The sequence below is a fragment of the Streptomyces colonosanans genome (assembly GCF_001866645.1).
GTDB classification, from domain to species: domain Bacteria; phylum Actinomycetota; class Actinomycetes; order Streptomycetales; family Streptomycetaceae; genus Streptomyces; species Streptomyces colonosanans.
The window spans coordinates 1-54,086 of record NZ_MLYP01000035.1 but is presented as its reverse complement, the minus strand read 5'-3'; the positions used below and the strand labels follow the sequence as shown (position 1 = coordinate 54,086).

47 protein-coding genes and 1 pseudogene are annotated in these 54,086 nt (G+C 71.4%); 27 read left to right on the top strand and 21 right to left on the bottom strand.

The genetic code is table 11. The annotated features are described in order from the left end of the window. Positions 1-120: 120 nt before the first annotated feature. Positions 121-1,221 carry a citrate synthase 2 gene (locus BIV24_RS12945; RefSeq protein WP_071366412.1) on the bottom strand — a complete coding sequence of 367 codons (1,101 nt, stop codon included), beginning with the start codon at positions 1,219-1,221 and terminating at the stop codon, positions 121-123. 496 nt (positions 1,222-1,717) lie between these two features. Here BIV24_RS12945 and pdxH point away from each other — a divergent pair, with 496 nt between their 5' ends. Beyond that, positions 1,718-2,356: a pyridoxamine 5'-phosphate oxidase gene (gene pdxH / locus BIV24_RS12940; protein WP_071366417.1), complete on the top strand. Its 639-nt coding sequence runs from the start codon at positions 1,718-1,720 to the stop codon at positions 2,354-2,356. 476 nt (positions 2,357-2,832) lie between these two features. After that, a complete protein-coding gene (locus tag BIV24_RS12935) occupies positions 2,833-4,224 on the top strand; it encodes a PAS domain-containing protein (RefSeq protein WP_071366411.1) in 1,392 nt (463 codons plus the stop codon). A 24-nt stretch (positions 4,225-4,248) separates the two neighbouring features. Here the strand turns inward: BIV24_RS12935 and BIV24_RS12930 are convergent, their stop codons facing one another. Further along, positions 4,249-5,022 (bottom strand): SIS domain-containing protein, encoded by a 774-nt coding sequence (locus BIV24_RS12930; protein ID WP_071366410.1) that lies wholly within the window; start codon positions 5,020-5,022, stop codon positions 4,249-4,251. 277 nt (positions 5,023-5,299) lie between these two features. Here BIV24_RS12930 and BIV24_RS12925 point away from each other — a divergent pair, with 277 nt between their 5' ends. Both BIV24_RS12925 and BIV24_RS12920 read left to right on the top strand, forming a co-directional pair. Next, positions 5,300-5,992: an iron-dependent transcriptional repressor DtxR gene (locus tag BIV24_RS12925; protein ID WP_071366409.1), complete on the top strand. Its 693-nt coding sequence runs from the start codon at positions 5,300-5,302 to the stop codon at positions 5,990-5,992. Between the two features lie 726 nt (positions 5,993-6,718). Then, positions 6,719-7,579 carry an alpha/beta fold hydrolase gene (locus BIV24_RS12920; protein ID WP_071366408.1) on the top strand — a complete coding sequence of 287 codons (861 nt, stop codon included), beginning with the start codon at positions 6,719-6,721 and terminating at the stop codon, positions 7,577-7,579. A 309-nt stretch (positions 7,580-7,888) separates the two neighbouring features. On the opposite strand, the gene BIV24_RS12915 is transcribed toward BIV24_RS12920, so the two are convergent. From BIV24_RS12915 to BIV24_RS12905, 3 genes are all read right to left on the bottom strand, one after another. Next, positions 7,889-9,475 (bottom strand): transporter, encoded by a 1,587-nt coding sequence (locus BIV24_RS12915; protein ID WP_071366407.1) that lies wholly within the window; start codon positions 9,473-9,475, stop codon positions 7,889-7,891. Next, positions 9,472-10,257, bottom strand: coding sequence for an ABC transporter ATP-binding protein (locus BIV24_RS12910; protein WP_071366406.1), 786 nt, complete (start codon positions 10,255-10,257; stop codon positions 9,472-9,474). The genes BIV24_RS12915 and BIV24_RS12910 overlap by 4 nt, the downstream gene beginning before the upstream one ends. A 139-nt stretch (positions 10,258-10,396) precedes the next feature. Then, entirely contained in the window at positions 10,397-11,050 is a 654-nt protein-coding gene (locus tag BIV24_RS12905) for a bifunctional DNA primase/polymerase (RefSeq protein WP_071366405.1), read from the bottom strand. Positions 11,051-11,480: 430 nt separating this feature from the next. On the opposite strand from BIV24_RS12905, the gene BIV24_RS12900 reads away from it, so the two are divergent. Further along, a complete protein-coding gene (locus BIV24_RS12900; protein WP_071366404.1) occupies positions 11,481-12,863 on the top strand; it encodes an NsdA family TPR-like regulatory protein in 1,383 nt (460 codons plus the stop codon). Between the two features lie 237 nt (positions 12,864-13,100). Continuing rightward, positions 13,101-14,591, top strand: coding sequence for a hypothetical protein (locus BIV24_RS12895; RefSeq protein WP_071366403.1), 1,491 nt, complete (start codon positions 13,101-13,103; stop codon positions 14,589-14,591). A 63-nt stretch (positions 14,592-14,654) separates the two neighbouring features. Here BIV24_RS12895 and BIV24_RS12890 read toward each other — a convergent pair whose 3' ends face one another. Continuing rightward, the gene (locus tag BIV24_RS12890; RefSeq protein ID WP_071366416.1) at positions 14,655-15,989 is read right to left on the bottom strand and encodes an ABC transporter substrate-binding protein; all 1,335 of its coding nucleotides are present in this window, start codon (positions 15,987-15,989) and stop codon (positions 14,655-14,657) included. Between the two features lie 117 nt (positions 15,990-16,106). On the opposite strand from BIV24_RS12890, the gene BIV24_RS12885 reads away from it, so the two are divergent. Then, the gene (locus tag BIV24_RS12885) at positions 16,107-16,607 is read left to right on the top strand and encodes an SCO4402 family protein (protein WP_071366402.1); all 501 of its coding nucleotides are present in this window, start codon (positions 16,107-16,109) and stop codon (positions 16,605-16,607) included. A gap of 73 nt (positions 16,608-16,680) precedes the next feature. Further along, positions 16,681-17,562 (top strand): formyltetrahydrofolate deformylase, encoded by an 882-nt coding sequence (gene purU, locus BIV24_RS12880; protein WP_071366401.1) that lies wholly within the window; start codon positions 16,681-16,683, stop codon positions 17,560-17,562. 12 nt (positions 17,563-17,574) lie between these two features. Here purU and BIV24_RS12875 read toward each other — a convergent pair whose 3' ends face one another. Both BIV24_RS12875 and BIV24_RS12870 read right to left on the bottom strand, forming a co-directional pair. Next, on the bottom strand, positions 17,575-18,915 hold the full coding sequence (locus BIV24_RS12875; RefSeq protein ID WP_425442563.1) for a maleylpyruvate isomerase N-terminal domain-containing protein: 1,341 nt from the start codon (positions 18,913-18,915) through the stop codon (positions 17,575-17,577). Then, entirely contained in the window at positions 18,912-19,493 is a 582-nt protein-coding gene (locus BIV24_RS12870; protein ID WP_071366400.1) for a sigma-70 family RNA polymerase sigma factor, read from the bottom strand. Before BIV24_RS12870 ends, BIV24_RS12875 begins: the two co-directional genes overlap by 4 nt. Before the next feature lie 369 nt (positions 19,494-19,862). Here BIV24_RS12870 and BIV24_RS12865 point away from each other — a divergent pair, with 369 nt between their 5' ends. From BIV24_RS12865 to BIV24_RS12850, 4 genes are all read left to right on the top strand, one after another. Further along, on the top strand, positions 19,863-20,279 hold the full coding sequence (locus BIV24_RS12865) for an STAS domain-containing protein (RefSeq protein WP_071366399.1): 417 nt from the start codon (positions 19,863-19,865) through the stop codon (positions 20,277-20,279). A gap of 168 nt (positions 20,280-20,447) precedes the next feature. Continuing rightward, a complete protein-coding gene (locus BIV24_RS12860) occupies positions 20,448-20,960 on the top strand; it encodes an EF-hand domain-containing protein (RefSeq protein ID WP_071366398.1) in 513 nt (170 codons plus the stop codon). Positions 20,961-21,502: 542 nt separating this feature from the next. After that, a complete protein-coding gene (locus tag BIV24_RS12855; RefSeq protein ID WP_177198703.1) occupies positions 21,503-21,994 on the top strand; it encodes an ATP-binding protein in 492 nt (163 codons plus the stop codon). A gap of 783 nt (positions 21,995-22,777) precedes the next feature. Beyond that, entirely contained in the window at positions 22,778-24,046 is a 1,269-nt protein-coding gene (locus BIV24_RS12850) for an MFS transporter (protein ID WP_071366396.1), read from the top strand. On the opposite strand, the gene BIV24_RS12845 is transcribed toward BIV24_RS12850, so the two are convergent. Continuing rightward, positions 23,939-24,973 (bottom strand): GlxA family transcriptional regulator, encoded by a 1,035-nt coding sequence (locus BIV24_RS12845; protein WP_071366395.1) that lies wholly within the window; start codon positions 24,971-24,973, stop codon positions 23,939-23,941. The two genes, BIV24_RS12850 and BIV24_RS12845, sit on opposite strands and share 108 nt — an antisense overlap. Before the next feature lie 72 nt (positions 24,974-25,045). Here BIV24_RS12845 and BIV24_RS12840 point away from each other — a divergent pair, with 72 nt between their 5' ends. The 3 genes from BIV24_RS12840 (at position 25,046) to BIV24_RS12830 (ending at position 28,087) form a co-directional block, all read left to right on the top strand. Continuing rightward, entirely contained in the window at positions 25,046-26,338 is a 1,293-nt protein-coding gene (locus BIV24_RS12840; RefSeq protein ID WP_071366394.1) for an MFS transporter, read from the top strand. A 220-nt stretch (positions 26,339-26,558) separates the two neighbouring features. Next, positions 26,559-27,161: a GNAT family N-acetyltransferase gene (locus BIV24_RS12835; RefSeq protein ID WP_071366393.1), complete on the top strand. Its 603-nt coding sequence runs from the start codon at positions 26,559-26,561 to the stop codon at positions 27,159-27,161. Between the two features lie 56 nt (positions 27,162-27,217). Further along, positions 27,218-28,087 carry a GNAT family N-acetyltransferase gene (locus BIV24_RS12830; RefSeq protein WP_071366392.1) on the top strand — a complete coding sequence of 290 codons (870 nt, stop codon included), beginning with the start codon at positions 27,218-27,220 and terminating at the stop codon, positions 28,085-28,087. Positions 28,088-28,127: 40 nt separating this feature from the next. Here BIV24_RS12830 and BIV24_RS12825 read toward each other — a convergent pair whose 3' ends face one another. Together BIV24_RS12825 and BIV24_RS12820 are read right to left on the bottom strand one after the other, a co-directional pair. After that, positions 28,128-28,793 carry a pyridoxine/pyridoxamine 5'-phosphate oxidase gene (locus BIV24_RS12825; protein ID WP_071366391.1) on the bottom strand — a complete coding sequence of 222 codons (666 nt, stop codon included), beginning with the start codon at positions 28,791-28,793 and terminating at the stop codon, positions 28,128-28,130. Between the two features lie 169 nt (positions 28,794-28,962). Further along, complete coding sequence (locus tag BIV24_RS12820) at positions 28,963-29,598, bottom strand: TetR family transcriptional regulator (RefSeq protein WP_071366390.1); 636 nt, start codon at positions 29,596-29,598, stop codon at positions 28,963-28,965. 156 nt (positions 29,599-29,754) lie between these two features. Here BIV24_RS12820 and kbpA point away from each other — a divergent pair, with 156 nt between their 5' ends. Both kbpA and BIV24_RS12810 read left to right on the top strand, forming a co-directional pair. Continuing rightward, positions 29,755-30,573: an AfsK-binding protein KbpA gene (kbpA, locus tag BIV24_RS12815; RefSeq protein ID WP_177198702.1), complete on the top strand. Its 819-nt coding sequence runs from the start codon at positions 29,755-29,757 to the stop codon at positions 30,571-30,573. A gap of 257 nt (positions 30,574-30,830) precedes the next feature. Next, a complete protein-coding gene (locus BIV24_RS12810) occupies positions 30,831-33,185 on the top strand; it encodes an outer membrane protein assembly factor BamB family protein (protein WP_071366389.1) in 2,355 nt (784 codons plus the stop codon). An 833-nt stretch (positions 33,186-34,018) separates the two neighbouring features. Here the strand turns inward: BIV24_RS12810 and BIV24_RS12805 are convergent. The 3 genes from BIV24_RS12805 to BIV24_RS12795 all read right to left on the bottom strand — a co-directional run bounded on the left by BIV24_RS12805 (position 34,019) and on the right by BIV24_RS12795 (position 36,221). Next, positions 34,019-34,795: an endonuclease domain-containing protein gene (locus BIV24_RS12805; protein WP_245766789.1), complete on the bottom strand. Its 777-nt coding sequence runs from the start codon at positions 34,793-34,795 to the stop codon at positions 34,019-34,021. 387 nt (positions 34,796-35,182) lie between these two features. After that, positions 35,183-35,386: a DUF397 domain-containing protein gene (locus BIV24_RS12800; protein ID WP_071366387.1), complete on the bottom strand. Its 204-nt coding sequence runs from the start codon at positions 35,384-35,386 to the stop codon at positions 35,183-35,185. Next, positions 35,367-36,221 (bottom strand): helix-turn-helix domain-containing protein, encoded by an 855-nt coding sequence (locus tag BIV24_RS12795; protein WP_071366386.1) that lies wholly within the window; start codon positions 36,219-36,221, stop codon positions 35,367-35,369. Before BIV24_RS12795 ends, BIV24_RS12800 begins: the two co-directional genes overlap by 20 nt. 135 nt (positions 36,222-36,356) lie before the next feature. Here BIV24_RS12795 and BIV24_RS34365 point away from each other — a divergent pair, with 135 nt between their 5' ends. Together BIV24_RS34365 and BIV24_RS34360 are read left to right on the top strand one after the other, a co-directional pair. Continuing rightward, complete coding sequence (locus BIV24_RS34365) at positions 36,357-36,596, top strand: hypothetical protein (RefSeq protein ID WP_071366385.1); 240 nt, start codon at positions 36,357-36,359, stop codon at positions 36,594-36,596. Further along, positions 36,593-36,976 (top strand): ATP-binding protein, encoded by a 384-nt coding sequence (locus tag BIV24_RS34360; protein WP_071366384.1) that lies wholly within the window; start codon positions 36,593-36,595, stop codon positions 36,974-36,976. The genes BIV24_RS34365 and BIV24_RS34360 overlap by 4 nt, the downstream gene beginning before the upstream one ends. Positions 36,977-37,063: 87 nt before the next feature. Here the strand turns inward: BIV24_RS34360 and BIV24_RS34355 are convergent, their stop codons facing one another. From BIV24_RS34355 to BIV24_RS12760, 5 genes are all read right to left on the bottom strand, one after another. Next, on the bottom strand, positions 37,064-37,306 hold the full coding sequence (locus tag BIV24_RS34355; protein WP_071366383.1) for a hypothetical protein: 243 nt from the start codon (positions 37,304-37,306) through the stop codon (positions 37,064-37,066). 188 nt (positions 37,307-37,494) lie between these two features. After that, positions 37,495-37,695: a hypothetical protein gene (locus tag BIV24_RS12775; RefSeq protein ID WP_071366382.1), complete on the bottom strand. Its 201-nt coding sequence runs from the start codon at positions 37,693-37,695 to the stop codon at positions 37,495-37,497. A 219-nt stretch (positions 37,696-37,914) separates the two neighbouring features. Next, positions 37,915-40,863, bottom strand: a complete 2,949-nt coding sequence (afsR, locus tag BIV24_RS12770) for an SARP-family global regulator AfsR (RefSeq protein WP_071366381.1) — start codon at positions 40,861-40,863, stop codon at positions 37,915-37,917. A 201-nt stretch (positions 40,864-41,064) separates the two neighbouring features. Continuing rightward, positions 41,065-41,457: a nitroreductase family deazaflavin-dependent oxidoreductase gene (locus tag BIV24_RS12765; RefSeq protein ID WP_071366380.1), complete on the bottom strand. Its 393-nt coding sequence runs from the start codon at positions 41,455-41,457 to the stop codon at positions 41,065-41,067. Between the two features lie 203 nt (positions 41,458-41,660). Further along, a complete protein-coding gene (locus BIV24_RS12760; protein ID WP_071366379.1) occupies positions 41,661-43,178 on the bottom strand; it encodes a CehA/McbA family metallohydrolase in 1,518 nt (505 codons plus the stop codon). A 237-nt stretch (positions 43,179-43,415) separates the two neighbouring features. Between BIV24_RS12760 and BIV24_RS12755 the strand changes: the two genes are divergently transcribed. From BIV24_RS12755 to BIV24_RS36215, 4 genes and pseudogenes are all read left to right on the top strand, one after another. Beyond that, positions 43,416-46,004, top strand: a complete 2,589-nt coding sequence (locus BIV24_RS12755) for a bifunctional FO biosynthesis protein CofGH (protein ID WP_071366378.1) — start codon at positions 43,416-43,418, stop codon at positions 46,002-46,004. A gap of 93 nt (positions 46,005-46,097) precedes the next feature. After that, entirely contained in the window at positions 46,098-47,654 is a 1,557-nt protein-coding gene (locus BIV24_RS36225) for a hypothetical protein (RefSeq protein ID WP_342745248.1), read from the top strand. Positions 47,655-47,691: 37 nt separating this feature from the next. After that, a pseudogene (locus BIV24_RS36220) lies at positions 47,692-48,078 on the top strand (tetratricopeptide repeat protein); the annotation flags it as partial. Between the two features lie 198 nt (positions 48,079-48,276). Beyond that, a complete protein-coding gene (locus BIV24_RS36215; RefSeq protein ID WP_071366375.1) occupies positions 48,277-48,537 on the top strand; it encodes a tetratricopeptide repeat protein in 261 nt (86 codons plus the stop codon). Between the two features lie 83 nt (positions 48,538-48,620). Here BIV24_RS36215 and BIV24_RS12735 read toward each other — a convergent pair whose 3' ends face one another. Both BIV24_RS12735 and BIV24_RS12730 read right to left on the bottom strand, forming a co-directional pair. Beyond that, entirely contained in the window at positions 48,621-49,883 is a 1,263-nt protein-coding gene (locus BIV24_RS12735; RefSeq protein ID WP_071366374.1) for a vanadium-dependent haloperoxidase, read from the bottom strand. A 211-nt stretch (positions 49,884-50,094) separates the two neighbouring features. Further along, the gene (locus tag BIV24_RS12730) at positions 50,095-50,787 is read right to left on the bottom strand and encodes a hypothetical protein (RefSeq protein WP_071366373.1); all 693 of its coding nucleotides are present in this window, start codon (positions 50,785-50,787) and stop codon (positions 50,095-50,097) included. Between the two features lie 427 nt (positions 50,788-51,214). On the opposite strand from BIV24_RS12730, the gene BIV24_RS12725 reads away from it, so the two are divergent. The 4 genes from BIV24_RS12725 (at position 51,215) to BIV24_RS12710 (ending at position 53,947) form a co-directional block, all read left to right on the top strand. Continuing rightward, positions 51,215-51,724: a sigma-70 family RNA polymerase sigma factor gene (locus BIV24_RS12725; RefSeq protein WP_218149308.1), complete on the top strand. Its 510-nt coding sequence runs from the start codon at positions 51,215-51,217 to the stop codon at positions 51,722-51,724. Further along, complete coding sequence (locus tag BIV24_RS12720; protein ID WP_071366372.1) at positions 51,721-52,413, top strand: anti-sigma factor family protein; 693 nt, start codon at positions 51,721-51,723, stop codon at positions 52,411-52,413. The genes BIV24_RS12725 and BIV24_RS12720 overlap by 4 nt, the downstream gene beginning before the upstream one ends. Positions 52,414-52,421: 8 nt before the next feature. Beyond that, positions 52,422-52,715 (top strand): hypothetical protein, encoded by a 294-nt coding sequence (locus tag BIV24_RS12715; RefSeq protein WP_245766788.1) that lies wholly within the window; start codon positions 52,422-52,424, stop codon positions 52,713-52,715. A 116-nt stretch (positions 52,716-52,831) separates the two neighbouring features. Continuing rightward, entirely contained in the window at positions 52,832-53,947 is a 1,116-nt protein-coding gene (locus BIV24_RS12710) for an ADP-ribosylglycohydrolase family protein (RefSeq protein ID WP_071366371.1), read from the top strand. The last annotated feature ends 139 nt before the right edge of the window (positions 53,948-54,086 follow it).

The following is a 54,086-nucleotide window of genomic DNA, read 5'->3' as shown; positions in this document are numbered from 1 at the left end:
TCCAGTACGAGGGCTTCCGTCCGGCACGCCGGTGGGGGCACCGCCCGCGCGAGCGAAGCCGAGCGTGGGGGAACGCACCGAACGCCGCTCCTTAACGGGCAAACGTTGCCTGCCGCGGCACTAGCGAGCGATGTCCGCGTACCCCTCGATCTCCCGGGGGCTGCGCGGACCGGGACCCACATAGCGCGCGGACGGGCGGACCAGCCGGCCGGTGCGCTTCTGCTCCAGGATGTGCGCGGACCAGCCGGCCGTACGGGCACAGGTGAACATCGAGGTGAACATGTGCGCCGGGACCTCGGCGAAGTCGAGCATGATCGCCGCCCAGAACTCGACGTTCGTGGCGAGGACACGGTCGGGGCGACGGTTGTGCAACTCCTCCAGAGCCGCCTTCTCCAGCGCCTCGGCGACCTCGAAGCGGGGCGCGCCCAGCTCCCGGGCGGTCCGGCGCAGCACCCGCGCCCGCGGGTCCTCCGCCCGGTACACCCGGTGGCCGAAGCCCATCAGCCGCTCGCCCCGGTCGAGGGCCTGCTTCACATACGCCGTCGCGTCACCGGTGCGCTCGATCTCCTCGATCATGCCGAGGACGCGGGAGGGCGCACCACCGTGCAGCGGCCCGGACATCGCGCCCACGGCACCGGACAGCGCCGCGGCCACGTCGGCGCCGGTGGACGCGATGACGCGGGCCGTGAACGTGGAGGCGTTCATGCCGTGCTCGGCGGCCGACGTCCAGTAGGCGTCCACGGCCGCGATGTGCTTGGGGTCCGGCTCGCCGCGCCAGCGGATCATGAACCGCTCGACGACGGAGTTCGCCTTGTCGATCTCGCGCTGCGGCACCATCGGCAGGCTCTGGCCGCGCGCCGACTGGGCGACGTACGACAGCGCCATCACAGCGGCGCGGGCCAGGTCGTCGCGGGCCTGCTCGGCGTCGATGTCGAGGAGGGGTTTCAGGCCCCACACCGGCGCGAGCATGGCGAGAGCGGACTGCACGTCCACGCGGATGTCACCGGAGTGCACCGGGATCGGGAAGGGCTCGGCGGGCGGCAGCCCGGGGTTGAAGGCGCCGTCGACGAGCAGACCCCAGACATTGCCGAAGGAGACGTGGCCGACCAGTTCCTCGATGTCGACGCCCCGGTACCGCAGGGCACCGCCTTCCTTGTCCGGCTCGGCGATCTCCGTCTCGAATGCGACGACTCCCTCGAGCCCGGGTACGAAGTCGGACATCAGGCGGCTCCTCGTGATGTGTGCGGCGCATGCGGTCGGTGGGGTTCCCGCCGGCCGGTCCGCGGGCCCGGTGGGACGGATTCGGGCGGCGGGCGTCGGCTGCCGGGAGGGTTTCGCGGCCCCGGTTCCACAGTCATTCGCGGTCGTTCTCGAAAACACGTGGTCCGGAACGGTACCTCTGGTGATGCCCCGATCGGTCGTCGGTCATCCGACCCGATCGGCATCAGCACGATATCCCCGAGTGCCATCCGTGGGGAGAGTTTGCGGCACTCAGTGCCACAGGGTGACGAACCACACCCACCGAGTGGTCGCGTGCATACGGCAAGATGACGGCGTGACCGACCGCTTCCCGGACGAACCCGCACCCGAATCCGCAGCTGGACGCGCATCCGAGCACCCCGCCGAACCCGCGGCCGCCGCGGAGCCGGAGCTCGAACCCATCGTCGAACGCGCGGCCGAGGGCCCCATCGAGGCCCCGGTCTCCGACCCCGCCGAGATGCGGGCGCACTATCGCGCCGAAGGACTCGACGAGTCGTCGCTCGCCGCCCACCCCATGGACCAGTTCGCCCGGTGGTTCCACCAGGCCGCTCAGGCCGCCGTGCAGGGGATGATCTACGAGCCGAACGCGATGATCGTCTCCACGGCGGACGCGGACGGACACCCCAGCTCACGCACGGTCCTCTTGAAGCAGTACGACGAGCACGGGTTCGTCTTCTACACGAACTACGACTCCCGCAAGGCGCGCGAGCTGGCGGTCAACCCCCATGCCGCGCTGCTCTTCCCCTGGCATCCGATGGCCCGCCAGGTGATCGTCACCGGTACGGCCCGCCGCACCGGCCGCGACGAGACGGCCGCCTACTTCCGCACCCGCCCGCACGGCTCCCAGCTGGGCGCCTGGGCCAGTGCCCAGTCCTCGGTCATCCGCTCCCGCACCGAACTCGACGTCGCATACGACGAGCTGAGCACCCGTTACCCCGCGGGCACCCAGGTCCCGGTTCCGCCGCACTGGGGCGGCTTCCGTATCGCCCCCGAGACGGTCGAGTTCTGGCAGGGCCGCGAGAACCGCCTCCACGACCGCCTGCGCTATGTCGCCGAGCCGGACGGGACATGGCGGGTGGAACGCCTCAGCCCCTGAATTTCCGGAGCGGTCGCGCACACGCAGACGACCCGCGAGCCCAGGTCCTCCGCCTGACGGCGGAGAAGCCGGCCGGACGTACCGGCGAGCTCGCGGGTCGGGTGACTGCGTGGGATTGGCCGGCTGCGCGTTGCTCGCACGCGCTGATCCGGCGCCGAACCGAGTACGACGACGGGCCGCTAGCCCGCAGCCACCTCAGCTGTCCGGTTTTCATACATTCGCCGAACCACCTCCTTTCGCTGTAGACCACAGCCTAGGAACCGCCCGGAAGCCAATCAATCGGTTTTCCGAGAGAGCGACGGCGACGGTCCGGGCCGGACGGCGCAGCAGTATCCGCCCCGTCGCAGATCCGGGGCCGTAAGGATTTCCCTGGAACTTTCGCGAAGCAGACGTGGGCTGCGTCACGTTCAAGTTGAATGAGGGCGAGTGAGCGAACGTGCCGTACATGCGGACGCGGCAGCCTGCAGGGGGTTCAGGTGAGTGCTTCCCGGCGTGGGGGGACCACGGACGAGCGGGGGCCGGGTGAGCCCGAGCGGGACGGTTCGGATCTTCTGGCCGCGCTCCTCGACGGGATGGACGCGGCCTTGTGCGCTTTCGACGCCGACGGGGTCGTGACCCATTGGAACCGTGAGGCCGAGCGGATCCTCGGATGGTCGGCCACCGAGGCCGTGGGCCGGCGCGGGTTCGCCGGATGGGCCGTGCGGACCGCCGACGCCGCGGAGGTCGAGGCACGGCTGATGGCTGCACGGCAGTCCCCCGGGCGCCAGGTGCACGAGTTCGCACTGCTCACCAAGGACGGCGGGCGGGTGCTCGTACGCATCCAGTCGGCGGCGGTGCGGGGGTCCGGCAAAAGGCCCGGCGGGGTCTACTGCGCCTTCAGCGCGGTCCACGCGCAGATCGATCTGGAGCGGTCCATCGCACTGAGCGAGGCCCTGTTCGAGGGCGCGAGCTGGGGTGTGGTGCTGGTGGACGCCGATCTGCGGCCCGCCGTCGTCAACGCCCACGCGGCCCGCGCGTTCGGCACCGGGCGTACGGCCGCGCTCGGACGGCCCCTCGGGGAGCTGCTCTCCCAGGGCGCCGAGGAGCTGGAGAGCGCGCTGACTCATGTGCTCGCCGAGGGTGCCCCGCCCGCTCCCGCGGAGATGTGGGTGAGCGTGCGGACCGCCGAGGGCGAGAAGCGGCGGTGCTGGCGCAGCGGTTTCGTGCGGCTGGCCTCGCCCCTGACGGAAGAGCCGGTTCCGCTGGGTGTGGGGTGGCTGTTCCAGGACGTCACCGAGGCCAAGCGCGGCGAGCAGGAGGCGGCGCTGCTGCGCTTTCGCTCCAACCAGCTGCACCGGGCCGCACGGGCCGCCGCCGAGTGCGAGGACCCGTGGGAGGCGGCCACCGTCCATCTGGACTTCGCCCTCGCCGGGTTTGCCGATCATGCGCTGATCGACCGGGTGGCGGGCGGCCCGGCGGCGGACGGACAGGGGCCGGTACGCCTGGTGCGGGCCGCCGAGACGCCGTCGGGCGGGCCGGGGCCGAGCGTGCTCACCGGGAAGGCGGGACTGCCCCTGCGGTACGGCGAGGGGCATCCGGCCCTGCAGTGCGTGGAGCGCGCCGGATCCGTCAGGGCCAGAGCGGGCGCCGTCGACCCGGAGCGGGCGCGCGGGTGGGCGCTCACCCGGCAGTGGCCCACGGACGCGGTGCACGCGCTGTGCGCGGCGCTCCGCAGCCGGGGCCGGACGTTCGGCGTCGTGACGTTTCTCCGGGGTTCCGGGCGCAGCGGGTTCGAACAGGCCGACGCGGTGTACGCGGAGGATGTGGCGGTGCGGATCGCCGCCGCGCTGGACCTGGCCGACCGGTTGAAGGCGGCGTCCCAGGCGTAGGGGCCCGCTTCCCGCAGGGGGCGGCTACGCCTGGCGGTAGAAGATCCGGTCGCCGTACTCCCGCAGGATCCGGTCGTTCCACTCGTGGCCGCCGTCGACGTTCCCCGACCTCAGCAGGGGCGGTTCGATGCCGCGGTCGGCGAGGACGCCCGTGGCCGTGGCCATGACCGCCTGGAGCAGGGCCGTGGTGACGACGGTGGAGGCGGGGGCGAAGGGGGCGGGGACGCCGTCGAGACCGAGTTCCGCGTCGCCCACCGCGATCTTCGTGTCGAGGACGACGTCGCAGTGGTCCTTGAGGTACGTCCCGGAGGCGTGCCGCGATGTCGTCTCGGAGGCGTAGGCCACCGATGTCACCCCGATGACCTTGACGCCGAGCGCGCGGGCGTTCATCGCCAACTCCACGGGGAGCGCGTTGCGGCCGGACAGGGAGATGACGACGAGGAGGTCGCCGGACCGCAGCGGGCTGGTGTCGAGGACCGCGCCGGCCAGGCCCTCGACCCGCTCCAGCGCCGAGCCCAGCGTCGCCGGCATGACATCGACGCCGACGACGCCGGGGACCGCGAGCAGGTTCATCAGGGCGAGGCCGCCCGCTCGGTAGACGACGTCCTGCGCTGCCAGCGAGGAGTGCCCGGCGCCGAAGGCGAACAGCCGGCCGCCGGAGGCGACGGTGTCCGCGATCAGGGTGCCGGCCGCCGTGATCGACTCCGGCTCCTCGTCCCGCACGCGCCGCAGCAGCCCGATCGCCGCGTCGAAGAACCTCCCGGCCAGCTCGCTCCCGCCCCTCGGCTCCTCGCTCATCGGCGATGCCCCTTCGAAGTCTCGGTCGTACCGGCGCCCGTGAGGGCCCGTGTCGCGGATCACGGTGCGGTCTGGACCAGTGGGATGTCAATACGGCCGCCCGCACCGTGCGGACGGCGACCGCCCGGCGCGTCCGGGAGCCGGCACCGCGCCCATGACTTTCCGGCTTCCGTTGCGGCGCCCCGGTTGTCAGTGGGATGCGTCAGAATTGAGTCCAGGGCCAGTGCACGCGCCGGTGAGCCGTCGAGCCTCCGGCAGATCTCATCGAGGGGCATGTATGTCCGGACTGATCGACACCACGGAGATGTATCTCCGCACCATCCTCGAGCTGGAGGAGGAAGGTGTGGTCCCCATGCGCGCCCGTATCGCGGAGCGGCTCGACCAGAGCGGTCCGACGGTCAGTCAGACGGTGGCGCGGATGGAACGCGACGGCCTGGTGTCGGTCACCGCCGACCGCCACCTGGAGCTCACGGACGAGGGGCGCCGCCTCGCCACCCGCGTGATGCGCAAGCACCGTCTGGCCGAGTGCCTGCTGGTCGACGTGATCGGCCTGGAGTGGGAACAGGTGCACGCCGAGGCGTGCCGCTGGGAGCACGTGATGAGCGAGGCCGTCGAGCGCCGCGTCCTGGAGCTGCTGCGCCACCCCACCGAGTCGCCGTACGGAAACCCGATCCCGGGTCTGGACGAGCTGGGCGAGGCGGACGGCGGCGTCCCGTTCCTGGACGAGGGCATGGTGTCGCTGACGGAGCTGGACCCGGGTGCGGAGGGCAAGACGGTCGTCGTACGGCGTATCGGCGAGCCCATCCAGTCGGACGCGCAGCTGATGCACACGCTGCGTCGGGCGGGCGTGCAGCCTGGCGCGGTGGTCAGCGTGACCAAGGCCGCAGGCGGTGTCCTGGTCGGCAGCGGCGGCGAGGCGGCCGAGCTGGACGCGGACATCGCCTCCCACGTCTTCGTCGCCAAGCGCTGAGCACGCGTTCGCCGGTCGAGTGCTGAGCGCATGTCGTCGCGGCCCTGAGGTCGCGCGCCCGGCTCGCACGCCCGCGCGGTCGCGCCCTCCGAGGCCGCACGGCCCTGACCGTCCAGAGGTGGGCCCAGACCCCCCTGGCCCCCTCAACTTGCCGTGCAGCAGGGCGAGTTGTGATGCTTTCGCGATCTTACTGCAATCAAGATTCAGTCTGCGGAAGCGCAGCGCTCGGGCCGATCCCATGCAAGGCTGTCGCGTGAGGCATATGACCGGAGCGGCTCTTGGCCGGACGGTGACGGCGATGTCACCTGGCCGGGAAGGGGGCGGAGGATGTGCCGCCGACACGAGGAGGGCCCCGGCGCCCTTGGGCGCCGGGGCCTGTCCTCCCCTGTACTGACCCGGAGCCCCGAGCTCTCAGGGTCATCCCCCTCGGACCGGTTTTCCCCGAGCGGTCCGCCTCCCGCAGAAGATCTCCCCACGGAGGCGGCGGCCAATCCTCGTGAGAGGTCACTCGAAGGTGGGGTGTTGCTGCCGGAAACGGCACTTTCGAATAGCCATTCGATAGCGTGAGTGTGACGATGCCGCTGTAAACGGCGGTGGCACCTGCGACAGCGGTGACCGGCGGCATCCGGTAGAAACAGCAGGACGACAGCGGCAAGACGACGAGGGCGTGGGCCGACCGCGGGAAGCGCGAGCGAGCCCGAGCGGAGCCAGGGGGGTTCCAGGACGATGGTGCGGCGCATCGACGTGACCGGAGCGGGCGGCGTACGCCTCGCCGCGTGGGAGTTCGCCGATCCTCCCAAGACGGGGGAGACCGAGCGGGCGCCGGGCGTGCTGTTACTGCACGGGCTCATGGGTCGTGCCTCGCACTGGGTGTCCACCGCCCGCTGGCTCTCCGAGCGGCACCGCGCCGTCGCGCTCGACCAGCGCGGTCACGGTCGGAGCGGCAAGCCGCCCGGGGGCAAGTACACCCGCGAGGCCTACACCGACGATCTCGAGGCCGCCCTCGACCAGCTCGGCCTCGCCCCGGTCGTTCTCATCGGCCACGCCATGGGCGCCCTGACCGCCTGGCAGCTCGCCGCCAAGCGCCCCGATCTGGTCCGCGGCCTGATCATCTGCGACATGCGGGCCTCCGCGCTCGGCGCTGCCTCGCAGCGTGAGTGGGAGGAGTGGTTCAGCTCCTGGCCCCTCCCCTTCGCCACGCTCGCCGACGTACGGAAGTGGTTCGGCGAGGACGACCCCTGGGTGGAGCGCCCGAACCCGGCCCGCGGCGCGTTCTACGCCGAGGTGATGGCCGAGTCCGAGGACGGCTGGCGGCCCGTTTTCGAACCGGAGCAGATGCTGAGGTCCCGCGAGACCTGGGTGTACGACGCGCACTGGGAGGAGCTGGCGCAGGTGCGGTGCCCGGCCCTCGTCGTGCGCGGTCTCGACGGCGAGCTCGGCCGGGCGGAGGCGCAGGAGATGGTGCGCGTCCTGCCGCACGGCCGGTACGCGGAGGTGGCCGACGCCGGCCACCTCGTCCACCTCGACCAGCCGGAGGCATGGCGCGCGGCGATCGAACCGTTCCTGGACTCGCTGCCCACACCGTGACCGCCGCCGTCCGCGCCCCCCCTGCCGGAGCGCTACCGAACACTTGCCCTTCACCTCCACCCTTCAGGATGGAGGTGAAGGCCCTCCGGTCCCTTGCGGCCCGGAGGGCCACAGCGGCATGGCTACGATTGCGTCATCCGATGACGGAGTTGTCGGATCTACCGCCGGACGGGCGGAAAGTGACGCCTGTGCAGGCCCCTGTAAGACCGATCTCCCCGGAGAGCGGCAAGGGCCGGTGAAGCAGGAACCCGAGGTGGCACCGCGTAGCGGTGCGGACCGCAATCTCCTGCCCTCGGGCAGGAGAGGACGTCAACCCTTGCTGACCGCCGCCAGGATCTCCGGTAGCCGTTGTGCCGCGCGCGGTGCCGTGAGCCGGAGGCTGAGGAGCAGGATCAGCGCCCCGTAGACGGTACCCGCGGGCAGCAGCAGCCAGGTCCACTCGCTGCCGCCCGCGGTGGCGTTCAGCCAGATCGTCGCCGCGATCACGGGTGCGGACAGCAGGGCCGCAGCGACCAGGCCGCCGAAGATGGAGATCCAGGCGATCCCGGTCTGGCCGGGGGCCACGTTCTTGTAGCCCTCCTGCGGTATCGAGTACGGGAAGCGGGCCGAGGTCCACGTGCCCGTGGCCAGCATCGCGCCGAGCAGTGCGAAGGTGAGCCCCAGCGCCTCGGGCAGCTTCTCCCAGGAGCCGATGATCGCGGTTGTCACGACGCTGACGAGGGCGGCGTACGGCAGCGTGATCACCAGCAGCGCCAGCGCCCGGCCGCGCAGTTCCGCGTACGCGTCCCGGGGGGACGAGATCGTCGTCGCGACCATCCAGAACGCGGACGTGTCCTGCCCGAACTGGTTGTACATCTGGATGCCGAGCATCCCCGCCGCGAAGCAGGCGAAGTAGACCGATCCGTGGCCCTGGAGGGCGTTGAAGACCGGCACGATCATCCCGATCGCGAGTGAGGTCACCCAGGCCGTCTTGGTCTTGGGGTCGCGCCACACATAGCGCAGGCTGCGTTCCATCACCGTGCCGGTGCGGCCCGCGGGCAGCAGCCGGAACGGAACCGCCGAGGTGCGCTTTCGGGCGCCCGGTTCGGCGGCCTGGAGCGTGGACGCGTCCGGCGCGGTCATCAGCTTCGTCAGACTGCGTGACCACAGGGTCAGCAGGCCCGCCAACGCCACGGCGCTCAGGAGGAGTTGGGCGGCACCCACTCCGTACGACCCGTTGCTCATGGAGTCGACGGCGCCGATCGCGGAAGCGGGTGGCACCCAGCGCAGCACGTCCCCCGCCGGGTCCAGCTGGGACAGGCCGCCGGAACCCAGCTGCTGAGCACCGAAGTTGACGACCTGTGCGCCGATTGCGATGACGAGTCCGCTCAGGACGGCCAGGTCGCGGCCCTTGCGGCTGGTCAGCAGCCGGATGTTGGCGGCGGTGATGGCACGCGCCAACGCCACGCAGACCAGCAGCGCGAGGACGACGGCGACGACGGCGGTGCCGTAGCCGGCCGCCCCGTGCGCCGTGGAGACCACCGCACCCGTCAGCAGGCACAGCGTGAACAGCGGGCCGATGCCGACCAGGGACGCCGTCAGCAGGGCCCGTACGAGGGGCTGGGGGCGCAGCGGCAGCATCACCAGACGGGTGGGGTCGAGCGTCTCGTCGCCACTGGGGAAGAACAGCGGCATCACCGCCCAGCCGAGCGCCAGGACCGCGGTGCTCAGCACCGCGATCGTGGCGGCGTGCGCGCTGCCGCGCAGGAGGATCAGACCGAGCAGTTGCAGGGCGGCGTACAGGAGTGTGAAGACGACGGACGTGATGTACGCGGCCCGCCGCCCGGCGGACTGCCGCAGCCCGTTGCGCAGCAGGGACAGCTTCAGTCGTACGACGACGCCGGTGACGCCGTTCATCGGACGCCGCCGAGCCAGTCCAGGTCGGCGCCGGCGTCATGTCCGTGTGCGCCGACAAGTTCCAGGAACGCCTGCTGGAGGGAGGGCGCGTCACCGCGTACCTCGGCGAGCGGGCCGTGCGCGCGGATGCGCCCCGCGGCCATGACCGCCACCCAGTCGCACAGCGACTCGACCAGCTCCATGACATGGGAGGAGAAGACGACGGTGGCGCCGGAGGCGGTGTACCGCTCCAGGACGCCGCGGATGGTCTGCGCGGAGACCGGGTCGACGCCCTCGAACGGCTCGTCGAGGAAGAGGACTTCGGGGTTGTGGAGGAGGGCGGCGGCAAGCCCGATCTTCTTGCGCATGCCGGTCGAGTAGTCGACGACGAGCTTGTGCTGGGCCCCGGCCAGGCCGAGGACGTCGAGCAGCTGGGTGGCCCGCTTGTCGACCTCGTCGCCGGGCAGCCCGCGCAGCCTGCCCGTGTACGCGAGGAGTTCGCGCCCGGAGAGGCGTTCGAAGAGCCGGAGTCCCTCGGGCAGGACGCCGATGCGGGCCTTCACCGCGACCGGGTCGCGCCACACGTCGTGGCCGGCGACCTCGACGGTGCCCTGGTCGGGCCGGAGCAGTCCGGTGACCATGGACAGAGTGGTGGTCTTCCCGGCCCCGTTCGGGCCGACGAGTCCGATGAACCGTCCGGCAGGCAGCTCCAGATCGATTCCGGCGACGGCGATCTGTTCCCCGAACCGCTTCCAGAGTCCTTGTACCCGTACGGCGGCCACGCCCGCCCCAACCTCGTTCATACAAACACCTTACGGGGCAGGAGTGCCCGTAACGGGCGTGGGACGAGGGCCATCACGCGGCGCCGCCGCGCGGGCGCGGGCGGCGGCGAACAACTCGCGCCCGTTCACGGACAGTTGAAGGGAGAGTGAAACGCGGTGCCTATCGGTCCCGCCCGCAGGCATAGGCCAAGGTCGGGACCAACTCCTCCGCGTCCGGCAGCCATCGGTTCTCCGGCGTGGGCCGACAGGCCCACTGCACCGGCCCCCGCGCCCCGTACCGGGTGGGCGGCGCGGCCACGTACGTGCCTTCGCCCAGGGTGACCAGGTCGAGGGAGGAGGCGGCCCAGCCCAGACTCTGCAGCAGGTCGGGGACCTTGGCCGCCGCGCCGGGCAGCACGAAGAACTGCATGCGCCGGTCCGGCGTGAGGATCACCGGCCCGAACGCCACCTCCATGCGCTTCATACGTGCGAGGGCGAGGAAGCCGGCGGTCTCCGGCACGTCGATCACGTCGAACGTGCGCCCCGCGGGCAACAGGATCGACGCGGTCGGCTGTTCGGACCACAGACCGCGTACTACGGTCGCGCTGCCGGTCGCCCGCGCCGCCCAGTCGTCGTGCGCCGGATGCGCGCCGGGCGCAGGGCACGCGGGCTCGCCGCAGGAGCAGTGCTGCGTTCCGTCGGCGACGTCCAGCCAGGTCCCGGGGAACACGTCCCAGTGACGTTCTTCGACGTACCGCACGGCGGCTTCCGCGATCGAATCGCCCTGCTGCTTCGGGACGTGGGCAGCTGCAGGCCCCGCGATGGTCTCTTCCACGTCGGACTCAACTTCAGCTGTCACCGGGGGTTACGCCTGCCCTCTCCGCCGTCATCGCCCGCTCCGGGAAATAGCTATCGGCATGTCCCTTTTATCTCACATGCGCGGGGGAGCACTGTTTCCGCGGTCGGGGCGCATGGGTGCACGGCCGGGGGCGCGCAAGAGGATCGGCAACGGGGGCCGGGTAACCACGTGTGGGGTACTGCATCAGCCTTTACCCCGGCAATCCTCGCATGTCTCGCATTAGCGGTATGTCTGCGGGGCACTGATCTTCAAGACCGGACCTTTCGGTACACAGCAGGATGTTCCGAGGGGTCGGCCGCCGAAGACACGTCAACTCGGTGCGCGGGCGGGCACCGCAGCCACACGGCGAGTGAGCCGAAGGGGCGCGCCCCGGAGGCGAACCGAGCCATGAATATGGGGGTATGCCATGGCCGCAAGGCCTCTCGTCGCGCGGCAGCCGAACGAACGGCTGCAGGCGCTCATCCAGGAAGCGGGCTGCTCCAACGCGGGGCTCGCCCGCCGGGTCAACATGTGCGGCGCGGAACACAGCCTCGATCTGCGCTACGACAAGACGTCCGTGGCCCGCTGGCTGCGCGGGCAGCAGCCACGCGGCCGGGCCCCGGCGATCATCGCGGAGGCGCTCGGCCGCAAGCTGGGGCGCACGGTCACGATCGACGAGATCGGCATGGCCAACGGCAAGAACCTCGCGTCGGGCGTGGGACTGCAGTTCTCGCCTACGGTGCTCGGTGCCATCGAGCAGGTCTGTGAGCTGTGGCGCAGCGACGTCGGCCGCCGCGACTTCCTGTCCGGCTCGTCGGTCGCCGCGTCGGCGCTCGTCGAACCGAGTCGTGACTGGCTGATCTCCACACCGGACGCACAGGTCGCGCGCTCCACCGGGCCAGGGGTGGGGTCCTCGGACGTGGCGGCGGTGCGCGCGATGACCCAGGCACTGGTCGAGCTGGACCACCAGTACGGCAGCGGGCATGTGCGCCCGGTCGTCGTGCACTACCTCAACAGCGTCGTCTCGGGGCTGCTCGCGGGCTCGTACCGGGAGGCCGTCGGGCGCGAACTCTTCGCTGCCGTCGCACGGTTGACCGAACTTGCCGGGTACATGGCCATCGACACCGGGCAGCCCGGACTCGCCCAGCGGTACTACATCCAGGCGCTGCGCCTCGCGCAGGCCGCAGGTGACAGGGGATACGGCGGCTACGTCCTCGCCGCCTCCATGAGCCATCTCGCGGTGCAGCTCGGAAACCCTCGGGAGATCGCGCAGTTGGCGCGTGCGGCGCAGGAGGGGGCGCGCGGCCGGGCGACCCCGCGTGCGGAGGCGATGTTCTATGCCGCCGAGGCGCGCGGGCACGCGCTGATGGGCGACGCGCGGGCCGCGCAGATCGCGTCCGGGCGTGCGGTCACGGCACTGGAGTCGGCCGACGCGGCGTCCGGGGACGATCCGGCGTGGATCGCCCACTTCGACCACGCGTATCTGGCGGACGAACTGGCGCACTGCCACCGGGACCTGGGGCAGGCCGAGGCGGCTGCTCGCCGGGCGGAGGAGTCCCTCGCCGGACATCCCGCCTCCCGGGCCCGGCGCCGGGCGATCGGCTTCGTCCTGCTCGCCACCGCACAGGTGCAGCAGCGCGAGGTGGAACAGGCCTGCGCCACGGGCCTGAAGGCCGTGGAACTGCTCGGCACGCTGCGGTCCAACCGCGGCGCCGAGTACCTGGAGGACTTCCAGCAGCGCCTGGAGCCGTACCGGGACGAGGCGGTGGTGCGGGAGTTCGGGGCGCGGCTGGAGCTGGCGGCGGCCTGAACCGGACCCCGGGGGCCGGGGACACCGTCACGGGACTCCGCCGGGCCCCCGGGGTCGCATGACACCGCTGCCCCGCGCTCTTTCGGAACGCGGGCCGTAAACAGCGTCCCGGGCGGCGGTTTTGTTACGGCCGGCATATGGGTAAGAGGTCACGCCCTGTGCGGCGTGGCATGCGGCTCGGGGGATTCGGTAGCGTGAGCCGACGATTCCGTAAGTCCCCCATTCGTAGGAGTCCCGGTGACGCAGAGTGGACAGGGCGAGGAGCCCTCGGCGCAGCCCGCGCGCGAAGGCATCGTGCTGCCCTCCGACGGTCATGCCGCCCCGGCGGGCGGCCAGGCCTGGGGCGGGTCGTGGGGGCCGGAGCAGCCGGCCCAGACACCGCCCGCCCAGAACTGGGGCGCCGACACAGCACAGTCCTGGGGTGCTCCGGGCGCGCAGCCGTCCTGGCAGCCTTCCGACGCGCAGTCGGGCTGGGGCCAGGCTTCGGCGCCGCAGCCGCAGGCCGCGCCGGGACGGCCGCTGACGCCGCAGGCACCCGCGGGCTCCGGCGCCGGGCCGCTGCCGCCCGAGGCCGCGCCGACGTCTTCGTACGGCGCGAACGGACAGCCCGCCCCCCGGGGCGCGCACTCCGTTCCGCACGCCGCGCCTCTGCCGTCCGCCGCCGACGAGGGCGCCACGCAGTACATACCGCCCGTCGTCCCGGACGAGGGGGCGACCCAGTACATCCCGCCGGTGGCGCCGGGGGCGCTGCCCGAGGAGGTACCCGCGGATGACGCGACACACTTCCTCGGACAGTCCGCCGGCCCCGCGCGGCACGGCGGGGGGATGCCGCCCGCGGTGAACCCCGATGCGGAGGCCACGCAGTACCTCTCGCCCGTGCCCGGCGGGCCGGCACCGGCGCCGTACGGGATGCCGTCGGACGCGGCCGACGGCGGGTGGCAGACGCCGTCCGAGTTCGACAACCTCTTCCGCAGCGACGAAGGCGGCGCCGCGTCCACCCAGCAGATGCCGCGCTTCGACGTCGCGGACGAGCCCGGCGCCCCCGTGGGCCGGGCGGCCGGACGACGCGCCGGCGGCGGTGGCCGTCCCCCGTCGCGGGTGCCGCTCATCGCGGCCGTCGGCGTGGGCATCGCCGTCGTCGGTATCGGGGCCGGCGCCCTGATGGGCGCGGGCGGGGACAGCGGCAGCAAGGGCGTCGACAACCAGACCGTCGCTGCGACCGGCCCCGCCGCGGAGCCCTCGCAGTCGGAGTCCGCGTCCGCGCCCGCCGACCAGGCCAAGGAGCAGGCGGTCGCGCTCGACAAGCTCCTCGCCGACAGCGGCAACAGCCGCGGCGCGGTGATCAAGGCGGTCGCCGATGTCAGGGCCTGCCAGAACCTCGACCAGGCGGCCACCGATCTGGGCAACGCGGCCAAGCAGCGCAACGACCTGGTCACCCGGCTGTCCGGGCTCTCGGTCGACAAGCTGCCCAACCACGGTCAGCTGACCGCCGCGCTCAACAGCGCGTGGAAGGCGTCCGCGTCCGCCGACAGCCACTACGCCGCCTGGGCCAACCAGGTCTCGCACAAGAAGGGCTGCAAGAAGGGCCACGCGCGCAGCACCAGCCAGACCGCGGCGGGCGACGAGGCCAGCCGCACGGCGAGCGCCCAGAAGGCGAAGGCCGCACCGCTGTGGAACGCCATCGCGCAGAAGTACGGCCTGACCCAGCGCCAGCCGACCCAGCTGTGAGCACGGCGGTGTGCGCCGCCCGGAAACCGTTCGGAGGGCGGGCGGCGCACGCCCCGTGGCCCCTCACTCCGAGGATGTGCTCTCCAGCGTCTTCGACACGTTCACGAAACCCTTGCGCGCCGCGACCAGCCGACCGTCGCGCACGACCTGGAACGTCACGTCCGAGTTGATCAGGCGGGGGTAGTCGACGACCGCGGTCAGGTCCTGGAAGCGCCACCGCAGGGTCGGAGTGAGGCCCCCGGTGTCGACCTCGAGGTCGTTGTCGAGCGCCGAGCGGATCGTGCGGGCGGACACCTCGCCGTCGCCGAGCGAGTCGACGACCCGCTTGAGGACCGTGTACGCGATCCACGTGGTCTGCACACCCGCGTCCGCCGGGTCGATCCGGTTGTCGCCGAAGGCCTCCTCGCGGATCACCTTCTTCATCGGATCCCAGCGCGCGTCACCCGCCTCCGGGTACCAGCCGGTGACGTACGCCCCCTCGTACGGCCCCGACCTGCCGCCCGACGCGTCGATGACCGACTGGTCCACGCTGCCGAGCACGGAGGCGATCCGCACCGCCGGGTAGGAGACGCTCAGCCGCCGGAAGGAGTCCATGAAGGTGCCCGTGCGCTCGTCGAGCACCGGCACCACGCACCCCTTCCGCGGGGGAACCGCGGTCGCCTGTCGCAGCGCCTGCTGCGCCTGCTGGTCGAGCGCGGTGGCGTCCTCGGCGGCGCGCAGGTCGAAGGCCGCCGTGTGGCCGCTTGCCTCCAGCCCGGAGTCGAGCAGCATGGGGAGCTGGTCGCCGGTGACGGTGTCGGGGCGCACCAGCGCGAGGGGACCGCAGTGTTTGCCCAGTTCCTCGCCGAGGCCGGCCAGCAGCGCGGGCTGACCTCCGTTGACGGGGTAGGAGAGCGCGCTCTTGAACTCGTACTTGGTGAGCCCGTAGCCGCCTATGTAGGGGATACCGGCCGACTCCAGCGGGGACAGGGTGGATCCCGCGTACTGGCTGTAGGAGCCGACGACCGCGACGACCTTCTCCTTCGCGGCGAGGCGGGCACACTTCGCGGCGCCGATGTAGTCGTTGTGGTCGTTGCAGGTCAGGACGTTGAGCTTGCGGCCGTGCAGGCCGCCGTGCGCGTTGACCCAGCGGGCGTACGCCTTCGCCATCGCCGGCATGCCCGGCTTGTTGGTCGCGGAGGTGTTCTCGGGCGCCCAGGTCATGACGGTCACCGTGTCGTCCCCGGAACCGCCCGTGAAGCCGGGCACGACACCGCACCCGACGGTGATCGACGCACACGTCACCAGCGCGCCCGCGGACAGCAGAGCGGTCCTGGCGCGGGCAGCCGCCGTCCTGCGGACGGGGCCCGGAACGCGAGGGCCGGTGCGGGGAGAACGGGTGCGCAACCTGTCGATCATGGACACGCACGATTTCGCCACACTGCTAACCAAGGTGCGACCGGCGGGCAACGACAGGTGACGTGGAGGTGAATTGAGGGGGCCGATGATCCGGATTTCACGGGGAACGTACGATCGATGACCGTGCAAGGTTCGGAGAGGTCTTCCCGTCGCGGCCGTCGCTCATCCACCATGGGCGGCATGCCACTCAACGACATGCCGTGGTGGCGCTGGCGCAGCAATGTGCGTTCCGCGCTGCACATGCTCTCCGACCCGGTGTTCCAGCGGGACGTCTGGCTGGCCCGTGTTGACGGGTACGGCGACGTCACCGACGCCGTGTACCGCCTGGTCGAGGACACCTGGCTGGACAACTGGTCGGCCGAGAAATACGTCGGCTCGATCTTCCGCGACTCGCAGGAGGCGGCCCTCGTCGACACCGCGGTGCTGCGCGTGCTGCGGATCATGCACCAGGTCGGGCCGGACGCGCTGGTGGAGGCCTACCTCGACCACCAGCAGTGGCCGGAGGCGGTGCAGGCGGCACGCGACGCGCATGTGCGGCTCGCGGCGAGCGACGGCGAGGACCCGGACGTTCCGCCGCGCACGCTCGAGGTGCTGCGGATCCTCACACGGACCGCGTAGTCCGGTCCCTCGGCGCGTCCGGGTGGCAGGACGAGACTCCGCGCCGCCCGGCGGACGTGAGACCCTGGCGTGCATGAACGAGCTGTCCACCCGGCCCTCGGCCTCCGCCGATCAGTACGTCCTCACCCTCTCCTGCCCGGACAAGCAGGGGATCGTGCACGCCGTGTCGAGCTATCTGTTCATGACCGGCTGCAACATCGAGGACAGCCAGCAGTTCGGGGACCACGACACGGGACTGTTCTTCATGCGGGTCCACTTCTCGGCGGAGGCTCCGGTGACGGTGGACAAGCTGCGGGCGAGTTTCGCGGCGATCGGTGACTCCTGCCAGATGGACTGGCAGATCCACCGGGCCGACGAGAAGATGCGCATCGTCCTGATGGTCAGCAAGTTCGGCCACTGCCTGAACGACCTGCTCTTCCGCGCCCGGATCGGTGCGCTGCCCGTAGAGATCGCGGCCGTGGTGTCCAACCACACCGACTTCTCGGAGCTGGTGGGCTCGTACAACATCCCCTTCCACCACATCCCGGTGACGAAGGAGACCAGGCCGGAGGCCGAGGCACGGCTGCTGGAACTGGTCCGCGAACTGGACGTCGAGCTGGTGGTCCTCGCCCGCTATATGCAGGTGCTCTCGGACGACCTGTGCAAGCGGCTCAGCGGCCGGATCATCAACATCCACCACTCCTTCCTGCCGAGTTTCAAGGGCGCCAAGCCGTACCACCAGGCACACGCGCGCGGGGTGAAGCTGATCGGCGCCACCGCGCACTACGTCACGGCCGACCTCGACGAGGGCCCGATCATCGAGCAGGAGGTCGAGCGGGTGGGCCACGGCGTGACCCCGGACCAGCTGGTGGCGATCGGCCGCGACGTGGAGTGCCAGGCGCTGGCCCGCGCGGTGAAGTGGCACGCGGAGCGGCGGATCCTGCTGAACGGGCGGCGGACGGTCGTCTTCGCCTGATCGGGAGCCGGTCTACATCCGGCTCAGCGACGCCACCGCGAACAAAACATCCCTGATCGCCTCCCGGTCCCCGAGCTGACCCGCGGCGGCCTCCTCCGGCGGCACATGGCCCGCAGCCAGGCGGCAGAACTCCACCCCGTCGAGCGCCACATGCGCCACCTCGTGCTCGGCGGAGCCCACCGCGCCGCGGGGCTTCACCGGTTGCAGAGAAGCCGGGAGCGGGGGAGAGTCCAGCGGTATCAGCCACTCGCCGCCGCCCTGGCCCTCGATCTCCAGCCGCAGACAGCGTCCGGGCCGACCGACCGCGGCCAGATGCCGGGTGCGGCCGGACGAGCCCCGAAGGGCCTGCCGCCGGGCCGCCAGCGCCGCCGGCAGCATCCGTGCGGCCAGGTCGATCATCCTGCTCAGATGACGTGGCGCCGGCGGCTCGTACGGATAGTCGACCGCGTTCGCGATGTCCTCCGCGTGCACCCAGCACTCGAAGGCGCGGTCCAGCATCGCGTCGCGCAGCGGCAGTTCGAACCCGCCGTAGGGCACCGAGAGCTTCCTGGAGCCCTGGCCGGTGAAGGACACGGTCCGCACCAGGCTGTGGCTCTGCTCCCGCCACGGCATCCGGACGGAACGGGTCGGCGGGAAGTACGAGGCGCGCCAGTACGCCTCCGTGCGCTCCTGCGGTGTCCCGGTCTTCGCGGTCGCGCTGCCGAGCGGATCATCGAGTCCCAACGCCACCGCCACCAGCCCGTCGACGGAGAGCAGATGGGCGATGACCCCGGCGACGGTCGTACGACGGCTCGTCGGTCCGGTCCCGCCGAACCAGCGCAGCCGCACCGGCGCATGCCACTCGGCGTCGCCTATGTCCTGCAGCAGGGCGTCCAGGCGCGCGGCTTCCGCCTCATAGGGAGTTGCCCACTGCGGTACCGGGATACGCGGGGGCCGCTGCTGCAGGCAGCTCTCGAGAACGCGCGTGCGCAGCCCGGGATCGAGGTCGAGGGTCTCGGCGGGGTGCAGCAATCCCACGGCCTCGCGCAGCCGCCGGGCCTCGTCGGCGCACGGGCCGCAGTCGCCCAGGTGCTCCTCCATGGCCGCCGTCTCCTCCGGCGAGCAGGCGGCGAGCGCCCACGCCCCGAGCAGCGACTTCAGCACCTGGTGTTCGAGCTCGAGCGGGGGATCGCCGGCCCCGTCGGTGACGTCGTGCCCGTGCGCACCGGACACCTGCGGGCTGCCGGGGCCGCCGTGCCCCGGCGCCTCGGGCTTTCGCGCCCGGCCCCCGTCGGCGTTCCTCGGTCCCGGGCCGCGGTGGGCGCCGTACGCTGCGGACTGCCCGTACTTCTCGAAGTGTTCCGCCTCCGTCACCACGCGGCCTCCGGTTCGGGAGGGGCGCCGAAGGGCCCCGCCTCGTGGGCCGTGGACACCAACTGGAGCCCGAGCCGGAGGCGGCGGCGGGCCTCGTCCTCGGTGATGCCGAGGTCGGCGGCGGTCTGGCGGTAGTCCCGGCGCTGGAAGTACGCGCGCTCCAGCGCGGCGCGCAGCGGCACCGGCATCGAGGAGACGATGTAGTCCGCGCGGGCCGCGACCGAGGCGTGGCGCACCTTGCGCTCCAGCTCCTCCGAGGTGCCCCGGCCGTCCTGGGGGAGCGCGGCGGTCTCGGCGGCGCGCAGTCGCTGCACGGCGAGCCGGTGGGTCAGCGTGGCGACCCAGGAGCGCAGCGGGCCCTGCCCCGGGTCGTACGAGTCGGGGTTCTCCCAGACGTGGGTGAACACCTCGCGTGTGACGCCGTCGGCGGCCTCCTCGTCCCCGAGTACGCGGTGGGCGAGACCGTGCACGAGCGAGGCGAAGCGGTCGTAGAACTCGCCCAGCGCGGCCGCCTCACCGCGGGCGAGCCGCTGCTGCATCCTGCGGTCCCACCGGGGCGGTGCGTCCTTCTTCGCCATGCAGCCCCCTCACCCCCTGGTCGTGCCCTGATCGTGCAGATGTCCTGCTCCGGTTCAGCCTGTGCTTCCAGCCTTGAATGTAGTCGCCACATGGGACGACGTACGCCCCTTTGCGGCAATGTGCACCCCTTGACGGGCCGAGGGTGGTAGAGGCGGCCGGCCGCGGACCGCTGGTTCGGGCGCCCGTCTCTCCTCCGACGTCGCTGATCAGGTGTGAATGAACGAGATCCGATACCGATTGAATTGGCTCATCTATCTCACATTTTCGATAGATAGTTCGGTGTTTCCGAGAGAAGTGCGGGGGCAGCCGCACTGAAGGAAGCGTGGGAACCGCTTTCGTTTCAGGCCGGGCGCGGGCGAGCGGGAGGCATGGCGGTGACGTTCAGGGTGACCTACGGGGAGTGCGGCGAGTGGGTCGTGCTCCGGGTGGCGGGCGAACTGGACCTGGCCACGTCACCGGTGCTGCGCCGGCGGGTGCACGATGCGGTGGCCGACGGCCGTCACCGCATCGTCCTCGACCTCTCCGAGGTCGTCCTCTGCGACTCCAGCGGCGTCGGCGTGCTGATCGCAGCCCGGCGGCTGCTCCGCTCCTGCCGGGGCCGGCTCAGGCTGATCCTGCCCGGGCCCGGCGACGTCGCGGGCACCTCCCCGCCGGGCGGGACCGGCGGCGGGGGAGGAGCGCACGTCAACCGGGTCCTCGCCACCCTCGGTGTACGCCGCCTCTTCGACGTCCACCCGGACCTCGGCTCGGCCACCGGCGAGGATCCGAGCCCCCTGTCGGCGTGAGCCCGGGGCCACGGCACGGTGAAGGCGACCCCGCCGGACGGCCACACTGGTGTCCCGGTATTCCTGCGGTCTTGGTACAAGCGCCGATTCCCGCTCCCCGCAGGCGCCCGACATCGTACGCTCCGTGCCGGATGTACCCCCGACGTCATGTAAGGCGGCCGAGAACACATGGTCAGCACCGAGTACGAGCGCAGGATCGCCGCCCGGTTCGCCACCTTCGACCAGGACGGCAACGGCTCCATCGACCGCGAGGACTTCAGCGCGGCGGCCAAGGCGGTTCTCACCGAGTTCGGCACCGCGGCCCGGTCCGAGCGAGGGCAGGCCCTGTACGCGGGCGCCGAGGCGCTCTGGCAGGGCATGGCCGGGATCGCGGACGGGGACGGCGACCAGCGCATCACCCGCGAGGAGTTCGTCGGCAGCGCCGTCAAGCGGCTGCGTGACACCCCCGGCCGGTTCGCGGAGATCGCCCGCCCCTTCCTGCACGCGGCGCTCGCCGTGGCGGACGGCGACGGCGACGGAGTGGCCACCGTCGAGGAGACCGTCCGCGTCCTGAGGGCCCTCGGAGTACGCGAGGACATCGCCGCGACGGCTGCGGCGGCGCTCGACGCGGATGGCGACGGCAGGGTCGGCGAGACGGAAGTCGTGGCCGCGTTCGCCCGCTACTTCACCGTGCCCGAGTAGCGTTCGCGCAGCGTGTACTCGAGCATCCTTGGCAGGTTCTCGCCCTGCCGCCTGAAGCGGTCCGGCGGGCGCTGTGCAGGCGCTCTTCGAGGTGGGGCCCGCTGATGTCACCGATTGTGGCAATTGAGGGTTACGGAGCGTTGATACAGGGTTGTGTCCTACGCGTGACTTGTCACGGACCGGAGTCGGCGCGGGGCTCCGGTACCTTGTGTGGGATGCGAGCGGTTTCGAGCCCGATCCACTCCGGTGTGGCCTCTGCGGCGGCGCCGGGTTCGGTGATGCGCGCCGCTCGCGGGGCAGGACGGTCCATCGTGCCTGTCTGTTCGACTCACCGTGGCAAGCGTCGCACAGTATGCCGTACGCGTACTCCTTCGCGCTGGAATATGCCCGAAGCGCTTGTTGGGGTGACTGTACGTCAACCATGCTGTTGTGCAAGGGAATCACGGTGCGTGATCCTGGTTCCTGCCATGCAGTCGATGACCACGATCGTGGCCCTTGTGAGGCGCGAGGCGATGTGTCCGCCGGTTCGGATGGTGTGAGCGGTGCAGGTGCTTCAAGTGCAGCTGGAGATCCGGCCCGACCCCGCGGAGGTGGGGCGGGCCCGGCAGTGGGCTCGTTCGCGGCTCGCCGGGTCCGGGATAGGGGCGGACGAGCCGCTCGCGGAGACGCTGATCCTGCTCGTCTCCGAACTGGTCACCAATGCCGTCGTGCACACCGGCTGTCCCGCCGTCCTGCGGCTGCTGCTCACGGGTGTGCGTGACGACCCCTCGGGCGCCCCGGCCGGCACCGTCCGGCTCGAAGTGGCGGACGCCAGCGCCTGTCCGCCGTCGCCCCGGCACGCTCGCGGCGACGAGACGGGCGGTCGCGGGCTGGAACTCGTCGACGGCCTCGCCGACCGCTGGGGCTGGGACCCGGAGGGTCTCGGCAAGCGCATCTGGTGCGAGGTGGACCGCTGTGGCGCGGGTGCCGCGGACCGGGCGGCGGTGTGCGGGGTGCCGGCACCCATGCCGGAGTTCGCGTACGGCGCTGTGTGACCGGGTGCGCTCCGGCGCTCGGGGCAGGGACGTACACGCCTGGGCACGCGGCCCACGGGTGACGGTCCCTTGAGCTGAGTCACTGTCGGGTGCGCCGGGTCGTGCTTCCGGGCGCGCCGTCACTATCAGGGCATAAGTGGTGAATCCGCGGCCGGGAGTTGACGCGACGTGCCCGTGTGATCACGCCGGGATCCAGCGATTCGCCGCGAGGGGACGTCGAGGGCTTCGGCGGCGGGGGGCCTAGGCGAGTGCGGGTCGCGATGCGGCGTCGGCTCCTTACGCGGCCGGACGGCCTCGGGGGAGGCTGTCCGAGGGCCAGGGTGGGAGCGTCGGACCGGATGGCGGCGCGCGATGCCGCGTTCGGGGCGAGGCGGGGCGTCTTTCCTTCGAGCGCAGTCGAGAGCGGGTGAGTCGCGCCGCCGGCCGACCTCCGTCGGCGCCGCCGCCGAAGGGGCCGGGTTCGCCGACAGCCGGAAGGCGTGGCTCCTTCTTCTCCACAGGCTGTGGATAACTCTTCGGGATTCCAAGTCGGGCCTTGCGTATCCCGTCTCCACCGGATCGAGCGCGTGTCCGGGTGCCGCATATCGTCTCTTACCGGGGGGAAGAGCCGTGGAGGCGTACGAGGAGGCTGCCGCGGACGCACACACGGAGAAGGGGTCAACGGCCGTGCCGATGCTCTGAGTTCCGCTGCTCGGCCGTCACCACGCGGGTGTCATCGCGCGGTTGTCCACAGGCCCGGACACGCAGGGGGCCGCTGTCAGACATGTCCCCTATCTTCGACGCATGACATACCGCGACGTGGCCTCCCGACAGGTCCTGACCTGGGCCGTGGTGGCCGTCGGTGCCCGGATGCCGGTCGCCATGGCCCCCCTCGCCCTGGTCTTCCTCGCCCGTGACCGCCCCGGCGGCTACACCCTGGGCGCGACGCTGGCCGCGGCCTACGTGATCGGCGAGATTCTCGGCGCCCCTCTCCTCGGTATGCGCATGCGCCCCGACCCCGCCCGCCCCCACATGGCCGCGGGTCTGGCGGTCGGGGCCGTCGGCTTCGCGGGCCTCGGCGCGTTCCCGGCCGCGCATCCTGTGGTCCTCGCCGGCTTCGCGGTTCTGGCCGGCGGCGCCCCGGCCGCCGCCCCCGGTGGTCTGCGCGCCCTGCTCACCGCCCTGGTCCCGCGGAGGGCCGTCGCCCAGGCCCTGTCCGCCGAGTCGATGCTGATGTCCGGTATCTGGGCCGTCGCCCCGGCGGCGGTCACCGGTCTCGCCCTCGGTGCGGCGCCCCGGGTGCCGTTGCTGCTGGGGGCCGCCCTGATGGCCGCGTCGGTGGCCGGCCTGTGGCTGCTGCCGCCCGGCTGGGACACCGACCCCGCGGACCAGGAAGGCGCGTCGATGTTCCGGCTGCTCGCCCGCGCCTGGCCGGTGTACGTGACGGGCGCGGCCAGCCTGTCCCTGCTCTCCCTCGCCGAACTCGTCCTGCCAGCCCTGCTCGAACAGCGCGGCGCGGCCGTCGGCTGGTCGGGGCCACTGCTGACGGGTCTCGCCGTGGGTTCGGCGGTGGGAGCGTTCGTGTACGGGCTGCGCTCGTGGCCGGGCGGGCTGGGCGCTCGGAGCGTGGTGCTGATGTTCGGCCTCTCGTCGTGTGTGACGCTGGCCGCGTTGATACCGGGCACGGCCTGGATCGCCGTCGCCCTGGTCGCCGCGGGCGTGTTGCAGGCGGGCGCGATGATCACCCGCAACCTTTCGCTGCGGGAGGCCGTCCCGGAGAGCGCCCTGGCGGCGGGCTATTCGGTGATGTACGCGGCGGTGGGCGTCGGCTATGCGGCCACGGGCTCCCTCGCGGGCGCCCTGCTCCACTTCGTCGCGCCGTCGACGGCGATCCTGGCCGGCGTCGCCCTGACCCTGACGCTCACGCTGGCGGGCGCTCTGGGCGAGCGCGTACGGCGCCCGGCGTCATCTGCCGTCGGCGGAAAGAACGTTGTCGCCGACGAGGCCACTCCCGCCACCGGTGCGGAACGTGCGCCGGTACGCGGTGGGAGTGACCCCGAGCGCCCCCTGTAGGTGCTGTCGCATCGACTGGGCCGTGCCGAAGCCGGCGTCCCGCGCCACCTGGTCGACCGACAGATCGGTGGACTCCAGCAGATGGCGGGCCCGTTCGACGCGCTGCTGGGTCAGCCACTGTCCGGGGCTGATGCCGACCTCCTCGCGAAAGCGCCGAGTGAAGGTGCGCACGGACATGGACTCCTGCTCCGCCATGTCGCGCAACTGGATGGGCTCGTGGAGCCGGCCGAGCGCCCAGGCACGGGCGGCGGTCGTGGTCGCCTGCTGCGGCTCGGGCATCGGGCGCTGGATGTACTGCGCCTGGCCGCCGTCGCGGTGCGGCGGGACCACGGTGCGGCGGGCCACGTCGTTGGCGATGGCGGTGCCGTGGTCGCGGCGCACGATGTGCAGGCACAGGTCGATGCCGGCCGCGACCCCGGCAGAGGTCAGGACATCACCGTCGTCGACGAACAGCACGTCCGCGTCGACCCTGATCCTCGGGAAGAGCCGCTGGAAGTGCTCGGCGGACGACCAGTGCGTGGTCGCCGGACGGCCGTCGAGGCAGCCGGCCGCGGCCAGGACATAACCACCGGTACAGATGGCGACGAGCCGGGTGCCGGGCCGGATACGGGCGAAGACGGCGGCCAACTCCTCGCCGAGCACGCCCTCTTCGTACACCGGCCCCAGCTCGTACGAGGCCGGCACGACCACGGTGTCGGCGGTGGCGAGGATCTCCGGGCCGTTCTCGACGAGGACGGCGAAGTCCGCGTCGGTCTGCACCGGGCCCGGCGGCCGGACCGAGCAGGTGACGACGTCGTACAGCCGTCGTCCCTGTGCGTCCCTGGCGAGCCGGAAGATCCTCTGCGGGATGCCCAGTTCGAAGGGCAGCAGCCCGTCGAGGGCGAGGACGACGACGCGGTGGCGGCGAACGCCTTCGGCAACGGTCATGGCCCGATCCTAGCGAACACTGTCCTTCGGGCCACTCGTTTGCGGGGCGCCGCAGACCGGATGCTCTATGGCGTGACCCAGACAACCGCTGCCGCAGCAACGGCCGGGGAGACGCGGCCCAGCCGCCCGACCCGCATCCACCGCGCTTGGTTCGTCGCCGCCGTCACCTTCGTGACGATCATCGGGGCGGCGGCCTTCCGTACGTTGCCGGGCCTGCTGATCGACCCGCTGCATCAGGAGTTCCACTGGTCGCGCGGCACGATCGGCGCGGCCGTGTCCATCAACCTCGCCCTCTACGGCCTGACCGCACCCTTCGCCGCCGCCCTGATGGACCGCTTCAGTGTCCGCAGGGTCGTCGCCGTGGCCCTCGCGCTCATCTCGCTCGGCTCGGGCGTGACCGTGTGGATGAGCACGGCCTGGCAACTGCTGCTGTGCTGGGGCCTGCTGGTCGGCCTGGGCACGGGCTCGATGGCGCTGGCATTCGCGGCGACGGTCACCAACCGCTGGTTCACCGAGCGGCGCGGTCTGGTGAGCGGCATCCTCACCGCCGCCTCCGCCTCCGGACAGCTGATCTTCCTTCCCGCACTGTCCTGGACGGTCGAGAACCACGGCTGGCGCCCCGCCGCCGTGACGGTGGCCCTCGCCGCCCTCGCGGTCATCCCCTTCGTCTGGCTGCTGCTGCGGGACCACCCGGCGGACGTGGGCCTGAAGCCGTACGGTGCACGGGAGTTCGTACCGAAGCCGGAACCGGTGTCCGGGGCCGCCCGGCGTGCCGTCACCGTGCTCCTCTCGGCGGTGCGCACGGGCCCGTTCTGGCTGCTGGCCGGCACCTTCGCGATCTGCGGCGCCTCCACCAACGGCCTGATCCAGACGCATTTCGTCCCGGCGGCCCACGACCACGGCATGCCGATCACGGCGGCGGCCTCGCTCCTCGCGGTCATCGGTGTCTTCGATGTGGCGGGCACGATCGCCTCGGGCTGGTTCACCGACCGCTTCGAACCGCGCCGCCTGCTCGCGGTGTACTACGCCCTGCGCGGCATCTCGCTCCTCTTCCTGCCCGTACTGCTGGCCCCCGCCGTCCACCCGCCGATGATCTTCTTCATCGTCTTCTACGGTCTGGACTGGGTCGCCACCGTCCCGCCCACCCTGGCGCTGTGCCGCGAGCAGTACGGCGAGGACAGTGCCATCGTCTTCGGCTGGGTCCTCGCCTCTCACCAGGTCGGAGCCGCCCTGGTGGCCTTCCTCGGTGGTGTGGCACGGGACGCGTTCGGTTCGCACGACGTCGTCTGGTACGCGTCGGGCGCGCTGTGCGCGGCGGCCGCCCTGATGGCGCTGGTGATCCGCAGGCGCCCCGCGACCGGGTGAAGGAAAGGGGTGGGGCCGGTGGCGCGGAACGACCGGTTGGGGGGGAATCGGCGTGCGGAGCGTTGCGAGTGGGTGGGGTGCGGGGATTCGCTGAAAGACCTGACGCAATAGCAAGAAAAGGGAGTCAGTGGGGAGTTGGACACCGTGAGGGGTGTGATCCGACTTACCGGCGGGGAGTGGACCGCCGTTCTGCGCCACGGACCCTTGATTGAATGGCCCGATGGCCGACATACGTGATGACTCGCGCTCTCACCCCTTCCCGGAGCTGCATGGCCACGGCCTGCGGCTGAGCGACTGGGACCCTGATGTGGAAGCCCAGGTGGACGACTGGTTCCGGGGGCTGACGGACCCCGACTTCCTGCGCTGGAACACACCGCTCAGGATCGTGCGGGACAGGGATGATGCGCGGGAGTCGCTGCGGTCCAAGGCGCTCCGTGCGGCGGAGGGCCTGGACGCGACGTTCCGGGTCACGGATGCGGCCGACGGCAGGACGTTGGGGCAGGTCGGCGTCAACCTCATCGACCATGTCTTCCGGACGGCCCGCGTCGGCTACTGGGTGCTGCCCGAGGCCCGCGGCGGGGGCGTCGCCACCCGCGCCCTGGCCCTCGTCGGCCGCTGGGCCCTGACCGATCTCGGCCTGAACCGCCTGGAACTGGGCCACGCCCTCGGCCACGAGGCGTCCTGCCGTATCGCGGAGCGGTGCGGCTTTCCGTACGAGGGGACGCTGCGCGGCGCGATGTTCGAGGCGGAGCGCCAGGACGTGTTCCGGGACGTGCATCTGCACGGACGGATCGCGGGCGACCCCGAGCCCACGCTTCCGTGAGCGGGCGGGCGTAAATCCGTGTGCAGGACGCGCTTGTTCGCGAGATCTTGGTCTGCATGGATTCAGGCACGTACGACTGGCGGTTCACCGGCGACCTGGAGGAGTTCCTCGGGCGGGCCGGGTCCTTTTTGCGGTCCCAGCCCGCTCTGCACACCGTGCAGTTGACGGTCGCCGACAAGCTGCGGACGGAAGGGCTGTCGGCGATGGGCGGGAAGCCGCCGTACTTCGGCTGGCTCGCGGACGAGGACGGCACCGTACGGGCCACGGTCCTGCGCACGCCCCCGTACCAGCTCAACCTCACCTCCCTCACCGCAGGGGCCGCCGACGCTCTGGCGGCGCGGCTCGCGCTGGACGGGCGGGTGATTCCGTCGGCGGGCGGACCGGCCGAGACGGTCGCCGCCTTTGCCGCCGCCTGGGAGCGCGGCACCGGAGCCGCCGCCCGGCTCGCGATGCGGCAGCGCCTTTACCGGCTCGGCACGTTCACCCCGCCAGAGCCCGCGCCGCCCGGAAGCGCCCGGGTCGCCGGCGCCGACGACCACGGGCTGGTCGCGCGCTGGTACGCCCAGTTCCACGTGGACGTCGAAGAGCCTGCCGGGCAGGACCCGGACCGCTGGGCCGAAAGCCGTATCGCGTACGGCGGGATCACGCTGTGGGAGACGCCGGACGGCACGCCCGTCGCGATGGCGGGTGCCACGCCCGAGGTCGCCGGGCAGGTCCGGGTGGCTCCCGTCTTCACCCCCGCCCCGCTGCGTGGCCGCGGCTACGCGGGCGCCGCCACCGCCTCGGTCACCAGGGCCGCGCTCGACTCCGGCGCCGAGGAGGTCCTGCTCTTCACCGACCTCGCGAACCCCACGAGCAACGGCCTGTACCAGCGGCTCGGGTACGAGGCGGTGGCGGACTACGCGGTGCACGAGTTCTCGGCGTAGGGGCGCCGCCGGCGCCCCTGTGCGGATCAGGCCGGGCCGGTCAGGGCCACAGGAGTTCCCTGGTCCACCCTCCCTGCGTGCGCCGGTAGACGAGCCGTACGTGCCGGCGCTCCGCGTCCCCCTGGAAGAACTCCACCTCCTCCGGCTGGAGGCGGTAGAGAGTCCAGGACGGGACCGGGGCGTCCGGCTCGCGCCGTGCCCGCTCCCAGGCCGCCGCCGAAGCCCGCGCCAACTCCTCGGTGGAACCGAGCACTTCGCTCTGGTGGCCGGTCAGCGCCGCCGCCAGCGCACCGGTGGAGCGGGCGTGCAGATCCGCCTGCCCTTCCTCCGGGGGTCCGGACGTGACCGGGCCGCGCAGCCGGATCTGCCGGCCCTGGGCGGACCAGTAGAAGCCGAGGGCGGCATACGGCCGGGCCGCCAACTGTCCGCCCTTGCGGCTTCCCGCGTGCGTCGCGAACACCCAGCCGTCGGCGTCCGCGCCGTGCAGCATCACGATCCGGACGTCGGGCATGCCGTCCGCGTCCGCGGTCGCCAGCGACATCGTGTGCGGCTCGGTCTGGCCCGCCGCCACCGCCTGCGCGAACCACTCCGTGAACAGCTCCAGTGGCTCCGCGGGCGCCGCCGACGGGGCGAAGGCGGGCAGTTCGGTGGTCTCGGGGGCCCAGACCCGCAGAGACCTGAGCAGTTCGTGAAGATCCGTTCCCATGGGCCGAGTATCACCCTCCGCCCCACCACCCTGCCTCGGTGTGCGGACATGAGCAACGGGCGGCGGTCCACCGGAGTGGACCGCCGCCCGCATGACAGAACGTGGGCCTTGAACGGCCGACCGGACCGGCGCGCTTCAACGCGCACCGCGTCACTCATCACATCGCGTGCTACTTCGTCGGTTTCTTCCCCGTTACACCCAGATACACCAACAGAGCCAGATTCGGCCTGAGTTCGGCCTGCTTCACACCCCAGGTCTGGAAGGCCTTCTGGTGCGAGGTCACCGACGCGAGCATCGCCACCAGCGAACCGGCCACGGCCGCCGGGCTCACGTCCTTGTCGACCCGCCTCTTGGACTGGAGTTCGGCGATCGCGTCCGTGAGAGGGCTGCTCACGGAGTTCAGGATCTTCATGCGGATCTTGTAGAAGCGCTTGTCGCCCTCGGCCGCACCCAGATCGACGACTCGCAGAATGGCGTCGTTCCTGCGCCAGAAGTCCAGGAAGCCGTCCACGAGTTCCTGCGCGGTCTGCCAGCCCGCCTTGCCGACCCACGAGCGGCCCTCGAGCAGCACGGTCAACTCCGCGGCGCCCGCGGCCGTGTGGTCGGCGATCTCCAGAACGGCGCCTTCGACGTCCGGGAAGTACTGGTAGAAGGTCGCGGGCGACGTCCCTGCCTTCCGGGCGACGTCAATGACCTTGACGTCCCGGTACGGCGAGGAGCTGAGCATCTCACTGAGGCAGTCGAGCAGTTTCTGCCTGGTCGCCTGCCCTCGCCGACCGGCCACGCGGCCGTCGACGGTGCGCACTTGTCCTGTCATGCCGTCAGCTTACCGAGGGGTGATCGGAGCGCGATTCGGCCGACTGCAAATGGGGAGTGCGGGAGGCGTGGGCGCGCTTTCGGGCCTGTGAGGTGGGAGTACGTCAACGCGCGACCGGCGTGAAAGGCCGTTAGCTTGGATGGTATGGCCGAAAATCCGCCATCGCCGACGCCCCGCGGAAACGGCGCTTCGCAAAAGGCCGGGAATGGTGCCGCGCCGGGCCGGGGGAGCGGCCCCGCGCCCAGCGCTCCGGAGGGCACCGCCTTCCCCGAGGGCGTCCCCTGCTGGATCGATGTGCAACTACCCGACGTGGAGGCGGGCCGGCGGTTCTACGGTGAGCTCTTCGGGTGGACCTTTGAGGAGGCGCACGGCTCCTCCGTGTGGGCGTACCTCGGCGACAGGGTTGTGGCCGCGCTGGTGCCCAAGCGGGACGGGCGGATGCCCACGGTCTGGACGGTGTACTTCGCGGCGCCCGACGTGGCCGCGCTCACCGGGCGGATCCGGGCGGGTGGCGGCCAGGTCGTCATCCCGCCGACCCCCGTGGACACCCTGGGCACCGCGGCGCTGGCCGCCGACCCCGAGGGCGCCGTCTTCGGCCTGTGGCAGGCCGGCACGCACGCGGGCTTCGGCAAGCGGCACGAACCCGGCTCCTTCACCTGGGCCCAGCTGTACGCCCGGAACACCGTCACCGCGAACACCTTCTACACGCGCCTCTTCCACGACGCCCTCCTCGGGCCCGACGCCGTCCCCGACTTCGGGCGCGCTCCGCTCGAGGATGTCTTCCCCACCGAGATGCCGCCGCACTTCCTCGTCCACTTCGGCGTCCGCGACGGCGCGGCGGCGCTCGCCGCGGTGGGCCGACTGGGCGGTCGCGTGCAGGTACCGCCGTTCGAGACCCCGTACGGAAGGGTGGCGGTCGTCACAGACGATCAGGGCGCCTCCTTCGCACTGCTCCAGCGGTAGCCGGGGCGGCCCGATGCCCCCGAAGGCGGCACGGCGAGGGCGGACGGGCGTTCCGCCTCTGCGGGCGCCCGCTTCCCGAAGGGTGCTCCGGCATGGTTTTGTGCCAGGACATCCCGATCTGCTCCTGGGTTCGCAACAGATGGCCCGGGCAGGAAGAATCAGGGTGCGTGCCGCCATGGCGGTGCGCTGGTGAGACGCTGCACGGGGTTGCGTTCACAAGGCGGATGACGCGACCCGTACGGGGAGGTGGCAGGCAAGTGGTGGATCAGCTGACGCAGCACGATCCGCGGCGGATCGGGCCGTTCGAGGTGCTGGGGCGGCTGGGTGCCGGCGGCATGGGGCTGGTCTATCTCGCGCGCTCGGCGTCCGGCCGGCGAGTGGCGATCAAGACGGTGCGCACCGAACTCGCCGAGGACCAGTTGTTCCGGGTGCGCTTCACGCGCGAGGTCGAGGCCGCGCGGGCGGTCTCCGGCTTCTACACGGCGGCCGTGGTCGACGCCGACCCGCGCGCGGCCGTGCCGTGGCTCGCCACCGCGTATGTGCCCGCGCCCTCCCTCGAGGAGATAGTGGCCGAGTGCGGGCCGCTGCCGGCCCAGGCGGTGCGCTGGCTGGCCGCGGGTGTGGCCGAGGCGCTGCAGTCCATCCACGGGGCGGGCCTCGTCCACCGGGACCTGAAGCCCTCCAACGTCCTCGTCGTCGAGGACGGTCCGCGGGTGATCGACTTCGGCATCGCCTCCGGCGTGTCGAACACGCGTTTGACGTTGACGAACGTCGCCGTCGGTACGCCCGCCTACATGTCCCCCGAGCAGGCGAAGGACTCGCGCAGCGTGACCGGCGCCAGCGACGTCTTCTCGCTCGGCTCGATGCTCGTCTTCGCAGCCACCGGACATCCTCCCTTCCACGGCGCCAACCCCGTCGAGACCGTCTTCATGCTGCTGCGCGAGGGTCCGGACCTGTCGGGCCTGCCGGACGAGCTGCGCCCGCTCATCGACTCCTGCATGCAGATGGAGGCCACCGGCCGCCCGAACCCGGCCGACCTCCAGGCCCAGTTGGCGCCCCATCTCTTCGGTTCGGGCTCCGACGACAGCGGTACGGCGTCGGCGTGGCTGCCCGAGAAGGCGGTCGGCCTGATCGAGGCGCGGCGCGGCGGACGCGCGCCGGCCAGGCCGTCCTCCTCCGGCAGCCGTGGCGGCGACGGCGCGCGGCCGGTCGTACCGGCCCCGGCGTCGCGCGAGCCCGTGCCCGCGCAGGCTGGCACGCCCGACTCCGGGCCGGTGCGGCTCGCGGGCGCGCCCGTGCCGATCGGGCCCGGGCCGCGGGTCGCCGACGCCCGCGCCGCCGCGGTGAAGGCGCCTCCCCCGGAGGCGGGTCTCGCCGCGTCCTGGTCCCGGCCGCGCGGCGGCGTCAACGGCGCGGCCGGAGCCGTGCCCACGGCCGCGCCGCCCGCTCCCCATTCCTCCGCCGCGCCCGCACCGGGGGTGGCCGGCTGGCGCCCGTGGCGCTTCCGTATGTCGAACGACGTCTGGGGCACGCCCTCGGTCGCCGGCGACCTCGTCTACGTCACCTCCTTCGAGGTGCACGCCCTGGACGTGGCGACGGGCCGCCGCCGCTTCAAGACACGGGACGTGGCCTGGTCGATGTCGGTCGCGGACGGCCGTATCCACGCCTCCGACGGGCCGATGCTCTTCGCCCTGGACGCCCGTGAGGGCACGGACCTGTGGCGGTTGTCCACGGACGGCTGGGTGTACTCGCTCAAGGCCGACCGCGGCACGGTCGTCACCGGGATCCGCGGCGGCGGCGTCCAGGCCTGGGAGGCGTCGAACGGCCAGAAGCTGTGGGAGATCACCGGGGCGCAGTCGGACTTCGAGACACCCGAGGCCGGGCCGGTGGTCCAGGACGGCACGGTGTACGTGTGGCAGGACGCCCGGCTGCGGGCCCTGGAGGCACGTACGGGCGAGGAGCGCTGGTCCTACCCGATCGGGGACGCGGCGTCCTGCGGCGGCGTACCCGTGCGCCTGACGCAGGCACCCGACGGCTACGTCTACGTCTCGGCCGGCACCCGGGTCCTGGCCATCGAGGTGTCGACCGGCATGGTGCGCTGGCACTTCGAGGCGCCGGCGGTGTTCCTGTGCCCGCCGACCTTCGTCCCGGGGCCGGCGGTGACCGGCGGCGGCATCTATCTAGCCGACTACCTCGGCACGGTCTACGCCCTGGACGCGACGGACGGTCGCGACCGCTGGCGCATCGCCACGGAGTCGCGGTCGGCCATCGAGCCGGTGCTGGTGGCCCAGGGTCAGGTCCACGTCGGTAGCGGCAAGGGCCTCTACACCCTGGACGCGGTCACCGGCACCCCCAAGTGGCGCTTCCAGGCGGGTGGCGACATCGTGGGCTCCCCGGCGGTGGCGGAGGGCCGAATCCACTTCGGCTCCATGGACCACCTGCTGTACACACTGAAGGCCGACGACGGCCGACTGCGCTGGAAACTGGCGACCGGCGGCGAGATCACCGGCCCGCCGGTGGTGCGGGACGGCGTGGTGTACGCGTGCAGCAAGGACCACTGCGTCTACGCCCTGGACGCGGAGAAGGGAACGGGGACGGCCCGGACCGCCTGAACCGAGGCCACTCGGGGGGAGTTGTCGTAAGGGTGGTTGAGGAGTGGCTGTTGGGCCGCCCGCTTCATTGCCAGTGTCGTGCTTTCGCAGGCCGCGTCAAGGGCGCTTCGCGTCGGCTTCGCCGATCGGCCTCCGGCCGACCCTTGACCCGGCCCGCTCCAGCACGGGTAAGAAGCGAGCGGGCGGGCCCGGAAGAGCGGGGTCCCCAGGTAGGCCGAGGGAAAGGGCGGTTGCGGAGCCACTCGGAGGCGGGGGCGCATAAGCGCCTCGCCTGCACGCCGGGTGGGTTTAGCGGCGATCGGCGGGCGGGTGGTGCGCGGACGCGTCTCGCCTGCACGCCGGGTCGGTTCAGCGGCAATCCGCCGGTGGGTGGGGTCGCGTTCGCTGGGCGGGGCATGCCGGTGGGTTCGGCGGCGTTCGGCCGACGAGGGGGCGGGGGAGTTGTGCCCGTGGGGGCAAGTAGCGGTGCGCGATTGGAGGGTTTGTGTCACTGCCCTCGCCTCCCACCTGCGGTTTTGCCCTCGCCCGCTGGCACAAACCCTCCAATTAGCCATCAGCGGCCCCACCCACCGATCGCCGCTAAGCCGGCCCGGCGCGCAGGCGAGGCGCGAGTGCGCCGTCCGCTGCCGGGCCACTCGCCAGCCAACCCCGCCGCAAACCCCGGTAGGACCCCCGCTCCACCCCCGGCCGCCTGCTCGCTTCTCACCCGTGCTGGAGTGGGCCGAGTCAAGGGTCGGCCGGAGGCCGATCGGCGAAGCCGACGCGAAGCGCCCTTTACTCGGCCCACGGAAGCACGACACTGGCAATGAAGCGGGCGTCCCAGCAGCCACTCCTCAACCACCGGGGAGCCAAAGCCTGCCCCGGTGCCCCCCGCCCCCGCCCGTGAGTTCAGGAGCAGTCGCAGTCAGCGCGGCTCTGACCTCCCGGATCATCCACGCCGGGCGGTGGAACACATCCTCAGCGGTGAAGCGGAGCAGGTTTCGTACCTCGGGGCACTGAAGGACCTGGTTGAAACGGGCGACGTCGCGCCGGTGGGACTCCCGGGTGCCGTGGTAGGCGTAGCCCTCGATCTCGACCGCGAGCCCCTCGGCGCGGAAGAGGAAATCGAGGTAACGGCGGCGGCCGTCCGGGGTGTGCACCTCGGCCTGGGGCTCGGGGTGGAGACGGGCGTCGAGCATGCGTAGGCGGGCGATCGTCTCCGCAGGTGAACCGGAGCGGGGATCGACCAGCGCCAGCCAGTTCCGGGCCCTGGTAGCACCGAGGAGAGGGGCTTCGAGAGCGACGGCGAGGGCGGCCGGGGTGGTGAGCGGGGCGCGGCGTGCGTTGCCGACGGTGCGGCGGCTGAGCGCCGACTCCACGGCGACGAGCGCGTCATCCCTGGGGCCGGCCCGGAGAAGGTCGGTGAGGGTTCGAGGGACCTCGGTAACGCGCAGTCCCCACCGCTGGACAACTTCGGTTTCGGAGAGGGGGATGCGATGCACCCGTACGCTGGGGAGGCGCCGCCGGAGGCTGAGTGTGGGATCGGTGAACTCTGCGGCATCCAGGGCGTCCGGGGAATCTGCCGTCAGCGTCTCGATTCCCCAGAGGTAAGCAGCCGAGCGGTGGCTCACGACGAGCCTCGGACTGAGGAGCTGGGCGGCTCTCAATCGAACGAGGAGGTCGACACTCCTCCCGGGCTCGACCCACGCACCGCCCTGGACCCGGGTCCATCCCTCCGAGTCCAGTCGCCGAAAGAGAGAAGCCCGAGGCCACCCGGCTTCCAGCGCCCGCGAGGTGAGCAACACGCCTCCGTCGACGAGCGCTCCCAAGTCCTTGCGCTGCACGCCCCTACTGTCCCGCAGATACGCCCCACCCCTCCGCCCCCTGTGGACAACCAGCCCACCCGGACTAGGGAAGGGGGAGATTGGCGGATCTGTTCCAGCAACGGCCGTGGATTACTGGGGGAGAAGGGTGCGGAGGTGGCACAGATCTGCCAATCGGTCCCGACTGATGAGCGGTCAGCGTTTGAAGGAGGTGAGGAAAGAGGTCCAAGTTGCTGCTTTGAAGAAGAGGACGGGGCCTTCCTCGGCCTGCTTGGAGTCGCGGACGGGGACTACGTCGGGGAGGCCCGGGGCGACCTCGACGCAGTCTCCGCCGTCTCCGTTGCTGTAGCTACTCTTCCTCCAGCGGGCCGTGCTCAAGTCAAAGGCGGTGCTTGCCATTTCGGTAGTCCTCAGCCGCTTCCTCGATCATGGCGAGGGACGCCTCCGGCGGCAGAGCGGCGGCCCTGAGCCGATCGTATGCCTTGCGGTACTGCTTCACGAGGGCCGGTTCGTCGATCGTGGCGCCACTGTACGGAGACTCCGTGTACACGAGAGGTGGGGCATCGGGGAAGGTCATGACCTTGGCGGATCCCTGCATCAGAGGATGCGCTCCGCAATTCCACGGAAGCACCTGTGGAGTGATCCGAGGACGTCGGGCCAACGCTGCGACACGGTCGAGCTGCTCGGCCATGTCTGCCGGAGGAAGGGCTGGAAGCCGCAGCAGGGACTCGTGGAAGATGATCCAGTACTCCGGATTCGTCGGGTCGTCGTCGAAGAAGCGAGCCCGACTCAGGCGAGCGTGGACCTTCTCTTCCGTCTCCTCGCGTGACTCCATCGGATGCGTGGCCCGGATGACGGCGCGGATGTACGGCTCGGTCTGGAGCAGCCCGGGGAAGAGGGTCGGGCACCACTCCTCGATGGTCTCCGCGTGCCGTTCGGCTTCAAGAATCCGCTCAAAGTACTTGGCGTGCCCCCTCCGCCGAGCCTTCCCCACGTCCTCGCACCGTCGCGCGAAGAATCCGTCCGTCTCCAGGGCCCGATCCACATGCTCCGCGAGGTCGCGTGGCATACGCCGCTCCCCACGTTCGATCTCGCTCAAATGGCTGAGGCCGTAGAAGCTGCCCTCCGCCAACTGCTGAAGTGTCAGCCCTGCCTGCTCTCGCTTCCACCGCAACTCCTTGCCGTAGAAGCTCGGCACGCTTTCCGACCCGTCGATGTCCTTGCGTCGCGCCATGCCCTGCCGCCGTTCAACAACAGCTGTGCCCGGTTCCGCCGTTCGCGGCCGGGAAGTCAAACCCCTTTCACGATAGGGGGCGCGACGTCAGTGTGTGACTGATTCACCACAGAGCGCACGGAAAGGTGTACGTCGATGCAACCGCCCCAGGCTTCGGCCTCCGACCGTCCCACGGCGGACGACATGACCCTCTGCGTGGAGGAGCTACGTGATGCCCTCGCCGTCCACGGCATCACCCTCCCCTCCCTCCGCGTGGACCTGCCGAGCTTCGCGGCGGCGTACCGTCCTCCCGCCGGACTGATCGCGCTCGGCAACTGCAACACCGCCACCGGGCGGAAGCTGGCGGAGGTCCTCCGGAAGGCGGCCGAGCGTTGAACGCCCCCGCACTTCCGGATCTCCGGCTCGACCTGCTCGCCTTGCCCAAGGCCGTGCGGGAGCTGCGCTGTGCGGTGCGGGAGTACCTGGGCGGGCCGTGCGCCGACGTCGAGTTGTGCGTCACCGAGCTGGTCGCCAACGTCATCGGACACGTGGGGGAGGGCACCCTGGTGCGGGTGCGCATCGCGCTTGCTGATGGCCGGATTCGCGTAGAGGTCACCGACCCGGACCCTCGCGCGCTTCCCGTCCTCCTGCGTGCGGCACAAGACGACGAGTCCGGCCGTGGCTTGGCTCTCCTCGACGCGGTGGCGGTTCGGTGGGGTGTGGAGCAGGGGGCGGCGGACAAGACGGTGTGGTGCGAGGTGGAGCGGAGCTGCTGAAGAGCTTGTGGGTGTGACGCCGACTTGCGGATACGGCGGTGGGGCCGAGCATAGGCTCGGCCCCACTAGTGAGAGTCGGGTTCCCGATCAGCTGATGTGGACGTTGTCCGTGCTGGCGTCGGGGGTGCCGCTGATGTGGACGTTGTCCGTGCTGGCGTCGGGGGTGCCGCTGATGTGGACGTTGTCCGTGCTGGCGTCGGGGGTGCCGCTGATGTGGACGTTGTCCGGCGTGTCGGTGATGTGCGCGTTGGCGAACGCTGAGGCCGAGGTTCCGCCCACTGCGGCGACCGCGATGGGGGCAGTGACGAGAATCTTCTTGGTGCGGGTCATCCCAACTCCTCAGGAATAGCGGCGACGTCCGTGTGAGGAGTGAAGCTAGTGTCAGGGGGGCGATTGTTCGAGTGGATCGAACGGTTCACGCCAGGAGTTGACTAGAACTCTGTTCTGGACACACCTCGGCCGCGGCGGCTCCCCCTCCGCGCCGCCGCGGCCGATCCCCCGTGTGAAGATGAGTCTGGTCAGGCCTTCTCGTCCGTGGCGTGGACGTTGTCCGTTGTGGCCGTGCCGGTGTCCCCGCTGGCCGGCTTGAACGGCTCGTTGGTGGCGTGCACGTTCTTGATCGTGACCGGCTCACTCGTGGCGTGGACGTTGTCCGTCGTGGCGTCGCCGGCCGGCTCACTCGTGGCGTGGACGTTGTCGGTGGTGTTCTGGTCGCTCATCTCGCTGGCTCCCCTGACAGTGTTGTGCGATGTGTTGGCAGGATCCGCCTGGCAACTCCCCCGTGGTTGCCGGGCGGACCCTGCTAGGCCGGTTCACCTTAGAGGGCCGACCGCTCGCCGTTCCGTCTGCCCCCCGAAGCGACGGCTCGACACAGTTGAGAGTGCCAAGCGGCGATAAACGAATGATGAACGCGTGCCTTCGTATGGCAGATCGCCTGGTCAGGCCACGGCGGTCGGCTTCAGCAATCCCCTCACTTCGTCTGCTTCCGGTGCGCCCAACGACTCGAAGATCTGAAGCGCCTCGGTCCAGCACACCTGGGCTCGGTCGAGCTGGCCTATCCCGTTCAAAGCGCGTCCGAGCACGGTGAGGACATTGCCACGACGCCATTCCCCGCCGATGCCGCGCAGCAGCGCCAGTGCCGTCTCGGCGTTCGGCGCGGCCTGAGCGGGCCGTCCGGCTGCCAGATCGAGTTCGGCCAGGCGGAAGAGCGTCATGCCCTCCCACAGGCGCTGGCGGCTGTCCCGGAACACCTGCAGGGCCTGGAGCAGACACTCCGTGGCCTCGGCGAGTTTGCCGCTTTGGGTGAGGGCAAGGCCCAGCGCATACCGGCCGTTGGCCCCCTTCAGAGCATGCTCCATGTCGTCGTACATCGCCGTGCCCTGCCGGGCCAACGCCACCGCGCTCTCCGTACGCCCTGTCGCCAGGTGGATGCGAGACAGGTTGCACAAGGCGCTCGCCTCGCCGGGACGGTCCTCAAGGGTCCGGAAATTCTTGATGGCGTGGGTGAAGTGCTCCGCGCCCTCCTCGTGCCGGTTCTGGTACAGCGCGACCACACCGCTGATGTTGGACGACCAGCAGCCGGTGAGCGGGTCGTCGGCCGCACGCGCCAGCTCCGTTGCCATCTGCGCCTCCTGGACAGCCACGTCGAACCTGCTGCCGGAGATGTGGTGTGCATAGGCCAGCGTCGTCAGAGCCCGTGCCTCGGTCCGGCCGTCCCCGGCCTCCTGCGACGCCTTCCGCAACAATGCCCCAACCGCCTCGTACTCCTTGGAGTTGGCGCCGGACTCGGCGAGGTCGACCGCCGCCCACAGCACGTCCACGGCGCGCCGCAGCCTATGTGGCTGCTGCGCGGACTGTCGTACGCACGCGAGCAGGGAAACAGCCTCCGAATACAGCCAGTCCTGTGCTGCGCGCCGGTCCGAGAAGGTAAGCCCCGGATACTCCGTGCGCTCCAGGTGGTCCACCAGCCGGTCTTCGGGCCGTTCGATCAGGTAGACCCCCGCGACAGTGGCCAGATAGAAGTCCAGCAACCGCGACATGGCCGCATCCCGCTCGCCCGGCGGCTGTTCGTCACGTTCCGCGCATGCACGCGCGTAGAGCCGGACCAAGTCGTGGTATCGGTACCGACCCGGGGCCGCCGACTCCAGCAGGGACGTGTCCACCAGGGACTCCAGTAGGTCCTCGGTGTCCTCCGCCGGCAGGTCCAGGACCGCCGCGGCCGCCGCCAGGGAGATGTCCGGGCCGTCCGCCAGGCCCAGCAGGCGGAACGCGCGGGCCTGGGCCGGCTCCAGTTGGCCGTAGCCCAGCTCGAAGGTGGCCTTCACCGCCAGGTCGCCCGCCTGGAGTTCGTCCAGGCGGCGGCGTTCGTCCGCGAGCTTCGTCGCCAGGACCGAGACCGTCCAGGTGCGGCGCGACGCCAGGCGGGACGCGGCGATGCGGATCGCCAGGGGGAGGAAGCCGCAGGCCGCGACCACGTCGAGCGCCGCCTCCCGCTCCGACGCCACCCGCTCCTCGCCCACGATCTTCGTGAACAGCGCCAACGCCTCGTCCGGTGACATCACGTCCAGGTCCACCAGGTGGGCACCCGCCAGGCCGACCATGCGCACCCGGGAGGTCACCAGGGCCGCACAGCCGTCCGTGCCCGGCAGCAGCGGGCGTACCTGAGCCGCGTCCTTGGCGTTGTCCAGCAGGACCAGCACCCGCCGGCCGTCCAGCACCGAGCGGTACAGAGCCGCCCGCTCCTCCAGCGAGTCCGGGATCGCCGAGTCCGCGGTGCCCAGGGCGCGCAGGAACGACCCCAGGACCGTCTCCGGCTCCGCCGCCCGCTGCCCCGCGCCCTGCAGGTCCACGTACAACTGGCCGTCGGGGAAGAACGCGCGGGCCTGGTGCGCCACATGGACGGCGAGGGTCGTCTTGCCCACTCCGCCGATGCCTGCCAGTGCCGAGACCGCCATCACCCGGCCCTCCGCCGACGCCAGCACTTCGCTCAGCTCGGTGACGAAGGACGCGCGACCCGTGAAGTCGGGTACGGTCGCCGGAAGTTGGGCCGGGCGTACGGGAGCCGTGGTCGGCTCAGGCGCTGGTGCCGACGGTTCCGCCAGGCCCGGGTCGGCCTGCAGGATCCGCTGCTGGAGGTCCTTCAGGCCCGGCCGCGGGTCCACCCCGAGTTCGTCGGCCAGCAGACGGCGCGTGTCCGCGTACACGGCCAGGGCCTCCGCCTGCCGACCCGACCGGTACAGCGCCAGCATCAGCAGTTCCCGCAGCCGCTCGCGCAGCGGGTGCGCCGCGGTCAGCGCGGTCAGTTCGGAGACCGCCTCCGCGTGGCAGCCCTGCTCCAGGTCCATGTCGAGGCGGGACTCCAGGAGTTGGAGGCGCCACTCCTCCAGGCGGGTCCGCTGCGTGTCCGCGTACGGGCCCGGGACGCCGGCCAGCGGTTCACCGTCCCACAGCGCCAGCGCCTCGTTCAGGAGTTGCCGGGCGCGGCACAGGTCCGCGGAGCCCTTCGCCTTCTCCGCCTCCGCGGCCAACACCTGGGCCGCCACGAGGTCCAGGGAGTGCGGATCACCGACGCGCAGTGCGTATCCGCCCGACTCGCTGACCAGCGCTCCGGGGGAGAGGACCTTCCGCAGCCGGGAGGCGTACGTCCGTACGGCTGCCAGCGCCCGCGGCGGCGGGTCGTCGCCCCACAGTGCGTCGATCAGCTCGGACGCCGTCGCCGTACGGCCCTCGCGCAGCAGCAACGCGGCCAGCAACGCGCGCTGTTGCGGTGAGCCCGTGGCCAGTAGCTCGTCCCCGTGCCAGGCACGCACCGGTCCGAGCACACCGAAGCGCAGCGCCGCCGATTCCTCGGGAGCCTGTTGCTCCGGAACCCGCGGTACACCGTCCATTCCCGCCCCCTGGCATTCCTGCCGAACCGTTCATGACCAAGAGGCCAGTTTGCCTTGTTCATGGCGGATGCGTCAGCTGTGCGAGACAGCGATCACAGGCCACAGCGCGGTACATCACAAGGCCCACACATGATCTACCCGCGCGCGGCGGGTTGTAGAGCCCCGCACCATAGGTGACGAACCGTCGTCCGCACGGGCCTGCTAGCCGTCCAGGTCCACCCGCACCGTCAGCAGATCCGCCCCGAAGGCCCGTACCGCCATGCTGTTCATGCGCGGCAGCGTCCTGAGCCGGGCCCGCGGGTCGTCGTCCGGGAGCGGATGGGCGGTGCCCGTGTGCCAGCGCCCCTGGATGCGGATGCGGACGCGCGGATCCGCCCGGATGTTGCGGATGTACTGGGACCTCTCGCCGTACTCGGAGACCAGCCAGAACGAGTCGCCGACGCGGCGCCCGCCCACGGGGGTCCGGCGCGGCAGGCCCGAGACGCGGCCCGTCGTCTCCAGGACCGTCTGGAGCGGCAGGCGGCGCAGGACCGGGTTGATCCGGCGCTGAAATGCCGTGACCGTCCGGTACTTGCGATCGACGTGGTCTGACATGGCTCCTTGCTCTCCTCACCGCGCGATGTGTCACCCCAGGGGCACTACGGTGCCCAGCTTGCCGTGCGGCCTCCCGGCCGGGGAACGCCGACACGTCGCCGGATCGTGACGCTTCTGTGTGCGGTAAGACGCGGTGCGGTGCGGCCACGCCCGGCGGCCGACCCGCGGCCGGCCACCGACGAAGCGGTCACCCGGACCGCGCCTCACGCCCCGCCGAGGAAGATCGGGTTCGTGAACGCGGCCAGCGCCCCCGGCAGCGGCCCCGCCGCCGCCTCGTGCCGCAGCTCCGCCCGTACGTACGCCGCGTACGCGGGCGTCGTGCGCCACTCGACCGTGCCCGCCCCGGACACCGGCAGCGGATCGCTGGTGAACAGCACCCCCTGGTCGGTGACCAGCCGGACCGTGCAGCGCGGCGCGCCCTGCGCCTCGAGCCGGACCGTGACCGGCGTGTCCCCGTCCACCCGCAACCGCTCGCCGATGCCCGCGTGTGCACCGCGGCCCCCGGCGGCCGTGAAGGTCAGCGACACGTTCTTGGACTCGGCGACGTACGAGCGGCCCGCGCGGATGCCCTCCTGGATCGCCTGACGGGACAGGTCGTCGGCGAGGACCACCGTCTGCGGGCTGCCCACCGCGTCGGGGTCGCGGTGGGCGTCGCTGTTGCCCATCGCCGGGAGCCAGTTGCCGTGCCCCTCCCGGACAGCGGTCACCAGGGTGTTGTCCCACTCCGCGAGCGTCACCTCGTCGTCCGGCGTGTACGCGCCGTTCCACACCTCGACCGCGTCCGCCTCGGCGAAGCCGAACTTCCAGCCGCAGCCGACGCAGGTGGCGTGCGGATGGGCGGGGACGACCAGTCCGCCCGCCTGGCGGATCTCCCGGGCGAACCGGCCGAAGCGGTTGTCGCGCGCCCGGTAGCGCCAGTCGATGAACGTGTCGGGGTCGGTGCCCAGCGCCACCACGTGGCCGTTGCGTGTTGTCACCTCCTCGCCCAGCATGATCAGCAGGTCCTCACCCGCCTGGTCGGCCCAGTGCGGGTGCGAGGAGTGGGTGTTGTGGTCCGAGGTGTTGATGAAGTCGAGGCCGGCGGCCCGGGCCAGCGCCGCGATCTCCGCGGGCGTCCGGCGACCGTCCGAGTGCCAGGAGTGCAGATGGCAGTCGCCCCGGTACCAGGCGCGGCCTCGACCCGTCGCCCGGGAGGGCGGGTACACGGGCTTCGGCGTACGGCCGGGCTCGCCGTACGTGAGCGTGATCGTCACCTCGTAGGCGAGACCCTGCGGCGCCACCGTGTAAGGGCCCAGCGCGATGTGCCAGGTGCCGGGGCGCACCAGGCCCGCGATGTAGCCCGGGGTGGCGTCGTCCGCGCGGAGGAAGAACTCGGTGCGTGCGCCGCCGGACCAGCCGCGGAACCCCTTGCCGCCCAGTGCGGTGCCGCGCTCGTCGAAGATGCCGATGTCGAGGGCGTTGCCCTGGGTGCCGGCCGGGACGGACGGCCTGTCGTAGGTGTAGGCGACCTTGATCTCCTTCACGCCCGCGGGGACCTCGACGGGAAGGTAGACGAAGTCGGGGGAGCCGGTCGGCAGTGTGCCGCGCACGGTCTTCGTCTCCGGATTGCCCGCCGCCGCGGCGGCGCCGTTGGGGAAGTTCACGGCTCCCAACGTAAGCGCGGCGGCGGCACCCGTCACGAACAGCGTGCGTCTGCCGATGCCGTGGTCGTTCTCGCACATGCCGGTGCTCCCAACGTGTCGGATGACAGGGATGGTGCAGGGATGGTGCGGAGGTGGCGCGTACCACTCTCGTATTCAGCCGTGAACTTTGGTGCAAGGGAAGTCGATCGGCAGCCATGTGCCGGCGCAACAGCGGGTGGCCGCCGTGGCCGGTGCCGCCCTGTGACGGCCGAACCGTCCCACCGGCCCACGTGCAGCCCTGCAATGGGCTGATCACCGCAAACGTATGCTCGGGGGATGACGACTTCCGCGACCTCCGGAACCGGCCCCACCGAGAACTCCATGCGTCGCGCTCTCAAACGTGCCCGTGACGGTGTCGCGCTCGACGTCACCGAGGCCGCCGTACTCCTCCAGGCCCGTGGCGCGGACCTCGACGACCTGACCGCCTCGGCCGCCCGGGTGCGCGACGCGGGCCTTCAGGCCGCGGGCCGCGCCGGTGTCATCACCTACTCGAAGAGCGTCTTCGTCCCGCTCACCCGCCTGTGCCGCGACAAGTGCCACTACTGCACCTTCGTCACGGTCCCGGGCAAACTGCGCCGCGCCGGGCACGGGATGTTCATGTCCCCGGACGAGGTCCTCGACATCGCCCGCAAGGGCGCGGCCCTCGGCTGCAAGGAAGCCTTGATCACCCTCGGTGACAAGCCGGAGGACCGCTGGCCCGAGGCCCGCGAGTGGCTGGATGCGCACGGCTACGACGACACCATCGCCTACGTCCGGGCGATCTCCATCCGCATCCTGGAGGAGACGGGCCTGCTGCCCCACCTCAACCCCGGGGTGATGTCCTGGACCGACTTCCAGCGCCTTAAGCCCGTCGCCCCGTCGATGGGCATGATGCTGGAGACCACGGCGACCCGTCTGTGGTCCGAGCCGGGCGGCCCCCACTACGGCTCCCCGGACAAGGAACCGGCGGTCCGGCTGCGCGTCCTGGAGGACGCCGGCCGCTCCTCGGTCCCGTTCACCAGCGGGCTGCTGATCGGCATCGGCGAGACCTACGAGGAGCGCGCCGAGTCGCTGTTCGCGCTCAGGAAGGTGGCGCGGGCGTACCACGGCATCCAGGAGCTGATCATCCAGAACTTCCGCGCCAAGCCGGACACGGCGATGCGCGGCATGCCGGACGCGGAGCTGGACGAGCTGGTCGCCACGGTGGCCGTGGCCCGGCACATCATGGGCCCGAGCGCCTGCCTTCAGGCGCCGCCGAACCTGGTCGACGAAGACTACGAGCGGCTCATCGGCGCGGGCATCGACGACTGGGGCGGCGTCTCGCCGCTGACCATCGACCATGTGAACCCCGAGCGCCCCTGGCCGCAGCTCGAGCAGCTGCGGGAGCGCTCCGCGGCGGCGGGCTTCGAGCTGCGTGAACGCCTCTGCGTCTACCCGGAGTTCGTGCGGCGCGGCGAGCCGTGGCTGGACCCGCGGCTGCTGCCGCACGTCCGCGCGCTCGCGGACCCGGAGACCGGCCTGGCACGCGCGGACGCGGTGGTCGAGGGGCATCCGTGGCAGGAACCGGAGGAGGTGTTCGTCTCCTTTGGTCGTACGGATCTGCACCGCAGCATCGACACGGACGGTCGTACGGGCGACCGCCGGGACGACTTCGACGACGTGTACGGCGACTGGGAGGCGCTGCGCGAGGCGGCGGCCCCCGGGATGGCTCCGCAGCGCATCGACGCGGACGTGCGGGGGGCGCTGCGCACGGCCGCAGACGACCCGACGAAGCTGACCGAAGACGAGGCGCTGGCCCTGCTGCACGCGGACGGCCCGGCGCTCGACGCGCTGTGCCGGGTGGCGGACGACGTACGCCGCTCGGTGGCCGGCGACGACGTCACCTACATCGTCACCCGGAACATCAACTTCACGAACGTCTGCTACACCGGCTGCCGCTTCTGCGCGTTCGCCCAGCGCCGCACGGACGCCGACGCCTACACGCTCTCCCTGGAGCAGGTCGCCGACCGCGCCCAGCAGGCGTGGGACGTGGGCGCGGTCGAGGTCTGCATGCAGGGCGGCATCCACCCGGACCTGCCCGGGACCGCCTACTTCGACATCGCGAAGGCGGTGAAGGAGCGGGTCCCCGGCATGCACGTCCACGCCTTCTCACCCATGGAGGTGGTCAACGGCGCGACGCGCACCGGCATGTCGATCCGCGAATGGCTGACGGCGGCGAAGGAGGCGGGCCTCGACACGATCCCCGGCACGGCGGCCGAGATCCTGGACGACGAGGTCCGCTGGATCCTGACCAAGGGCAAGCTGCCGACGGCCACCTGGATCGAGGTGGTGACGACGGCGCACGAACTGGGCATCCGTTCCTCGTCCACGATGATGTACGGCCACGTCGACCAGCCCCGGCACTGGCTCGGCCACTTCCGCACCCTCGCCCGCATCCAGCAACAGACCGGCGGCTTCACGGAGTTCGTGACGCTCCCCTTCATCCACACCAACGCCCCGGTGTACCTGGCGGGCATCTCACGCCCCGGCCCGACGATGCGCGACAACCGTGCGGTCACGGCGATGGCGCGGCTCCTGCTGCACCCGTGGATCCCCAACATCCAGACCAGCTGGGTGAAACTGGGCACGGAGGGCGCGGCGGAGATGCTCCGCTCCGGCGCCAACGACCTGGGCGGCACCCTCATGGAGGAGACCATCTCCCGCATGGCGGGCTCGTCCTACGGCTCGTACAAGTCGGTCAAGGACCTGGTCGCGGTGGCTCAGGCGGCCGGCCGTCCGGCGAAGCCCCGCACGACGCTGTACGGCGAGGTCCCGGAGGAACGGCGGCGTACGGCGGCGGCATCCGACGGCCAGCTGCCGGAGCTGCTCCCGGTGTTGGAGAGCTGAGGCGGGCCACCCTCGTGAAGTACCGGTCCCGCGCGCACTGAGCCAGAATGGTGCGCGCGGGCTCTGGTACGGGTGGGACGAGAGGGCGGACGGGTGACGCAGGCGCGACCGTCGATGCAGGAACTGATCCGGCAGCGCAGCCGTGCCGGATTCGTGGGGCGCGGCACCGAACGGCACGCCTTCCGCGCCAACTTCGCACTTCCACCGCAGGACGAGCGGCACCGCTTCCTCTTCCACGTGCACGGCAACGCGGGCGTCGGAAAGACCTTCCTGGTCCGTGAGTTGGAGCAGATCGCACGCGAACACGGCGCGGTGACGGCGTACATCGACGAAAGCGTCGGCAGCGTGCCGGAGGCGATGGCGGCGATCAGTCACCGGTTCGCTGCGCAGGGGCACCGCTTCAAGGGCCTGGAGCGGCTGCTGGCCGCGCACCGGGAGCGGCGGCACGAGGCGGAGGCGGCGGTGGTCGCCACGCTCGAATCCGAGCCGGAGGGGCCCTCGACCGGCAGTTTGGCGGCGGCGCGGGCCGGACTGGTCGGGCTGGGGATGGTGCCGGGGGTCGGTGCCTTCGCCGGGGCGCTCGACGCGGACCGGCTCGCCCGGCAGGCGGACCGGCTGCGGGCCGGGATCGGCGCGCGCCTGCGCAACCAGGAGGACGTGCAGCTGGTCCTCTCGCCCGAGCGGGTGCTCACTCCCGTGCTGCTCGGCGAACTGTCGAACGCGGCGGCCCAGGCGCCGTGGACCGTCCTGTTCTTCGACACGTACGAGCGGACCGGGCCGTTCCTGGACGGCTGGCTCCACGAGGTCATGACGACGGACCGGCACGGCGCCCTGCCCGCGACCGTGGTCGTGGTCACCGCCGGCCAGCTTCCGCTGGACACGGCCCGTTGGGGCGGCTTCGCGGACTTCGTCCACGACCTGCCGCTCGAACCGTTCACCGAGGCCGAGGCGCGCGGGCTGCTCGCGGGCAAGGGCGTGGTGGACGAGCCCGTCGTCGGGGAGGTGCTGCGGCTTACCGGCGGACTGCCCGTGCTGGTCTCGACCCTCGCCGAGGCCCGGCCCGCGGATCCGGGCGACGTGGGCGACCCGAGCGCGACGGCCGTGGAGCGGTTCCTGAAGTGGGAGCAGGATCCGGTACGACGAGGGGTCGCGCTGGCGTGTGCACTGCCTCGGTGGCTGGACGCGGATGTGTTCCGGGTCGTGGCCGAGGTCGAGGAGAGCGAACTCGACCCGCTGTACGCGTGGTTGAGGGACCTGCCGTTCACCGGCGAGCGCGGGGCACGGGTGCGGTACCACGACGTCGTACGGGCACCGATGCTGCGGCTGTTGCGGAGGCGGTCGCCCCGGGCATGGGCCGACCACCACCGGCGGCTCGCCGAGGCCTTCGGCCGGTGGCGGGAGGAAGCCGAAGCCGGTCTCGCGGAGGGGGAACGGTGGCCGGACGAGCGCTGGGGCGAACTGCGGCTCGCCGAGACCTATCACGCGTTGTGCGCGTCGCCCCGCGCCGCGCTGCCCGGCGCGCTGGGCGACCTCGTCGACGCGGGCACCTTGGGGGACGAGGCGCTTCGGCGCTGGGTGCGGTTGCTGACCGAGGCGGGCGAGGACACGAACACGGAGGCCGTACGGACGTTGGGGCACGGCACTCTTTGAGGCGCTCACGGAGGGCGGGCCCGCCGAGGCGCTACGGCTGCTGCTCACTCATGCCCGGGGCGACGAGCCGTGGCGGGCAAAGGCATGGCTGCTGCGCGGCGAGGCTCTCGCGCGGGACGGCGCGCACGCCCGTGCGCTGGAGGACTACGACAAGGCTCTGGCCCTCGACCCCGACCTGGTACGGGCCCACCGCGCGAAGGCGGTCACCCTGAGCGCGACGGGCGACCACGAGGGCGCGCTCGCCGTCCTCGATCGGACACTGGAACTGGAGCCGCACAACCCCTGGAACGTCATCCTGCGCGGTGAACTCCATCGCCTGCTGCGCCATGGTGAGGAGGCGATCCGCGATCTGAGCGAGGGGATCCGACGCAACCCGGCGAGCGCTTTCGCCTGGGCGTCCCGTGGCGCCACGCACGAGCGCGACGGCGACCGCGACGCGGCGCTCGCAGACCTGAACCAGGCGCTGGACCTCAAGCCGGACTACGCATGGGCTCTCGCCCGCCGTGCCCGGGTATGGCGAGGACTCGGCGATTTTGCGCAACAACTGGCCGACCTGAACCGGGCCCTCGACCTGCAACCGGAGTGGGCGTGGGGCCGCTGCGAACGCGGCGACGCCCTCCGCGTGGCCGGCCGCGACGAGGAGGCCCTCGCCGACTACGACATCGCGCTCGCCCTCGATCCCGGGTACGCGTCGGCGTATGCGAGCCGAGGCGTGTCACTGGCCAACCTCGGCCGCGACGAGGAGGCCCTGGCAGACCTGAACCGCGCGGTCGAGCTGCGGCCGAATTACACCTGGGTGCTGGATGCCCTGGCCCGGCTCAACCTCGATCCACGGCGTGACGTTCGGCCTGCGGAGGACGGAACAGCGAGAGGTGCCTGCTGACCTGCGATGGTGGGAGTTCCTGTGCTTCCACCACGCTCGATCGGCGAGGCACCTCTGGGCGAGGCGGTGTTCGCCTGGCCGATTCAGTGCTCCCGGAACAGCGCCTGTGCGTGGTTCAGGCTGTACCTGGCGACATCGGTACCCAGTGCGACCCCGGCCTCGTCCGCGAGCCGGGTGTGGATGCCCAGCCAGACCCGCGCGTCCATGTTCTCCAGCGTGAGCTGGTGCCATGCGGTGTAGGTACGGACGACGCCTGGTGCGGTGCCGCTGGTCAGGGTGAACGGGGCCGTGCGCGGTCCTGCGAGGGCGGTGAGAACGGTTTCCGCCGCGCCTGCGTAGGTGTTGTGGCCGCTGGGGTAGTCCGGGTGCGCCGGGGTGGTGTGCAGCGGGGTCCATGACGGGTCGGCAGGGACCTCGCCGACGCCTGTTCGGATCGCGGTGACGGGGCGCCACAGCGGGTAGGTGTACTTGCTGTCGGAGGTGGCGATCTGGGTGTCCACCAGCGTGGCGTTGGCCAGGGCGACGAGTTCGGCCTGCTTGCGCAGCGGCTGGTGGGAGGTGGCGGCGAGCGCGACGCGAATCGGCTTGGTCCACAGGGTCAGCGAGGAGTCGAACCAGAAGTTGGCCGTGTCGGTCTGCCGTGCGGTGCGCACCGTGCTGTTCAGCTCGCCGAAGTCTCGAACCTCCTTCAGATCGGTCTGGTACCGCTTGGACGTCGGAGCGGGAGGCGCGGGCAGTCGGAACTGGCCGGCGCTTTTCAGCAGGAAGGGCCGGGCGAACCGGGTGCCGTTCTGGATGGCGGGGGCGAAGGCGGGCGGGGTGGGTTGCCAGACGCCTGGCGCGGCCGGCGGCACGGTGAATGGGGCGTTCACCGAGGCCGCGTCGAAGCCGTCTCCCTCACGGTCGTGCAGGACCTCCAGCGCCTGGCGCTCGCCGGCTGCTGCCCCCAAGGTCTCGGCCAGGCCGTCGGGGGACTGATCCAGGGTCTGCTGCAGGGCGGCATCCAGCTCCGGGGCACGGGTGGGCACCAGCTCGACCAGGGTGCGGTGCACCGCGGAGGCCAGCGCCGCGTCCTGGTAGGCCCGACGGTCGACCCCAGCCGGCACGTGTTGCAAGGCCCGTGCCGCGGCGATCCAACTGACCGCCCAGGTACGGCTGTTGGTCACCGGAGGGAGCGATGAGCCGGCCGCCGCGATCGTGTCGGCCGTGGTGTCGTACCAGGCGAGCGCCACGGAGGTGCGACCGTGCCCAGGCTCAGGGGCGGCGGCGACGCTCGGCGCCGCGCCGGAGGCGACCAGCAGTGCCGTGGAGGCCACCATGGCCGCACGGGTCTTCAGGGAGTTCATGGAAACAGCTCCTCATAGTGGGGTGGGGGGCCGGGTGTCGGCCCGTCCGTCCGTCAGTCATGTGCGACGGGACCCGGAGAATGGAGGACCGTGCACTGGTCGCAGCAGTTCGCGGACGAAGCCGTGGGGCCTTGGCCCGGGAACTGCGGAGCACGGTGCCGTGCGGGGATGCCGCTGCAGACGGGGGCGGTCTTCGGCGTGGCCGGGCGTCTCAGGCGGGGTCGGCGTTGATATGGAAGGGGACGGTGACGATGTCGGAGGCGACGCCCATCAGAACCAGGTCCTTGGCGCCGATCTTCCCATCGCCGTCGAGGTCCTTCACGACGTCGGGTGCGTCGTTGTAGACGCCGTCGTGGTTGAGGTCGTCGACGACGGCCACGGTCAGGGTGGTGTCGACGTTCTGCCCCACGATGGGCGCGCCGACGATCCAGGTGTCCCACAGTTCGGTCTTGTGCGGGGTGCGGTTGGTGACGCCGGAGAGGTTGAACAGGTTGGCCAGGTTGGTGCCGGGCCCGGAGAAGCCGGGGAGGGTGCTGTTGGTGGTGGAGTCCAGCACGACCAGTCCAGGGATCTTGTCGTCCTGGCCGGTGGAGAACGTGCCGGGGAAGGGGGCGATGTTGTTGTGTGCGGCCGGGCCTGTGAGCTGGAGCCCGTTGTAGCCGGTCTGGGCCGGGGTCTTGCCCCGGAAGGAGAGCTTCAGGTCCACGATCCAGCCCTTGCCCTCCACACCCGCGTTGTCCCCGCGCTTGGGTGCGAGGACCTCCACCTTGACCGGGTGCCGTGCGGTGGAGGCGGACTTGTCCAGGCTCGAGGCGTTCGCGGTGGACAGCCCGGAGGCCGCGGCGCCCAGGCCGAGGATCACGGCCGTACCCGCACCGAGGGCGCAGCTGAGCTTCTTCCTCATGACTTGTTCTCCTGAGTGTTGGGAGGCTTGCGGCCATGTGTACGACCAACTGCGGCGCCCGGTTCAGCCCGCAGGCCGACCAGGGCGCACAGGGCCGGATCGTCGGGCGCCCGTCGAGGCTGTGGGGACGAGGACGCCGTCCGGCGCGCCCGCGGTCTCGACGCCCGACCCGTGTCGCGGGTGAACTTGAACCCCCAGCTCGTCGTACACGTAGCCGCAAGGGCACGCGACCAGTGCCTCAGGACACAAGAACCGCATGTCGCAGCCGTCCTCGAAGACGGTGCAGCCGGCGCGGTCATGTCTGGAAGTGAGTCGGATGGATCGGACCCGGTTCCGCGCCTCCCCAGGGCGCGGACTGTCCACCGCCTGCAGTTCGGGTCCGGCGATGCTCCGAGCGACCCCAGCCTGCGAGACGAGGACATCGAGCGTGACGACGGACGAGCAGTTGATGACTGCGCTGTACACCGAGCACCACGATGTGCTGCTCTCCTTCGTGCGCAGGTACGTGCGCAGCCCTGAGCAGGCGGAGGACGTCGTGCAGGAGACACTGCTGCGCGCGTGGCGCAGCATCACCAAGATCGAGCCGCGTCACGTCAGCATCCGCTCCTATCTCTTCACGATCGCCCGCAATGTGCTCACCGACAGCTGGCGTGCTGAGCAGCGGCGTCCGGAACCGCTCTACGACAACGAGGCACTCGCGGCTGTACCTTCTGCCGATGATGTGGAGGCGGCTCTGCAGGGGCACGTGATTGCCACAGCGTTGGAACGCTTGTCCAGCGAGCATCGTGAAGTGATCCAGGCGCTGTACTTCGAGGGGCTGACCACCGCCGAGTCCGCATCACGGCTCACGATCCCAGAGGGAACGGTCAAGTCCCGCGCCTACTACGCCGTACGCAACCTGCGCGCAGCCTTTGAAGAAATGGGAGTTCTACGGTGAGCACCGACCACGATGACGTGCGCATGCTGATCGGCGCGTATGTGCTGGGCGGTCTCAGCGAGACCGACCGCCGTGTCCTGGAGTCCCACCTGCCCGCGTGTCAGGAATGCCGTGACGAGCTCGCGCGCTCGGCCCCGCTGGCTGGACTGCTCCGCCGCGCCCCGGACATGTCCGCGGCCCGCCCCCAGGTCATGCGCGAGGCCGCCATCGATGCGGCGCCACCGGCTTCGTCGGCCGGGATCGACCGCCTGCTGGAGCAGGTCCGCGCCACCGCTGTGGCGCGCAGGCGCCGGGCTCGTCGGCAGTGGCTGGCAGTGGCTGCGGCCCTGATCGTGGTTGCCGGGCTCGGACTGGGGCTGATGCTGCCGTTCCGGCAGTCGACCGGACCGTCCACGGCCTTCACCTCGGCCGCCGGGTACTCCGTGTCCGGCCGCGCCACGCTCACGGCCAAGCCCTGGGGCACTGCGGTGAGCGTCACCCTGGCCGACCTGCCCGCAGGAGGATCAGGACCCTTCATCCTCCAGGTCTCCTCGGTGGACGGCCGCAAGGAGCAGGCGGCCACCTGGGCGATCACTCCCAACGGCAGCGCCGCCGTGACGGGGGCGAGTGCCCTGCACCTTCCCGACATCCGATCCATCTCCGTGATGGACCATGCGGGACGCATGCTCGCCACGACCCGACCACTCTGACCTTGGCGGTGCTGGAACCGACCGGCCTCACCGCCGCCCAACGCCACCAGGCCTTCCTGCTGGCCATCGGTCTCGTCCGCAACCTCGCTCAGCAGCTGGTCGACTTCGACGAGGAGCACGACCGCGAGTGGAATCGCCTCACCGGAGAACTGCTCGACCGGCACGCCGACCGTTTCCCCGCCCTGACCAGGGCCGTTGCCGAGGGCGCGTTCGCCGCCACGGACTTCGATCCCCTCGCTTTCGGGCTCGACCGCCTCCTCGACGGAGTCCAGGTGCTCATCGACAGAACCGCCCGGAACTGACCACGTGGCGCCACTCGGGCCACACGCGCGGACTCGTGCACCATCCGTACCCAGCGTTCTGGTTCCGTTACAGTGCTGCGCGTCGGACGTGCGGACAGTGCCGTGAGGAGGCCTGGGTGAGTGCGACGACCCGTGCCGTCTGGGGCCGGACCGAGCAGCAGGACTTCCGTAGCCGGGTGCGCGGGACGCTGCTCGGCGCGGCCGTCGGCGATGCCCTCGGCGCGCCGCTGGACGGGCTCACCCTGGAGGAGATCCGTCAGGTGTACGGACCCGAGGGGCTCGGCGATCTCGCGTTCGGGCACGGTCGGCGCGGTGCCATCACCCATCGCACCCAGCTCACCCTGTTCTCCGTCGACGGGCTCGTCCGCGCCCAGGTCCGCCGGGACACCGGCGTCTGGCATCCGCCGACCGATCTGCACCGGGCGTATCTGCGCTGGGCGGCCACCCAGCGGGACTGGGGACCCGACGAGCGCCGCAAGGACGACGGCTGGCTGGCCCGCGAGGAGTGGCTGTACGCCCGGCGTTCCCCGGACCGCGCCTGTCTGCGCGGCCTCGGCGACGACATCATGGGCACGCTGGACGCGCCCAAGAACCCCGGCGAGCCCGGGCCTGAGGCGGCCGCGCGCTCCGCGCCGTTCGGGCTGCTCGTCGGCTGGGAGCCGCAACTGGTGCTGCAACTCGCCATCGAGTGCGCCACGCAGACGCACGGGCACCCCACGGCGTACCTCGCGGCGGGCGCGTACGCGGTCATCATGCACGCGCTGGCGCGCGGCGAGAGCCTGGAAGCGGCCGTGCAGCGGGCCCTTGCGCTGCTCGCCCCGCGGCCGGGACAGCAGCCGGTCGCCGACGCGTTGCAGCATGCGCTCGGCGCCGTGCGGCAGGGGATGCCCACACCCGAGGGGATCGAGGAACTGGCGGGAAGCGGTACGGCGGAGCGCGTACTGGCGGTCGCCGTGTACTGCGCACTGGTGGGGGAGGACGTCCGGCACGGGCTGTGCCTGGCCGTGAACCACGGCGGGCCTTCGGGGGCCGCGGGCGCGCTGACCGGTGGGCTGCTGGGGGCGTTGCACGGCGAGACGGCCCTCCCGCCCGCCTGGCTGGCCGAGTTGGAGGGCCGCCCCACGATGCTGGTCCTCGCGGACGACTTCGCGATGGAGACGACACAGGGCGCCGCACTGCACAGCCCTACGGGGGCCGCGCCGGGATGGCTCGCGCGGTACCCGCGGGCCTAGTGCCGCAACAGGCAACGTTTGCCCCGTCGCGACGCCCGGCACGCCTCCCCCAAGCTCTTCGAGCAGGGGGTACCCCCACTCGCCGCACCGACCGAAAGCCCAAGTACGTCCAGTACGAGGGCTTCCGGCCGGCACGCCG

Coding starts and splice junctions, on each gene's coding strand:
- BIV24_RS12945 (WP_071366412.1), bottom strand. CDS start 1,221: ATGTCCGACTTCGTACCCGGGCTCGAGGGAGTCGTCGCATTCGAGACG.
- pdxH (WP_071366417.1), top strand. CDS start 1,718: ATGCGGGCGCACTATCGCGCCGAAGGACTCGACGAGTCGTCGCTCGCC.
- BIV24_RS12930 (WP_071366410.1), bottom strand. CDS start 5,022: ATGAGCGAGGAGCCGAGGGGCGGGAGCGAGCTGGCCGGGAGGTTCTTC.
- BIV24_RS12925 (WP_071366409.1), top strand. CDS start 5,300: ATGTCCGGACTGATCGACACCACGGAGATGTATCTCCGCACCATCCTC.
- BIV24_RS12920 (WP_071366408.1), top strand. CDS start 6,719: ATGGTGCGGCGCATCGACGTGACCGGAGCGGGCGGCGTACGCCTCGCC.
- BIV24_RS12915 (WP_071366407.1), bottom strand. CDS start 9,475: ATGAACGGCGTCACCGGCGTCGTCGTACGACTGAAGCTGTCCCTGCTG.
- BIV24_RS12910 (WP_071366406.1), bottom strand. CDS start 10,257: ATGAACGAGGTTGGGGCGGGCGTGGCCGCCGTACGGGTACAAGGACTC.
- BIV24_RS12900 (WP_071366404.1), top strand. CDS start 11,481: ATGGCCGCAAGGCCTCTCGTCGCGCGGCAGCCGAACGAACGGCTGCAG.
- BIV24_RS12890 (WP_071366416.1), bottom strand. CDS start 15,989: ATGATCGACAGGTTGCGCACCCGTTCTCCCCGCACCGGCCCTCGCGTT.
- BIV24_RS12885 (WP_071366402.1), top strand. CDS start 16,107: ATGACCGTGCAAGGTTCGGAGAGGTCTTCCCGTCGCGGCCGTCGCTCA.
- purU (WP_071366401.1), top strand. CDS start 16,681: ATGAACGAGCTGTCCACCCGGCCCTCGGCCTCCGCCGATCAGTACGTC.
- BIV24_RS12870 (WP_071366400.1), bottom strand. CDS start 19,493: ATGGCGAAGAAGGACGCACCGCCCCGGTGGGACCGCAGGATGCAGCAG.
- BIV24_RS12865 (WP_071366399.1), top strand. CDS start 19,863: ATGGCGGTGACGTTCAGGGTGACCTACGGGGAGTGCGGCGAGTGGGTC.
- BIV24_RS12860 (WP_071366398.1), top strand. CDS start 20,448: ATGGTCAGCACCGAGTACGAGCGCAGGATCGCCGCCCGGTTCGCCACC.
- BIV24_RS12850 (WP_071366396.1), top strand. CDS start 22,778: ATGACATACCGCGACGTGGCCTCCCGACAGGTCCTGACCTGGGCCGTG.
- BIV24_RS12845 (WP_071366395.1), bottom strand. CDS start 24,973: ATGACCGTTGCCGAAGGCGTTCGCCGCCACCGCGTCGTCGTCCTCGCC.
- BIV24_RS12835 (WP_071366393.1), top strand. CDS start 26,559: ATGGCCGACATACGTGATGACTCGCGCTCTCACCCCTTCCCGGAGCTG.
- BIV24_RS12830 (WP_071366392.1), top strand. CDS start 27,218: ATGGATTCAGGCACGTACGACTGGCGGTTCACCGGCGACCTGGAGGAG.
- BIV24_RS12825 (WP_071366391.1), bottom strand. CDS start 28,793: ATGGGAACGGATCTTCACGAACTGCTCAGGTCTCTGCGGGTCTGGGCC.
- kbpA (WP_177198702.1), top strand. CDS start 29,755: ATGGCCGAAAATCCGCCATCGCCGACGCCCCGCGGAAACGGCGCTTCG.
- BIV24_RS12800 (WP_071366387.1), bottom strand. CDS start 35,386: ATGGCAAGCACCGCCTTTGACTTGAGCACGGCCCGCTGGAGGAAGAGT.
- BIV24_RS12795 (WP_071366386.1), bottom strand. CDS start 36,221: ATGGCGCGACGCAAGGACATCGACGGGTCGGAAAGCGTGCCGAGCTTC.
- BIV24_RS34365 (WP_071366385.1), top strand. CDS start 36,357: ATGCAACCGCCCCAGGCTTCGGCCTCCGACCGTCCCACGGCGGACGAC.
- BIV24_RS34355 (WP_071366383.1), bottom strand. CDS start 37,306: ATGACCCGCACCAAGAAGATTCTCGTCACTGCCCCCATCGCGGTCGCC.
- BIV24_RS12775 (WP_071366382.1), bottom strand. CDS start 37,695: ATGAGCGACCAGAACACCACCGACAACGTCCACGCCACGAGTGAGCCG.
- afsR (WP_071366381.1), bottom strand. CDS start 40,863: ATGGACGGTGTACCGCGGGTTCCGGAGCAACAGGCTCCCGAGGAATCG.
- BIV24_RS12765 (WP_071366380.1), bottom strand. CDS start 41,457: ATGTCAGACCACGTCGATCGCAAGTACCGGACGGTCACGGCATTTCAG.
- BIV24_RS12760 (WP_071366379.1), bottom strand. CDS start 43,178: ATGTGCGAGAACGACCACGGCATCGGCAGACGCACGCTGTTCGTGACG.
- BIV24_RS12755 (WP_071366378.1), top strand. CDS start 43,416: ATGACGACTTCCGCGACCTCCGGAACCGGCCCCACCGAGAACTCCATG.
- BIV24_RS12735 (WP_071366374.1), bottom strand. CDS start 49,883: ATGAACTCCCTGAAGACCCGTGCGGCCATGGTGGCCTCCACGGCACTG.
- BIV24_RS12730 (WP_071366373.1), bottom strand. CDS start 50,787: ATGAGGAAGAAGCTCAGCTGCGCCCTCGGTGCGGGTACGGCCGTGATC.